This is a genomic window from Humibacter sp. RRB41, assembly GCF_022761015.1.
Lineage (GTDB): Bacteria > Actinomycetota > Actinomycetes > Actinomycetales > Microbacteriaceae > Humibacter.
Genome location: NZ_JAKWJQ010000001.1, coordinates 855432 through 911397, shown reverse-complemented (window position 1 = coordinate 911397; position 55966 = coordinate 855432). Strand labels below are relative to the sequence as shown.

At 64.4% G+C, this 55966-nt stretch carries 62 protein-coding genes (2 of these 62 only partly in view); 20 read left to right on the top strand and 42 right to left on the bottom strand.

What is annotated here, in order from left to right; translation table 11 throughout:
* Positions 1-636: the 3' portion of an N-acetylneuraminate synthase family protein gene (locus MJ603_RS04410; RefSeq protein WP_243062434.1), read on the top strand. 237 nt of this gene lie to the left of the window's left edge; 636 of the gene's 873 nt are visible here — the last part of the coding sequence; its start codon lies beyond the left edge, outside the window; the stop codon is at positions 634-636.
* Between the two features lie 4 nt (positions 637-640).
* The gene (locus tag MJ603_RS04405; protein WP_243062433.1) at positions 641-1984 is read left to right on the top strand and encodes a DUF6716 putative glycosyltransferase; all 1344 of its coding nucleotides are present in this window, start codon (positions 641-643) and stop codon (positions 1982-1984) included.
* A gap of 26 nt (positions 1985-2010) precedes the next feature.
* Here MJ603_RS04405 and truA read toward each other — a convergent pair whose 3' ends face one another.
* From truA to rpsJ, 31 genes are all read right to left on the bottom strand, one after another.
* On the bottom strand, positions 2011-2907 hold the full coding sequence (gene truA, locus MJ603_RS04400; RefSeq protein ID WP_374230818.1) for a tRNA pseudouridine(38-40) synthase TruA: 897 nt from the start codon (positions 2905-2907) through the stop codon (positions 2011-2013).
* 141 nt (positions 2908-3048) lie between these two features.
* Positions 3049-3693, bottom strand: a complete 645-nt coding sequence (gene rplQ, locus MJ603_RS04395) for a 50S ribosomal protein L17 (protein ID WP_243062431.1) — start codon at positions 3691-3693, stop codon at positions 3049-3051.
* Between the two features lie 66 nt (positions 3694-3759).
* Positions 3760-4749, bottom strand: coding sequence for a DNA-directed RNA polymerase subunit alpha (locus MJ603_RS04390; protein ID WP_243062430.1), 990 nt, complete (start codon positions 4747-4749; stop codon positions 3760-3762).
* Positions 4750-4922: 173 nt separating this feature from the next.
* Positions 4923-5321: a 30S ribosomal protein S11 gene (gene rpsK / locus MJ603_RS04385; protein ID WP_243062429.1), complete on the bottom strand. Its 399-nt coding sequence runs from the start codon at positions 5319-5321 to the stop codon at positions 4923-4925.
* 37 nt (positions 5322-5358) lie between these two features.
* Positions 5359-5733, bottom strand: coding sequence for a 30S ribosomal protein S13 (rpsM, locus tag MJ603_RS04380; protein WP_243062428.1), 375 nt, complete (start codon positions 5731-5733; stop codon positions 5359-5361).
* A 157-nt stretch (positions 5734-5890) separates the two neighbouring features.
* Positions 5891-6007, bottom strand: a complete 117-nt coding sequence (gene rpmJ, locus MJ603_RS04375; protein WP_243062427.1) for a 50S ribosomal protein L36 — start codon at positions 6005-6007, stop codon at positions 5891-5893.
* Positions 6008-6097: 90 nt separating this feature from the next.
* Entirely contained in the window at positions 6098-6319 is a 222-nt protein-coding gene (gene infA / locus MJ603_RS04370; protein WP_021759551.1) for a translation initiation factor IF-1, read from the bottom strand.
* Positions 6320-6562: 243 nt separating this feature from the next.
* Positions 6563-7423, bottom strand: coding sequence for an aminodeoxychorismate lyase (locus tag MJ603_RS04365; RefSeq protein WP_279238817.1), 861 nt, complete (start codon positions 7421-7423; stop codon positions 6563-6565).
* A 59-nt stretch (positions 7424-7482) separates the two neighbouring features.
* Positions 7483-8307: a type I methionyl aminopeptidase gene (gene map / locus MJ603_RS04360; RefSeq protein WP_374230840.1), complete on the bottom strand. Its 825-nt coding sequence runs from the start codon at positions 8305-8307 to the stop codon at positions 7483-7485.
* 21 nt (positions 8308-8328) lie between these two features.
* Positions 8329-8964, bottom strand: a complete 636-nt coding sequence (locus MJ603_RS04355) for an adenylate kinase (protein WP_243062424.1) — start codon at positions 8962-8964, stop codon at positions 8329-8331.
* On the bottom strand, positions 8961-10283 hold the full coding sequence (gene secY, locus MJ603_RS04350; protein ID WP_243062423.1) for a preprotein translocase subunit SecY: 1323 nt from the start codon (positions 10281-10283) through the stop codon (positions 8961-8963). Before secY ends, MJ603_RS04355 begins: the two co-directional genes overlap by 4 nt.
* 110 nt (positions 10284-10393) lie before the next feature.
* Entirely contained in the window at positions 10394-11140 is a 747-nt protein-coding gene (gene rplO / locus MJ603_RS04345; protein ID WP_243062422.1) for a 50S ribosomal protein L15, read from the bottom strand.
* On the bottom strand, positions 11140-11322 hold the full coding sequence (gene rpmD, locus MJ603_RS04340; protein WP_210416002.1) for a 50S ribosomal protein L30: 183 nt from the start codon (positions 11320-11322) through the stop codon (positions 11140-11142). The genes rplO and rpmD overlap by 1 nt, the downstream gene beginning before the upstream one ends.
* On the bottom strand, positions 11322-12008 hold the full coding sequence (rpsE, locus tag MJ603_RS04335; RefSeq protein ID WP_243062727.1) for a 30S ribosomal protein S5: 687 nt from the start codon (positions 12006-12008) through the stop codon (positions 11322-11324). Before rpsE ends, rpmD begins: the two co-directional genes overlap by 1 nt.
* Positions 12009-12061: 53 nt before the next feature.
* Positions 12062-12421 carry a 50S ribosomal protein L18 gene (rplR, locus tag MJ603_RS04330; RefSeq protein WP_243062421.1) on the bottom strand — a complete coding sequence of 120 codons (360 nt, stop codon included), beginning with the start codon at positions 12419-12421 and terminating at the stop codon, positions 12062-12064.
* Positions 12422-12423: 2 nt separating this feature from the next.
* Complete coding sequence (gene rplF, locus MJ603_RS04325) at positions 12424-12960, bottom strand: 50S ribosomal protein L6 (RefSeq protein WP_243062420.1); 537 nt, start codon at positions 12958-12960, stop codon at positions 12424-12426.
* Positions 12961-12964: 4 nt separating this feature from the next.
* Positions 12965-13363 carry a 30S ribosomal protein S8 gene (rpsH, locus tag MJ603_RS04320; RefSeq protein ID WP_243062419.1) on the bottom strand — a complete coding sequence of 133 codons (399 nt, stop codon included), beginning with the start codon at positions 13361-13363 and terminating at the stop codon, positions 12965-12967.
* A 131-nt stretch (positions 13364-13494) separates the two neighbouring features.
* Positions 13495-14079, bottom strand: coding sequence for a 50S ribosomal protein L5 (gene rplE / locus MJ603_RS04315; protein ID WP_243062418.1), 585 nt, complete (start codon positions 14077-14079; stop codon positions 13495-13497).
* Positions 14079-14438, bottom strand: coding sequence for a 50S ribosomal protein L24 (gene rplX, locus MJ603_RS04310; RefSeq protein ID WP_243062417.1), 360 nt, complete (start codon positions 14436-14438; stop codon positions 14079-14081). Before rplX ends, rplE begins: the two co-directional genes overlap by 1 nt.
* A gap of 2 nt (positions 14439-14440) precedes the next feature.
* A complete protein-coding gene (gene rplN, locus MJ603_RS04305; protein ID WP_243062416.1) occupies positions 14441-14809 on the bottom strand; it encodes a 50S ribosomal protein L14 in 369 nt (122 codons plus the stop codon).
* A gap of 35 nt (positions 14810-14844) precedes the next feature.
* The gene (rpsQ, locus tag MJ603_RS04300) at positions 14845-15213 is read right to left on the bottom strand and encodes a 30S ribosomal protein S17 (RefSeq protein ID WP_243062415.1); all 369 of its coding nucleotides are present in this window, start codon (positions 15211-15213) and stop codon (positions 14845-14847) included.
* Positions 15213-15548, bottom strand: coding sequence for a 50S ribosomal protein L29 (rpmC, locus tag MJ603_RS04295; RefSeq protein ID WP_243062414.1), 336 nt, complete (start codon positions 15546-15548; stop codon positions 15213-15215). Before rpmC ends, rpsQ begins: the two co-directional genes overlap by 1 nt.
* Positions 15548-15967, bottom strand: coding sequence for a 50S ribosomal protein L16 (gene rplP / locus MJ603_RS04290; protein WP_243062413.1), 420 nt, complete (start codon positions 15965-15967; stop codon positions 15548-15550). Before rplP ends, rpmC begins: the two co-directional genes overlap by 1 nt.
* Before the next feature lie 2 nt (positions 15968-15969).
* Positions 15970-16725 (bottom strand): 30S ribosomal protein S3, encoded by a 756-nt coding sequence (gene rpsC, locus MJ603_RS04285; RefSeq protein WP_243062412.1) that lies wholly within the window; start codon positions 16723-16725, stop codon positions 15970-15972.
* On the bottom strand, positions 16725-17090 hold the full coding sequence (rplV, locus tag MJ603_RS04280) for a 50S ribosomal protein L22 (RefSeq protein ID WP_243062411.1): 366 nt from the start codon (positions 17088-17090) through the stop codon (positions 16725-16727). Before rplV ends, rpsC begins: the two co-directional genes overlap by 1 nt.
* A 25-nt stretch (positions 17091-17115) precedes the next feature.
* A complete protein-coding gene (rpsS, locus tag MJ603_RS04275) occupies positions 17116-17397 on the bottom strand; it encodes a 30S ribosomal protein S19 (protein ID WP_243062410.1) in 282 nt (93 codons plus the stop codon).
* Positions 17398-17410: 13 nt separating this feature from the next.
* Entirely contained in the window at positions 17411-18250 is an 840-nt protein-coding gene (gene rplB / locus MJ603_RS04270) for a 50S ribosomal protein L2 (RefSeq protein ID WP_243062409.1), read from the bottom strand.
* 17 nt (positions 18251-18267) lie between these two features.
* Positions 18268-18567 (bottom strand): 50S ribosomal protein L23, encoded by a 300-nt coding sequence (gene rplW, locus MJ603_RS04265; RefSeq protein WP_243062408.1) that lies wholly within the window; start codon positions 18565-18567, stop codon positions 18268-18270.
* Positions 18567-19217 carry a 50S ribosomal protein L4 gene (rplD, locus tag MJ603_RS04260; protein ID WP_243062407.1) on the bottom strand — a complete coding sequence of 217 codons (651 nt, stop codon included), beginning with the start codon at positions 19215-19217 and terminating at the stop codon, positions 18567-18569. Before rplD ends, rplW begins: the two co-directional genes overlap by 1 nt.
* A gap of 4 nt (positions 19218-19221) precedes the next feature.
* Entirely contained in the window at positions 19222-19881 is a 660-nt protein-coding gene (gene rplC, locus MJ603_RS04255; RefSeq protein WP_243062406.1) for a 50S ribosomal protein L3, read from the bottom strand.
* An 11-nt stretch (positions 19882-19892) separates the two neighbouring features.
* Complete coding sequence (rpsJ, locus tag MJ603_RS04250) at positions 19893-20201, bottom strand: 30S ribosomal protein S10 (protein WP_005050520.1); 309 nt, start codon at positions 20199-20201, stop codon at positions 19893-19895.
* A 666-nt stretch (positions 20202-20867) separates the two neighbouring features.
* On the opposite strand from rpsJ, the gene MJ603_RS04245 reads away from it, so the two are divergent.
* Together MJ603_RS04245 and MJ603_RS04240 are read left to right on the top strand one after the other, a co-directional pair.
* Positions 20868-22667: a CpsD/CapB family tyrosine-protein kinase gene (locus tag MJ603_RS04245; protein WP_243062405.1), complete on the top strand. Its 1800-nt coding sequence runs from the start codon at positions 20868-20870 to the stop codon at positions 22665-22667.
* A 2-nt stretch (positions 22668-22669) separates the two neighbouring features.
* Positions 22670-23302, top strand: a complete 633-nt coding sequence (locus MJ603_RS04240) for a hypothetical protein (RefSeq protein WP_243062404.1) — start codon at positions 22670-22672, stop codon at positions 23300-23302.
* Positions 23303-23460: 158 nt separating this feature from the next.
* On the opposite strand, the gene MJ603_RS04235 is transcribed toward MJ603_RS04240, so the two are convergent.
* From MJ603_RS04235 to MJ603_RS18720, 3 genes are all read right to left on the bottom strand, one after another.
* On the bottom strand, positions 23461-24579 hold the full coding sequence (locus tag MJ603_RS04235) for a glycosyltransferase (protein WP_243062403.1): 1119 nt from the start codon (positions 24577-24579) through the stop codon (positions 23461-23463).
* Positions 24580-24717: 138 nt separating this feature from the next.
* Positions 24718-27726, bottom strand: coding sequence for a glycosyltransferase (locus MJ603_RS04230; protein WP_243062402.1), 3009 nt, complete (start codon positions 27724-27726; stop codon positions 24718-24720).
* A gap of 40 nt (positions 27727-27766) precedes the next feature.
* Positions 27767-29170: an O-antigen ligase gene (locus tag MJ603_RS18720; RefSeq protein ID WP_243062401.1), complete on the bottom strand. Its 1404-nt coding sequence runs from the start codon at positions 29168-29170 to the stop codon at positions 27767-27769.
* A gap of 105 nt (positions 29171-29275) precedes the next feature.
* Between MJ603_RS18720 and MJ603_RS04220 the strand changes: the two genes are divergently transcribed.
* The gene (locus tag MJ603_RS04220) at positions 29276-30481 is read left to right on the top strand and encodes a glycosyltransferase (protein ID WP_243062400.1); all 1206 of its coding nucleotides are present in this window, start codon (positions 29276-29278) and stop codon (positions 30479-30481) included.
* Positions 30482-30547: 66 nt separating this feature from the next.
* Here the strand turns inward: MJ603_RS04220 and MJ603_RS04215 are convergent, their stop codons facing one another.
* Together MJ603_RS04215 and MJ603_RS04210 are read right to left on the bottom strand one after the other, a co-directional pair.
* Entirely contained in the window at positions 30548-31366 is an 819-nt protein-coding gene (locus MJ603_RS04215) for a polysaccharide deacetylase family protein (protein ID WP_243062399.1), read from the bottom strand.
* Between the two features lie 49 nt (positions 31367-31415).
* Complete coding sequence (locus MJ603_RS04210; RefSeq protein ID WP_243062398.1) at positions 31416-32021, bottom strand: N-acetyltransferase; 606 nt, start codon at positions 32019-32021, stop codon at positions 31416-31418.
* A 181-nt stretch (positions 32022-32202) separates the two neighbouring features.
* Here MJ603_RS04210 and MJ603_RS04205 point away from each other — a divergent pair, with 181 nt between their 5' ends.
* The 8 genes from MJ603_RS04205 to MJ603_RS04170 all read left to right on the top strand — a co-directional run bounded on the left by MJ603_RS04205 (position 32203) and on the right by MJ603_RS04170 (position 41026).
* The gene (locus tag MJ603_RS04205) at positions 32203-33000 is read left to right on the top strand and encodes a GT-D fold domain-containing glycosyltransferase (RefSeq protein WP_243062726.1); all 798 of its coding nucleotides are present in this window, start codon (positions 32203-32205) and stop codon (positions 32998-33000) included.
* 131 nt (positions 33001-33131) lie between these two features.
* Positions 33132-34157, top strand: a complete 1026-nt coding sequence (locus MJ603_RS04200) for a GT-D fold domain-containing glycosyltransferase (protein ID WP_243062397.1) — start codon at positions 33132-33134, stop codon at positions 34155-34157.
* A gap of 470 nt (positions 34158-34627) precedes the next feature.
* Positions 34628-35539, top strand: a complete 912-nt coding sequence (locus MJ603_RS04195; RefSeq protein WP_243062396.1) for a GT-D fold domain-containing glycosyltransferase — start codon at positions 34628-34630, stop codon at positions 35537-35539.
* Between the two features lie 78 nt (positions 35540-35617).
* Positions 35618-36673, top strand: coding sequence for a Gfo/Idh/MocA family protein (locus MJ603_RS04190; RefSeq protein ID WP_243062395.1), 1056 nt, complete (start codon positions 35618-35620; stop codon positions 36671-36673).
* Entirely contained in the window at positions 36670-37671 is a 1002-nt protein-coding gene (locus tag MJ603_RS04185; RefSeq protein WP_243062394.1) for an SDR family NAD(P)-dependent oxidoreductase, read from the top strand. The genes MJ603_RS04190 and MJ603_RS04185 overlap by 4 nt, the downstream gene beginning before the upstream one ends.
* Positions 37672-37685: 14 nt before the next feature.
* On the top strand, positions 37686-38810 hold the full coding sequence (locus MJ603_RS04180) for a DegT/DnrJ/EryC1/StrS aminotransferase family protein (protein ID WP_243062725.1): 1125 nt from the start codon (positions 37686-37688) through the stop codon (positions 38808-38810).
* The gene (locus MJ603_RS04175) at positions 38792-39877 is read left to right on the top strand and encodes a glycosyltransferase (protein ID WP_243062393.1); all 1086 of its coding nucleotides are present in this window, start codon (positions 38792-38794) and stop codon (positions 39875-39877) included. The genes MJ603_RS04180 and MJ603_RS04175 overlap by 19 nt, the downstream gene beginning before the upstream one ends.
* 42 nt (positions 39878-39919) lie before the next feature.
* Positions 39920-41026, top strand: coding sequence for a DegT/DnrJ/EryC1/StrS aminotransferase family protein (locus tag MJ603_RS04170; RefSeq protein ID WP_243062392.1), 1107 nt, complete (start codon positions 39920-39922; stop codon positions 41024-41026).
* Positions 41027-41041: 15 nt separating this feature from the next.
* Here the strand turns inward: MJ603_RS04170 and MJ603_RS04165 are convergent, their stop codons facing one another.
* The 3 genes from MJ603_RS04165 to MJ603_RS04155 all read right to left on the bottom strand — a co-directional run bounded on the left by MJ603_RS04165 (position 41042) and on the right by MJ603_RS04155 (position 44023).
* Positions 41042-41956, bottom strand: a complete 915-nt coding sequence (locus MJ603_RS04165; RefSeq protein ID WP_243062391.1) for a GT-D fold domain-containing glycosyltransferase — start codon at positions 41954-41956, stop codon at positions 41042-41044.
* 205 nt (positions 41957-42161) lie between these two features.
* A complete protein-coding gene (locus MJ603_RS04160; RefSeq protein WP_243062390.1) occupies positions 42162-42872 on the bottom strand; it encodes a GNAT family N-acetyltransferase in 711 nt (236 codons plus the stop codon).
* Between the two features lie 104 nt (positions 42873-42976).
* On the bottom strand, positions 42977-44023 hold the full coding sequence (locus MJ603_RS04155) for a GNAT family N-acetyltransferase (RefSeq protein WP_243062389.1): 1047 nt from the start codon (positions 44021-44023) through the stop codon (positions 42977-42979).
* A 361-nt stretch (positions 44024-44384) separates the two neighbouring features.
* Between MJ603_RS04155 and MJ603_RS04150 the strand changes: the two genes are divergently transcribed.
* The 6 genes from MJ603_RS04150 (at position 44385) to MJ603_RS04125 (ending at position 50480) form a co-directional block, all read left to right on the top strand.
* On the top strand, positions 44385-45290 hold the full coding sequence (locus tag MJ603_RS04150) for a glycosyltransferase (RefSeq protein ID WP_308220563.1): 906 nt from the start codon (positions 44385-44387) through the stop codon (positions 45288-45290).
* A gap of 203 nt (positions 45291-45493) precedes the next feature.
* Complete coding sequence (locus MJ603_RS04145) at positions 45494-46450, top strand: glycosyltransferase family 4 protein (protein ID WP_308220562.1); 957 nt, start codon at positions 45494-45496, stop codon at positions 46448-46450.
* Positions 46447-47406 carry a glycosyltransferase family A protein gene (locus tag MJ603_RS04140; protein WP_243062387.1) on the top strand — a complete coding sequence of 320 codons (960 nt, stop codon included), beginning with the start codon at positions 46447-46449 and terminating at the stop codon, positions 47404-47406. The genes MJ603_RS04145 and MJ603_RS04140 overlap by 4 nt, the downstream gene beginning before the upstream one ends.
* Positions 47407-47414: 8 nt before the next feature.
* On the top strand, positions 47415-48527 hold the full coding sequence (locus MJ603_RS04135; protein ID WP_243062386.1) for a glycosyltransferase family 2 protein: 1113 nt from the start codon (positions 47415-47417) through the stop codon (positions 48525-48527).
* A gap of 82 nt (positions 48528-48609) precedes the next feature.
* Positions 48610-49665, top strand: coding sequence for an ABC transporter ATP-binding protein (locus tag MJ603_RS04130; RefSeq protein ID WP_243062385.1), 1056 nt, complete (start codon positions 48610-48612; stop codon positions 49663-49665).
* A complete protein-coding gene (locus MJ603_RS04125) occupies positions 49662-50480 on the top strand; it encodes an ABC transporter permease (RefSeq protein ID WP_243062384.1) in 819 nt (272 codons plus the stop codon). The genes MJ603_RS04130 and MJ603_RS04125 overlap by 4 nt, the downstream gene beginning before the upstream one ends.
* 26 nt (positions 50481-50506) lie before the next feature.
* Here MJ603_RS04125 and MJ603_RS04120 read toward each other — a convergent pair whose 3' ends face one another.
* A complete protein-coding gene (locus MJ603_RS04120) occupies positions 50507-51295 on the bottom strand; it encodes a glycosyltransferase family 1 protein (protein ID WP_243062383.1) in 789 nt (262 codons plus the stop codon).
* 433 nt (positions 51296-51728) lie between these two features.
* Here MJ603_RS04120 and MJ603_RS04115 point away from each other — a divergent pair, with 433 nt between their 5' ends.
* Entirely contained in the window at positions 51729-52832 is a 1104-nt protein-coding gene (locus MJ603_RS04115) for a polysaccharide pyruvyl transferase family protein (protein ID WP_243062382.1), read from the top strand.
* 111 nt (positions 52833-52943) lie between these two features.
* Here the strand turns inward: MJ603_RS04115 and MJ603_RS04110 are convergent, their stop codons facing one another.
* Together MJ603_RS04110 and MJ603_RS04105 are read right to left on the bottom strand one after the other, a co-directional pair.
* Positions 52944-54032, bottom strand: coding sequence for a glycosyltransferase family 4 protein (locus MJ603_RS04110; RefSeq protein ID WP_243062381.1), 1089 nt, complete (start codon positions 54030-54032; stop codon positions 52944-52946).
* 151 nt (positions 54033-54183) lie between these two features.
* Positions 54184-55966, bottom strand: partial view of a hypothetical protein gene (locus MJ603_RS04105; protein ID WP_243062380.1) — the 3' portion only. It continues 437 nt past the right edge of the window; the window shows 1783 of its 2220 coding nt (coding positions 438-2220); its start codon lies beyond the right edge, outside the window — the gene reads right to left on this strand; its stop codon occupies positions 54184-54186.

Sequence of the window (55966 nt, the reverse complement as noted above, 5' to 3'; positions counted from 1 at the left end):
TACCGCTACCGGGTCGAGTTCGACCACGACCAGTACGTGCAGCTCGGCGACCACGCCACGATGCGCGGGCTGGACTGGTTCGCCTCCCCGTGGGACGTGCCGTCCGTGGAGTTCCTCGAAGACCTGAACGTGTGCGCGTACAAGGTGGCCTCGGCGTCGGTGACCGACCTGGAGCTTCTGGAGGCGATGCGCGCGACCGGCAAGCCGGTCATCCTCTCCACCGGTATGTCGACGCTGGACCAGATCGACCGGGCCGTCGCGGCCTTCGACGGCTCACCGCTCGTCGTTCTGCATGCCACGTCGACCTATCCCCTGCCGGCCGAAGAGGCGAACCTGCGCATGATCACCACGCTCGGCGACCGCTTCGCCGGCGTTCCGATCGGCTACTCGGGACACGAGCCGGGACTGCAGATCTCGCTGGCCGCCGTCGCACTCGGCGCCGTTGCAGTCGAGCGGCACATCACGCTGGACCGCACCATGTGGGGCAGCGACCACGCCGCGTCTCTGGAGCCGCAGGGCCTGCAGCACCTGGTGCGCGACATCCGCGTCATCGAGCAGGCAATGGGCGACGGCGTGAAGCGCGTCTTCCCCGGCGAAATCGCCCCGCTCGCCAAGCTTCGCCGCGTGGAGGCGTGAGCCGATGCCGCGCAGGATCATCGGAATCGTCGACTCGGACTCGTTCGTCAAGTGGGGTGCGAGCCTTCTCGCGACGCTTCCCGACGGCTGGGAGACCTCGTTGGTCGCCGTGAACACGGCGGCCACGGCCAGCGACACGCAACTGGTCAACGCGGTCGGACCGAACGGTGCGACGATCGAGAGACTGCAGAGGTCTGACATCGTCGAGCGCGTGCGCGTAGAGCGGCCGGATGCCGTGCTGGTCGCCACCAGAGGCCCGATCGCCGAGGTGCTGATCGGGGAGCTCATCCGGCGTGTTCCGCGCAGGCCGGTCATCGTGACGGGGCTCCCCGGCATCTCGACGCCCGCCAAATGGAAGGGTCTCTTCCTGCGAGCCCAGGCCGACCTCTTCGTGCTGCACAGCCACCGGGAGATCCGCGAGTACCGAGCCCTGGCGGCCGAGCACGACACGACTCACCGGTTCGGCCTCTCGACACTGCCATTCCTGCATTCCGCTTCGGGCATACGTTCCGCGCCGAAGCGCGACAGCATCGTGTTCGCCGCCCAAGCAGCGGTTCCCGCTGGTCTCGAGGCGCGACGGATGCTGATGGGCTGGCTCGCCGACGCGGCGCGCGCCAACCCCGACCTCCGCGTGGTCGTCAAGATCCGGGCCGTCGGCGGCGAGGGGCAGACGCACAAGGAGCGGCATCCGCTCCCCGATCTGATGCCGGAGGATCCGCCGCCGAACCTGGTCGTCGAGACCGGTGCGATGGGAGACCACCTCGCCAGAGCCGTCGGCTTCGTCACGGTGAGCTCGACGGCGACGCTGGAGGCGATCGCGCACGACGTGCCGTCGCTCGTTCTGGCCGACTTCGGCGTCACCGGCAAGCTCATCAACGAGGTGTTCATGGGCAGCGGGCTGCTGGGCACGTCACGCGATCTGATCTCCGCACGGTTCAAGCGCGTGATCGACGGCTGGCGCGAAGACAACTACTTCCACCCCGAGGCCGACGATGACTGGGCTGACCAGTTGGACATGCTCGTCGCGTTGCGCGAGGCATCCCGCCTGCCCGTACGGTCGGCGTTGCGAGTCAGCCGGGGCGGACCATTGCGGCGGGCATGGGAACGCAAGCGCGCGTTCGGGCGACACGACCACAGCGCCATCGGCTACATGGCGCTCGCTGTCGGCACGCCACTGCGACTGGCCCGCAACGCCGCCTATGCCGCGATGCCGAGTGGTGCGCCCACCGAACCGGTCGACACGCTCGTCGAGCGCGCCTCCGAGTCCGAGGTGCTCGACGCGGACGGCACTCCCGCACCTGGAGAGCACGCTCACGCGGATCGCCCATCCCTGGTCGCCCAACCCTGATCGCCCAGCACCTGCGGGCGCCGCACTCACAGCTCGCGCCTGGCGCGAGTCAGCTCAGCCCTGGCCGCGAGCTCCGCGCCATGCGGATAGCCGACCTCCATCAGCGTCAGACCCTTCGCCGGCATCACCTTGAACGCGCCCGAGCGTGCGCCGACGTCGCGCAGCAGTGCCAGATCACCGAACGCGAGCTTGCCCTCCCCCACCGCGACGCAGGCGCCGACCAGCGCGCGCACCATGCTTCGGCAGAAGGCATCCGCCCGCAGATCGGCGACGAGCACGCCGCCGGCGTCGCGCCGCCATGCGAAGTGCTGCAGCGTGCGAATGGTGGTGGCCCCCTCGCGGGGTTTGCAGAACGCCGCGAAGTCGTGCAGTCCGAGCAACGTCCCTGCTGCGTCATCCATCGCCTCGAGGTCGAGCACCGACGGATACTGCAACGTGGTAGTGCGAGTAAGCGGATTCCTGACCGCCGAGGCATCCGCCACCCGGTACTCGTAGCGCCGCCACAGAGCGGAGAAGCGGGCGTCGAACCCCGGCTCGGCCAGCGATGCCCCCACGACCGCAACGTCGGAGTCGGCGGCGCCCAGGATGCCCGTGAGTCGCCTGCCCAGCGCGACTGCGGCATTCGCGTCGTCGGCGGCGTTGCGCGCCTTCAGTTGCCGAATCAGCGCGTCGACCTGTTCCGCGGTGAGGTCCAGGTGCGCAACTTGGCCGATGGCGTGCACGCCGGCATCCGTTCGGCCGGCGACCGTCAGCGTCGGCACGGCCCCGTGCTTGCGGAACAGGGTGTGCAGCGCGCGTTCGAGCACGCCCTGCACTGTGCGCTGGTGCGGCTGCCTGCTCCAGCCGTTGAAGTTCGTGCCGTCGTAGGCGATATCGAGGCGGATGCGCGTGCGCGCGGTCGGCTCGCTCGTAGCGTCGATCACACCCTCCATCCTATGAAGAGCGCGGCGTGCACTCTGCACGGCGCAGGGCCGAAAAACGAACGATGCGCCGTACGGAGAGCGTGTCTCCGTACGGCGCATCGTTCGATGTGCGGCCGAGCGTTCGCTGCCCGGCGCAGGGTATTACTTGGCGTCGTCCTCGCCGGCGTCGATGCTCTCGTCGTCGGTGTCGGTGGCCTCGACGGCCTCCGCTGCCTCTTCGGTCGCCTCGGCCTCGACGGCCTCGCTCTCCGCAGGCTCGCTCTCCGCCGCCTCGCTCTGAGGAGCGTCGTTCGACTCCGCCTCGACAGCGGTCTCGTCGGCGGTGGTCTGCTCGACGGCCTCTGCCTCGGCTGCCGCCTTGGCGGCCTTCTCGGCTTCCTTGGCCGCCGGCGACTTCGTCGCGGCAGGCGCCTTGCGCTTCGGCGTCACGGGCTCGAGCACGAGCTCGATCACGGCCATGGGGGCGTTGTCGCCCTTGCGGTTGCCGATCTTGGTGATGCGGGTGTAGCCGCCCTGACGGTCGGCCACCTGGGGCGCGATCACGTCGAACAGCTCGTAGACCACACCCTTGTCGCTGATGACACCGAGCACCCGGCGACGGGCGTGCAGGTCACCACGCTTGGCGAACGTGATCAGACGCTCGGCGAGCGGACGCATGCGCTTGGCCTTCGTCTCGGTCGTCGTGATGCGCTTGTGCGTGAAAAGGGCGGCAGCCAGGTTCGCGAGCATCAGACGCTCGTGTGCGGGTCCGCCTCCGAGACGGGGGCCCTTGGTCGGCTTAGGCATTGTCGTTTCTCCGTTTGTGTGGCCGGATCGGCCGTTGTCAGATCAGGTGGTGTGGCCCGCGACGAATCAGCGGTACTCGTCGTCGTTGGCGCTGTAGAAGTGGGTGCCGTCGAACCCGGGAACCGAGTCCTTGAGCGACAGGCCCATCTCCGTCAGCTTGTCCTTGACCTCATCCACCGACTTCTGACCGAAGTTGCGGATGTTCATGAGCTGCGTCTCGGAGAGCGAGACCAGTTCGCTGACGTTGTTGATTCCCTCGCGCTTGAGGCAGTTGTACGACCGCACGGAGAGCTCGAGGTCCTCGATCGGCATCGACAGCTCGGAGCTGAGCACAGCGTCGACCGGCGCGGGGCCGATCTCGATGCCCTCGGCCTGCGAGTTGAGCTCGCGGGCGAGACCGAACAGCTCGGTGAGGGTGCGGCCTGCGGAGGCGATGGCATCCCGCGGGCTGATCGCCGGCTTGGACTCCACATCGACGACGAGACGGTCGAAGTCGGTGCGCTCACCGGCACGCGTGGCCTCCACGCGGTAGGTGACCTTGAGAACGGGCGAGTAGATCGAGTCGATCGGAATCTGACCGGCCTCGCTGTACTCGTTGCGGTTCTGCTGCGCCGAGACGTAGCCGCGACCGCGCTCGATGGTCAGCTCGACCTCGAAGCGTGCGTTCTCGTTCAGCGTCGCGATGACGAGCTCGGGGTTGTGGATCTCCACACCCGCCGGAGCCGAGATGTCGGCGGCCGTGACCTCACCAGAGCCCTGCTTGCGCAGGTAGGCGGTGATCGGCTCGTCGTGCTCGCTGGAGACGACGAGTCCCTTGATGTTCAGGATGATCTCGGTGACGTCCTCTTTCACGCCCGGGATGGTCGTGAACTCGTGCAGCACTCCGTCGATACGGATGCTCGTGACCGCCGCGCCCGGAATGGACGACAGCAGCGTGCGACGGAGGGAGTTTCCGAGGGTGTACCCGAAGCCCGGCTCGAGCGGTTCGATGACGAACCGCGAGCGGAATTCCGAGATGTTCTCTTCGGTGAGCGTTGGGCGCTGTGCGATGAGCACTATTGATTCCTTTCGGCTAAGCGTCCGCTATATGACGCTTGCTCTATTGAGGTATTGAGTTATGAAGAACCGTTGATCGAGCAGCGAGCGAGGAACGAGCACGCGTATCGAGATCACTTGACCCGGTCTCGATACGCGTCCGCTTCGCGGTCGCTACTCGACCAGCGACGAACTCAGACGCGCCTGCGCTTCGGCGGGCGGCAACCGTTGTGCGCCTGCGGCGTCACGTCGTTGATCGAGCCCACCTCGAGGCCGGCGGCCTGCAGCGAGCGGATGGCTGTCTCGCGACCCGAACCCGGGCCCTTGACGTAGACATCCACCTTCTTCATGCCGTGCTCCTGCGCCTGGCGGGCGGCCGACTCTGCCGCGAGCTGCGCCGCGAACGGCGTGGACTTGCGGGAGCCCTTGAAGCCGACGCCGCCGGAGGACGCCCAGCTGATCACGGCACCGTTGGTGTCGGTGATCGAAACGATCGTGTTGTTGAACGTCGACTTGATGTGGGCCTGGCCCACGGCGATGTTCTTCTTTTCCTTTTTGCGCGGCTTGCGTACGGCCGACTTAGGTGCTGCCATCTTCTACTCCTGAGATCTCGAGGCGCTAGCCGGAGGCCTAGCGGGCCTTCTTCTTGCCGGCGACGGTGCGCTTCGGTCCCTTGCGGGTGCGCGCATTGGTCTTGGTGCGCTGTCCGCGCACGGGCAGGCCGCGGCGGTGACGCAGGCCCTGGTACGAACCGATCTCGACCTTGCGGCGGATGTCGGCGGCGACCTCGCGGCGCAGGTCACCCTCCACCTTGTAGGTGCCCTCGATGTGATCGCGGAGCGCGACGAGGTCGTCGTCGCTGAGGTCCTTGACCCGGACGTCTCCCGAGACCCCGGTGGCCTTCAGCGTCTCGAGCGCACGAGTGCGGCCGATGCCGTAGATGTAAGTGAGGGCGACTTCCAGGCGCTTCTCGCGCGGGATGTCAACGCCTGCTAGACGTGCCATTCTGGCTTCTCCTGTGAGTGAGTGGAGGTGTGGGCCAGCATCGGTGCCCGGGCCTCCAACCCGAGGTGTCCACGGCTCTCGCCGCTTGTTGATGCTGACGTTCTCGCTATTCAGTTATGCGTCTTGGTGCTCCCCTGCCGCGCCGAAGCGCGCAGGACTAACCCTGCCTCTGCTTGTGACGCGGGTTGGCGGAGCAGATGACCATCACGCGACCATTGCGGCGAATGACGCGGCAGTGCTCGCACATGGGCTTGACGGAGGGCTTGACCTTCATGGTGATGTTCCTTATCGCTGTCGTCGTGCACCAGGACAGGCGGATGCTGATGCTTCCGTTGTCATGGGCCGTTACTTTCCGTGCGACTGATTACTTGTAGCGGTAGACGATGCGGCCACGGGTGAGGTCGTAGGGGCTCAGCTCGACGATCACGCGGTCCTCAGGGAGGATGCGGATGTAGTGCTGACGCATCTTGCCCGAAATGTGGGCCAGAACCTTGTGACCGTTGGTGAGCTCAACACGGAACATCGCGTTGGGCAGCGCCTCGACCACGGATCCCTCGATCTCGATTACGCCGTCTTTTTTGGCCATAGCCTCTCTATCGCTTCAGGCACTCCAGTGCCGGTCGTGCGGTGGATGGGTGATGCCGGATGCGCCCGAAGGCACGCACCGCAAAACGGGTGCAAGACACCAAAGATCAATCCTAGGTGATTCCGGCCGTGATTGCCACTTGGGTTCAGCGTGGCTCTTGCTTCAACGCGGCACACGATCGTAGAATTCCGCGCTTCACCCCCGCACGAACCGTGCCCTGCGCGGGTCGCGCGAGCCCCGTGTTCAGTTCTGCCTGGCCAGCAGCGCAGCGTTCATCGCTCGCGTCAGTTCGGCGTCGACGGGCACTTCGACGCCGTCGACGCTGGTGATCGGGGCAGCCAGACGCACGCTCGACACGAGCCATGCGGCATCCGCCGCCGTCAATTCGGATGCCATCAGGAGCGCCGCTTCGGTGCGCAGTCCTCGGGAGTGCGCGAACTCGAACACGCTCAGCTGGCTCGTGCCCGGCAGAATGCCGATGTCGGTCCGTGGCGTGACGATGCGGTCGCCGAACAGCAGGATCACGGTCGACGTCGGCGCCTCCATGACGTACCCATCCGAGCTGACGAAGATCACGTCGTCGGCACCACGGCGGCGCGCCTCTCTGATCGCCGCCATGTTCACGGCGTACGACAGCGTCTTGGCTCCTGCCAGGAGCCAGGGCGCGCGCTCGGCGACGTCGCTCGTGTAACCGCGATCGAGGGTCACGACTCGAATGCCGGTCTCCCGCTCGGCGAAGTCTCCCTCGGCGGGCGTCGCCACGATCCACCCGGTCGGCACGCCACCGTCGACACCTCGCGTGATGACCACCTTCAGGCCGCCCTGGCGGTCAGCGGGGAGCGACACCGCCGCGATGCTGATCGCGTGCCGCCACTGCGCCGCGTTCGGCGCAGGCAGGTCGAGCAGCGCGGCGGAGCTCGCCAGCCTGCTCAGATGGGCATCCAGGGCCTGGGGGTATCCGCCGACGACGCCGATCGTTTCGAAGACACCGTCTCCGCGCGCGGCACCGAGGTCCCGCACATCGAGCGTGGGCACCCCCTCGTCGAAGCGACGTATGGTCGATGCTGGATCGGCTGCGGCATCCGCCGGCAGCACGTCGATCATGAAGACAGGCACGGATCGAGCCTACGACCGACGCGGCGAGTGGCGACGCGACAGCAGGACTAGGCGGGCCGTACGGGGGTGATGCCGAACTGCTTCAGGCCGGCGGCGCCGCCGTCGTGGGCGGTCAGCACCCAGATGCCGTCCTTGTGCACGGCGACGGAGTGCTCCCAGTGCGCGGCGGCCGAGCCGTCCTCGGTGGCCACGGTCCATCCGTCGTCGCGCACGTAGGTGTCGGCTGAGCCGGCCACGACCATCGGTTCGATCGCGACGACGAGACCGGGCCGCACCTCCGGCCCCTTCTGCCGCACGCTGTAGTTGAACACCGGAGGCGCTTCGTGCATGCGCCGGCCGATGCCGTGCCCGATGTAGTCGGTGAGGATTCCGTAGTCGCCCCGCGACAGGATGTACGCCTCGATGGCGTCACCCACCTCGTTCAGATGGGATGCCCGCGACAGCGCCGCGATCCCCTGCCAGAGCGACTCCTCCGTCACGTCGCTGAGCGCCCGCCGTTCGGCGACCAGATCGGGCCGCTCCCCATCGTCCAAAACCATGGTGAGGGCAGCGTCGCCGTTCCAGCCGTCGAGGATCGCCCCCGAGTCGATCGACAGGATGTCCCCTGGGCGCAGCACGCGCTCCCCCGGGATCCCGTGCACGATCTCATCGTTCACCGATGCGCAGATCGTGTGTCGGTAGCCCGGCTCCAGCTTGAAGTTCGATGCCCCGCCCCGTGCCTGGATCGCACGCTCGGCGAGCGTGTCGAGCTCGAGAGTCGTGATGCCGGCCTTCGCCGCACGCCTCACTGCATCGAGGCTGTCGGCCGTCGCGAGACCGGGCTCGAGCATGAGCCTCAGTTGGGCTGGCGACTTGTAAATCGATCGCCGGATGCCTGGCACGAGGTCGTCGCCTCAGGCCGCTGCCGTGTCGCCGGCCTCGCCGATCCCACGGGCGGCCAACGCCTCGCGGATGCGCGCCGCCACCTCGTCCACCGAGCCGATGCCGTCGACCTCGGCGACGAGCCCGCGCTCGCGATACACCTCGATGATCGGCGCCGTCTGCGCGTTGTAGACATCCTGGCGGTGACGGATCGCCTCTTCGGTATCGTCGGCGCGACCCTGCTCGTGGGCCCTGTGAGTCAGGCGTTTCACGAGTTCGTCCTTGTCGGCGGTGAGACGGATGACCGCCTCCAGCTTGCCGTCTGAAGCGAGCAGCTCGTCGAGGAAGTCCACCTGGTCGAGCGTTCGGGGGTACCCGTCGAGCAGGAAACCGTTCGCAGCATCGGGCTCGGACAGCCGCGCCGCGATGAGCTGGTTCGTCAAGTCGTCGGGAACGTAGTCGCCGGCATCCACGATCGCCTTCACCTTGATGCCGAGCTCGGTCTGGTGGGTGATGTGGTGACGGAAGATGTCGCCCGTCGAGATGGCCGGAATGCCGTACGCATCGGCGACGAACGTCGCCTGTGTTCCTTTGCCCGAGCCAGGAGGACCGACGATCAGAAGGCGCGCGCCGCGCTCTCGATTCCGCTCTTCGTGCGCTTCGGTCAACGGAGCAGCCCTTCGTAGTGGCGTTGCTGCAGCTGCGAGTCGATCTGCTTGACCGTCTCCAGGCCGACACCGACGATGATCAGAATCGACGTTCCTCCGAACATGAAGTTCTGGCTGGTGCCCAGCAACGAGAAGGCGACCAGCGGGATGAGGGCGACCACGGCGAGGTAGAGCGATCCAGGAAGCGTGATGCGCGTCAACACGTAGTCGAGGTACTCGGCGGTCGGACGCCCCGCGCGAATGCCGGGGATGAACCCGCCGTACTTCTTCATGTTGTCGGCGACCTCTTCAGGGTTGAAGGTGATCGCGACATAGAAGTACGTGAAGCCGACGATGAGCAGCGCGTAGATCAGCATGTAGAGCGGGTGATCGCCCTGCGTCAGGTAGTTCGTGATCCAGGTCACCCACGGCGCCGGCTCCTTGCCGGGAGCCGGCTGGTTGAACTGCGCGATCAGGGCTGGCAGGTACAAGAGGCTCGAGGCGAAGATCACCGGGATGACACCGGCCATGTTCACCTTGATCGGGATGTACGTGTTGTTGCCGCCGTAGGTGCGCCGCCCGACCATGCGTTTCGCATATTGCACAGGGATGCGCCGTTGCGATTGTTCGACGAACACCACCGCCGCGACGATGAACAGGCCGATCACGATCACGACCAGGAAGATCTCGAAGCCGGAGGTCTGCTCGACCGCCCAGAGCGACGTGGGGAACTGCGCGGCGATCGACGTGAAGATCAACAGCGACATGCCGTTGCCGATGCCCTTCTCGGTCACCAGCTCGCCCATCCACATGATGAGGCCGGTGCCGGCGGTCATCGTGACGACCATCAGGAGCACGGCGTACCACGAGTCATCCGTGATCAGCTGCGAGCACTGCGACGTGCTGTTCGAGCCGAACAGGGCGCCGCTGCGGGCGACCGTGATGAGGGTGGTGGACTGCAGCACACCGAGTGCGATCGTGAGATAGCGCGTGTACTGGGTCAGCTTCGACTGACCTGCCTGACCCTCTTTGTAGAGGGCCTCGAAGTGAGGGATGACCACGCGCAGCAGCTGCACGATTATCGATGCCGTGATGTACGGCATGATGCCCAGCGCGAAGATGGACAGCTTCAGCAGCGCACCGCCGCTGAAGAGGTTGACCAGCTCGTAGAGACCGGTCGTGCCCTGGTTGGCCGACAGACACGCCTGAACGTTGCTGAAGTCCACGAACGGGGCCGGAATGAACGATCCCAGACGGAACAGCGCGATGATCGCGAGCGTGAAGCCGATCTTCTTACGAAGATCCGGGGTGCGGAAGATCCGCACGACGGCGTTGAACAAGTGACGTCCTGCTTTCCGGTAAGGAGTCAGTCGGGTGGCCGTGGTGGCCACCCGACTGCACTACTTTACGGTGTGAATCCGGATGCCTGGAATCCGGCGGCGGTGGGAGCCTACTTGACCGAGCCCCCGGCCGCGACGATCTTCTCTTCGGCAGAACCGGAGACCTTGTCGACCACGACGTTCAGCTTGACGGCGATCTCGCCGTTGCCCAGGACCTTGACCTTCTCGTTCTTGCGAACAGCACCCTTGGCGACGAGGTCGCTCACGGTCACGTCGCCACCGGCCGGGTAGAGCTCGGCCAGCTTGCCGAGGTTCACGACCTGGTACTCGATGCGGAACGGGTTCTTGAACCCGCGCAGCTTCGGCGAACGCATGTGGAACGGCAGCTGGCCACCCGCGAAGCCCGGGCGCACCTGGTAGCGCGCCTTGGTTCCCTTGGTACCGCGACCGGCCGTCTTACCCTTCGAGCCCTCACCGCGTCCGACGCGGGTGCGGTCCTTCTTCGCTCCTGGAGCAGGGCGAAGGTGGTGCACCTTCAGAACCTGCGGGCGCGACGGAGTGTCAGCCGTGCTCTTCTTCTTCGCGGCAGCTGCCTTGGGGGCCGCTGCGCTCGACGCGTCAGCCGTACCGGCCTCAGCCTTCTTCGCGGTCGCCTTGGCTGGTGCCTTGGCGTCGGACGACTTCTTGTCGTCCTTCGCCGCAGTCGCCTTGGCGGCAGGCGCCTTCTTCTCGGCGGATGCCTTCGCGGCCGGCTTGGCAGCGGCATCCGACTTCGGGGCGGTCGCCTTCTTCGCGGGCGCCTTCTTGGCGGGAGCGGTCTCGGCCGCCACGGCCTCGACCTTCTTCTCGTCAGCCATTAGTCAATCTCCTCGACCTTCACCAGGTGAGCTACCGTCTTGACGTAGCCACGGTTCTGAGGAGTGTCCTCACGAACGACGACGTCACCGATGCGCTTCAGACCCAGGCTGCGAAGCGTGTCGCGCTGGTTCTGCTTCTCACTTACTTTGGACTTGATCTGGGTCACCTTGAGCTGTGCCATCACGCACCAGCCTTCGCGGTCCGGGCGGCCTCTGCCGCCTGTGCCTCTGCACGGATCAACCGCGCGGGAGCGACCTCGTCGAAGTCGAGCCCGCGTCGGGCGGCAACGGCACGAGGTTCCTCGAGCTGCTGCAGCGCGGCAACTGTCGCGTGCACGATGTTGATGGTGTTCGACGAACCGAGGGACTTGCTCAGCACGTCGTGGATGCCTGCGCACTCGAGTACGGCACGCACCGGGCCACCGGCGATGACACCGGTACCGGGGCCGGCCGGACGGAGGAGCACGACACCGGCCGCGGCTTCGCCCTGCACAGGGTGCGGGATGGTGTTGGCGACGCGAGGAACGCGGAAGAAGTTCTTCTTCGCCTCTTCGACGCCCTTCGAGATCGCCAGCGGCACCTCGCGGGCCTTGCCGTAGCCGACACCCACCAGGCCGTTGCCGTCTCCGACGACGACCAGTGCGGTGAAGCTGAAGCGACGACCACCCTTGACCACCTTCGAGACGCGGTTGATGGTGACAACGCGCTCGAGGAACTGGCTCTTGTCGGTGTCGCGGCCGCTGCGGTCACGACCGCCCTGGTTGCGGTCGCGTCCGCCACGACGTGAATCGCGGGCGTCACGGCTCGTGGTGTCCGTGCCTGCCGCAGTCTCGACGGGCTTGTCGGCAGTCGTCTGCTCGGCGGCCACGTCCTGCTCCTTCTTGTCCGTCTTGTCGGTCTTGTTCTCGTTCTGAACGTCACTCACAGGTTCAGCCCACCTTCCCGGGCACCGTCGGCGATCGCCGCGACCCGACCTGCGTACTTGTTGCCGCCTCGGTCGAAGACGACCTCGTCGACGCCGGCCTTCTTGGCGCGCTCGGCGACGAGCTCGCCGACCTTACGGGCCTTGGCGGTCTTGTCACCGTCGAAGGCCCTCAGGTCTGCTTCGAGGGTCGACGCGGAGGCCAGCGTGTGGCCCTTGGCGTCGTCGACGACCTGCACGAACACGTGACGCGCGGAGCGCGTGACGACCAGACGCGGCCGACCAGCCGTGCCCACGACCTTCTTGCGAAGGCGCGCGTGCCGGCGGTCGCGTGCCGCTGACTTGCTCTTGACGCTCATGCTTACTTACCAGCCTTTCCGGCCTTACGACGGACGACCTCGCCTGCGTAGCGAATGCCCTTGCCCTTGTACGGTTCCGGCTTCTTGATCTTGCGGATGTTCGCGGCGGCCTCGCCGACTGCTTGCTTGTCGATGCCGGTGACCGTGACCTTGTTGTTGCCCTCGACCGTGAGGCTGATGCCCGAAGGCGGCTCGACGGTGACGGGGTGCGAGAACCCGAGGGCGAACTCGATGGACGAGCCCTTCTGCGCGACGCGGTAACCCGTGCCGACGATCTCGAGAGCCTTGGTGTAACCCTGCGTGACGCCGATGATCTGGTTGTTGATCAGCGTGCGGGTGAGGCCGTGGAGTGAACGCGACGTGCGCTCGTCATCCGGGCGGGTGACGAGAACCTGCTTCTCCTCGAGCCGCACCTGGATGGGCTGGGCCACAGTGAGCGACAGCTCGCCCTTCGGGCCCTTGACGGTCACATCCTGGCCTTCGACCTTGACGTCGACGCCGGCAGGAATGTCGATGGGGAGTCTTCCGATTCGGGACATCGTGCTACCACACGTAAGCGAGGACTTCCCCGCCTACGCCCTTCTTCTCGGCCTCGCGGTCCGTGAGCAGACCCGAGGAGGTGGACAGGATGGCGACGCCGAGGCCGCCGAGCACACGAGGCAACTCGGTCGACTTCGCGTAGACGCGCAGTCCCGGCTTGGAGACGCGCTTGATGCCCGCGATGGAACGCTCGCGGTTCGGTCCGAACTTGAGGTTCAGCGTGAGGGTTTGGCCGACTCGAGCGTCGCTGATGGCCCACTCGGAGATGTAGCCCTCGTGCTTGAGGATCTCGGCAATATGAGACTTCAGCTTCGAGTTGGGCATCGACACGGTGTCGTGGAACGCCGAATTGGCGTTGCGCAGTCTGGTCAGCATGTCTGCGACCGGATCTGTCATGGTCATGGGGTTTTTCCTTTGTTCACCAGGTTTCGGGGCCCTTTACAAGGGAACCGACCTGCGGTGGTGGGAGCCGACGGCTGTCGGCTCCCGGTGGTCGGGTAGCGCGCTCGCGAAACGGGCACGCATATCGAGACCTAGTCGTTCGACTTGAACGGGAAACCGAGCGCCTTCAGCAGCGCGCGACCCTCGTCATCCGTCTTCGCAGTGGTGACGACTGTGATGTCGAAACCGCGAACGCGGTCGATCTTGTCCTGATCGATCTCGTGGAAGATCGACTGCTCCTGAACACCGAACGTGTAGTTGCCGTGGCCGTCGAACTGGCGATCCGAAAGACCGCGGAAGTCGCGGATGCGCGGAAGCGCGAGCGACAGCAGACGGTCGAGGAACTCCCACGCCCGGTCGCCGCGCAGCGTGACGTGCGCGCCGATCGGCTGACCCTCGCGCAGCTTGAACTGCGCGATGGACTGACGGGCCTTCGTGACCTGCGGCTTCTGACCGGTGATCTTGGTGAGGTCTGCGACCGCACCGTCGATGATCTTGCCGTCGCGGGCCGCCTCGCCGACGCCAGAGTTCACGACGATCTTCACGAGACCGGGAACCTGGTTGACGTTGGCGTAGCCGAACTGCTCGGTGAGCTGGGCTGCGATCTCGTTCTTGTACTTCTGCTTGAGGCGCGGCTGGATCTTGCCAGCCGGCGCGGCAGTTGCAGTGTCGCTCATTACAGGTCCTTACCTGACTTCTTGGCGTAACGGACGCGTACGGTCTTGGTCACGCCGTCCTTCGTCACCTTCTCCTCGCGGAAACCCACGCGGGTCGGTGTCTTCGTCTCGGGATCGACGATCGCGACGTTCGACACGTGGATCGGTGCCTCGTGCGTCTCGATGCCACCGGTCTTCGAGCCGCGCTGGGTCTGACCGACCTTGACGTGCTTCGTGACGTAGTTCACGCCCTCGACGACGACGCGATTCTGCTCGACGAGCACCTCGATGACCCGTCCCTGCTTGCCGCGGTCCCCGCCGCGTGCCTGGCTCGCGCCGGTGATGACCTGAACCAGGTCACCCTTCTTGATGTTCGCCATGACTAGATGACCTCCGGTGCCAGCGAGATGATCTTCATGAACCTCTTGTCGCGCAGCTCGCGGCCGACCGGTCCGAAGATTCGGGTTCCGCGGGGCTCGCCGTTCGGGTTCAAGATCACTGCGGCGTTCTCGTCGAACTTGATGTACGACCCGTCTGAACGACGGGTGTTCTTCTTGGTGCGGACGATGACGGCCTTGACCACATCGCCCTTCTTCACGTTTCCGCCGGGGATGGCATCCTTCACCGTCGCGACGATCGTGTCGCCGAGGCCGGCGTAACGACGCTTCGAGCCACCGAGAACGCGGATTGTGAGCAGCTCCTTGGCGCCGGTGTTGTCGGCGACCTTAACGCGTGATTCCTGCTGAAGCACTTCTCTAACTCCTTGTCACAAGTAAGCCAGGAGGCCTACTTGGCCTTCTCGAGGATCTCGACCAGGCGCCAGCGCTTGGTGGCGCTGGTCGGACGGGTCTCGTTGATGACGACGAGGTCGCCCACGCCCGCCGTGTTCAGGTCGTCGTGCGCCTTCACCTTGGTGGTGCGACGGATGACCTTGCCGTACAGCGGGTGCTTAACGCGGTCCTCGACCTCGACGACGATGGTCTTGTCCATCTTGTCGCTGACGACGTAACCACGGCGCGTCTTGCGGTAACCGCGAGCGTTTGCATCCTTGATGTCGTGCGCCGCGTGCTCGTGACCGGCGGCAGCGGTCTCGGTCTTCGAGGCCTGGGCCTTGTCGGACTGAGCTTCGGCGGTCTTGGCCTTGGTGGCAGCCATTACTCCGCCTCCTCTTTCGTCTCGGCCGGAGCCTGAGCAGCATCAGCTGCGGCATCCGCCTTCTTGGTGGACTTCTTCTTCTCGGCCTTGGCGGGAACCTCGACCGGTGCCGGCGTCGCACGGATGCCGAGCTCGCGCTCGCGAATCACCGTGTAGATGCGGGCGATGTCGCGCTTGACAGCGCGCAGACGGCCGTGGCTCTCGAGCTGGCCGGTCGCCGACTGGAAGCGCAGGTTGAACAGCTCTTCCTTGGACTTCTTCAATTCATCGACGAGCTTCTCGTCGTCGAAGGTGTCGAGCTCTGAGGAGACAAGCTCCTTGGATCCGATCGCCATTACGCGTCACCCTCCTCGCGCTTGATGATGCGTGCCTTGAGGGGCAGCTTGTGAATGGCACGGGTGAGTGCCTCGCGGGCCAGCGTCTCATCGACGCCGGCGACCTCGAAGAGCACTCGGCCCGGCTTGACGTTCGCGACCCACCACTCGGGGGAACCCTTACCGGAACCCATGCGGGTTTCGGCCGGCTTCTTCGTGAGCGGACGGTCGGGGTAGATGTTGATCCACACCTTTCCACCACGCTTGATGTGACGGGTCATGGCGATACGAGCGGACTCGATCTGCCTGTTGGTCACGTATGCGGGCGTCAGGGCCTGGATGCCGTACTCACCGAAAGTCACCGTCGTGCCACCGGTCGCCTGGCCGGTACGGCCGGGGTGGTGCTGCTTGCGGTGCTTGACTCTGCGTGGAATCAACATGGTTATGCACTGGCTCCTTCTTGCGCGGCCTCGGCCTGGGCGCGGGGCGCACGGCGCGGGCGGTCGCTGCGCTCAGGGCGGCCGGACTTGGCGGCAGCCTGCTCGCGTGCGAGTTCCTTGTTGGTGATGTCGCCCTTGTAGATCCAGACCTTCACACCGATGCGACCGAAGGTGGTCTTGGCCTCGTAGAAGCCGTAGTCGATGTTCGCGCGAAGCGTGTGCAGCGGCACACGACCCTCGCGGTAGAACTCCGAACGGCTCATCTCAGCGCCACCGAGGCGGCCGGACACCTGGATGCGAACACCCTTGGCGCCTGCACGCTGTGCGCCCTGCAGACCCTTGCGCATCGCGCGGCGGAATGCCACGCGGGCGGAGAGCTGCTCGGCGATGCCCTGGGCGACGAGCTGGGCATCCGCTTCGGGGTTCTTCACCTCGAGGATGTTCAGCTGAATCTGCTTGCCGGTGAGCTTCTCGAGGTCGGAGCGGATGCGCTCGGCCTCTGCGCCTCGGCGACCGATGACGATGCCGGGGCGCGCGGTGTGGATGTCCACACGCACGCGGTCACGGGTGCGCTCGATCTCGATGCGCGAAACGCCGGCACGGTCGAGCTGCGTCGCCAGCAGGCGACGGATCTTGACGTCCTCGGCGACATAGTCGGAGTAACGCTGTCCGGGCTTCGTCGAGTCCGAGAACCAGCGCGACACGTGGTCCGTAGTGATTCCCAGACGGAAGCCGTAGGGGTTGACTTTCTGACCCATTACTTCGTCCCCTCGTCAGGTGTGGCCAGCACAACAGTGATGTGGCTGGTGCGCTTGTTGATACGGAACGCGCGTCCCTGTGCACGGGGCTGGAAACGCTTGAGCGTCGTACCCTCGTCGACGAAGGCGCGGCTCACGTAGAGGTCACGCTCGTCCAGGTACTGGTTCGACGCGTCGGCCTTCACACGGGCATTCGCCATTGCGGATGCCACGAGCTTGTAGACCGGCTCGCTCGCGCCCTGGGGCGCGAACTTCAGGATGGCCAAGGCCTCCTCAGCCTGCTTGCCGCGGATCAGATCGACGACACGACGAGCCTTCTGAGGCGTAACGCGGATGTGTCGCACTCGGGCGATCGACTCCACCATTTCTCTCTCCTCCTCTTGTCACCGACTAGCGGCGACGACCCTTCTTGTCGTCCTTCACGTGTCCCCTGAAGGTGCGGGTCGGGGCGAACTCCCCGAGCTTGTGGCCGACCATCGTCTCAGTGACGAAGACCGGGATGTGCTTGCGGCCGTCGTGCACCGCGATCGTGTGGCCGAGCATGGCCGGCACGATCATGGAGCGACGGGACCACGTCTTGATGACGTTCTTGCTGTTGGACTCGTTCGCCCGAACCACCTTGGTAAGCAGGTGCTCGTCGACGAAGGGGCCCTTCTTGAGACTGCGAGGCATCTTCTACTTACTCCTACTTGCGCTTCTTGCCGGCGTTACGGCGGCGGACGATCAGCTTGTCGCTTTCCTTGTTGGGATGGCGCGTGCGGCCTTCCTTCTGGCCCCACGGGCTGACCGGGTGGCGACCACCGGAGGTCTTGCCCTCACCACCACCGTGCGGGTGGTCGACCGGGTTCATCGCGACACCACGCACGGTCGGGCGGACGCCCTTCCAGCGCAGGCGGCCCGCCTTGCCCCAGTTGATGTTCGACTGCTCGGCGTTGCCGACCTCGCCGATCGTGGCGCGGCAGCGGACATCCACGTTGCGGATCTCGCCGGACGGCATACGCAGCTGGGCGTAGGGGCCGTCCTTCGCAACGAGGCGAACCGATGCACCGGCCGAGCGCGCGATCTTCGCGCCTCCACCCGGCTTGAGCTCGATCGCGTGGATGACCGTACCTGTCGGGATGTTGCGCAGCGGCAGGTTGTTACCCGGCTTGATGTCGGCGCCGGCGCCCGACTCCACGATGTCGCCCTGCTTGAGCTTGTCGGGAGCGATGATGTAGCGCTTGGTGCCGTCCACGAAGTGCAGCAGCGCGATGCGCGCCGTGCGGTTCGGGTCGTACTCGATGTGCGCGACCTTGGCGTTCACGCCGTCTTTGTCATTGCGACGGAAGTCGATGACGCGGTACTGGCGCTTGTGGCCACCGCCGATGTGGCGGGTGGTGATGCGGCCCTGGTTGTTGCGGCCACCGGTCTTCGACAGCGGGCGCAGCAGCGACTTCTCCGGCGTCGACCGAGTGATCTCGGCGAAATCGGCCACGGAGGAGCCACGGCGACCCGGGGTCGTCGGCTTGTACTTGCGAATAGCCATAGTTGTTCCCTTGCTCCCTAGCCGACAGCCGTGAAGATGTCGATGGAACCGGACTTGAGGGTGACGATGGCGCGCTTGGTGTCCTTGCGCTTGCCGGTGCCGAACTTGGTGCGGCGCGTCTTGCCCTGGCGGTTCAGAGTGTTGACGGATGCGACCTCGACCTTGAAGATCTTCTCGATCGCGAGCTTGATCTCGGTCTTGTTCGAGCGGGGGTCGACGACGAACGTGTACTTGCCCTCGTCAATGAGCGAGTAGCTCTTCTCGGACACGACCGGAGCGATGATGACGTCGCGCGGGTCCTTGTTGATGGCGGCCATTACGCGTTCACCTCTTCCTTCTTCGTCTTGGATGCGACGAACGAGTCGAATGCAGCCTTGGTGAAGACGATGTCGTCGGAGACGAGCACGTCGTAGGCGTTCAGCTGGTCGAAGACCAGCGTGTGCACCGTCGGGATGTTGCGCAGGCTCTTCACCGTGACCGCGTCGCCGCGCTCGATGACGACCAGCACGTGCTTCGACGTTGCAACGCCCTCGAGCAGTGAGACGGCGGCCTTCGTCGACGGGGTCTCGCCGGTTGTGACGGACTCCACGACGTGGATGCGCTCACCGCGAGCGCGGTCGCTGAGCGAGCTCAGCAGCGCGGCGGCGATCATCTTCTTGGGGGTGCGCTGCGCGTAGCTGCGCGGCGTCGGGCCGTGAACGATTCCACCGCCGGTCATCTGAGGGGCGCGGATCGAACCCTGACGGGCACGGCCGGTTCCCTTCTGCTTGAACGGCTTGCGGCCGGCTCCGGAGACCTCACCGCGGTTCTTGGTCTTGTGGGTTCCCTGACGGGCGGCAGCGAGCTGCGCCACGACGACCTGGTGGATCAGCGGGACATTGACCTGAACGTCGAAGATCTCCGCCGGAAGGTCGACAGAGCCGGTCTTCTTACCGGCGGCGTCGAAAACGTCGATCGAGGTAGCCATCTGACTACGCTCCCTTCACTGCGTTACGGACGAAGACGATGCGACCACGAGCACCGGGAACCGCGCCCTTGACGAGCAGCAGGCCCTTGCCGGCGTCGACCGAGTGCACCGTGAGGTTCAACACGGTCACGCGCTCGGCGCCCATACGGCCTGCCATGCGCATGCCCTTGAAGACACGGCTCGGCGTCGAGGACGCACCGATCGAACCGGGCTTGCGGTGGTTGCGGTGCGAACCGTGCGAAGCGGAAACGCCCTTGAAGTTGTGGCGCTTCATGACACCGGCGGTGCCCTTGCCCTTCGAGGTTCCGACGACGTCGACCTTCTGGCCGGCCTCGAACGTCGCCTCGACGGTCAGCTCCTGGCCGGCCGTGTACTCGGAAGCGTCGGCGGTGCGAACCTCGGCGATGTGACGGCGCGGCGTGACGCCCGCCTTCTCGAAGTGGCCGGAAGCCGGCTTGTTCACCTTGCGCGGGTCGATCGAGCCGTACGCGATCTGCACGGCGTTGTATCCGTCGACCTCGGGCGTACGCACCTGGGTCACGACGTTCGGCGTGATCTCGACGACGGTCACCGGGATGAGCTTGTTGTTCTCGTCCCACACCTGGGTCATGCCGAGCTTCTTGCCGAGCAGACCCTTGACGGTCTTGGTCTCAGTAGTAGACATGGATGTAACCCCTACAGCTTGATCTCGATGTTGACGTCGGCCGGCAGGTCGAGTCGCATGAGCGAGTCCACGGCCTTCGGCGTCGGGTCGATGATGTCGATCAGCCGCTTGTGCGTGCGCATCTCGAAGTGCTCGCGGCTGTCCTTGTACTTGTGGGGCGAACGGATGACGCACACCACGTTCTTCTCGGTGGGGAGCGGCACCGGCCCGACGACGGTCGCGCCGGCACGGGTCACCGTGTCGACGATCTTGCGCGCCGAGGTGTCGATGACCTCGTGGTCATACGACTTAAGCCGAATGCGGATCTTCTGTCCCGCCATATCTGACTCTCTCTCTACTGTTCAGGCGTCATACGGCAGTCAGAGCCGCATTGGACGCAGTCGCGTTCTCACGCTTGCCGGCACCACGTGTGTCGCACCGCTGTTCTTCTGTCAAAGCGACGGATGCCGTGGCTCGCGCCGAAACATCCTTCGCTCTTCAACCGGCCCCCGCACTCGGGCGTGTCGCCGTCGTGGGCACATGGATAACCCATGGGCTTCCGGGAGTCGATTAAGCTTTGTCCTTCTACCCGCGGCCTAACCTGCACTCAGAAGCCGACTTGATCGGCCCGTCAAAAGCGGTTATGCACTGCCTGGCAGTGATTCGGAGCACGGCGCGCAGGGCGCGCGGCACCGAAATGTTGAACCAGAAAAGTATGCCGGAAATACGGGGGTTCTGCAACTCGGGCGTGTCGCACTCCCGGTCCGCCGGACGGAGCACTCGGACGGGGGCCCTCCAAGCGCGCGGCGGCGGCCTGTGATCGATTACGCTACAGCGGCAGGGAGGGCTTTCGTCCTGGTGCGAATCGAGGGGATTCCGCCGTTCGGTTCGAGCGCAGTCTGAGTGTGCAGCGGCATTCGCGCTCAGGGAATCCATGCCTCATCCAGAATGTCTATATCGTCGCCCGGTATTCTGGTGGGGCGGTCGAGACGCCAGCGGGAGACAGAGTGACATTTCGCCAAGCTTTGAGCGCCATCTGGCAGCGACGTCTGGTGATCATCGCCGTGGTCGTGCTTGCGATGGCTGTCGCGGCGATCTTTCTCGTGCGCCAGACGCCGGTCTATACGTCGACGACGACTGTGCGGATGAGCCCATTGGCCACCAGTGCGTCATCGAGCGGGCAGATCGGAACGGCATCCGTTGACTTCGATCCGGGGAGTATCACGTCTCCCTCGGTTCTCGACCCTGCAGCCAAGAAGGTCGGAGAATCGTCGGCCGACATCGGGTCATGGGATGTCTCGTACTCGGTAGCAGACTCATCGTCGCAGAACGCTCCGATCGTGATCACCGTCACCGCGAACGGGAGCAGCTCAACTCAAGCACAGGAGCACGCGGCGGCGGTCGCGAAGTCCTACAACACGTACCTCACGGGCCAGACGGCGAAGGCGAAGACCGTGGCTGGGGCCCAGGCCGCGAAGTGGAACGCATCGGCCGTAGCCTTCCAGAAGCAGGTCAACGCCGACCCAGCAAATTCGATTGCACAGTCAAACCTGGCGAGCGCGATCAGCTCACTGGCAAACGCGAACACCACTATCGACACGATCAACAACGCCGGGCCCCCGCTGACAGTCACACAGATCGCCACTCCCGGTGAGTTCCAGGGCACGACTCCTCTCATTGCCCTCGCGGTCGCCCTAGCGGCCGGTCTCGTCGCCGGCATAGGCATCGCCCTCATCTGGGACGTGTTTGACGACCGACTGCGGGGGGAGGACGAGTTCGAGCCGCTCACCGGTATTCCATCGCTCGGTGAGCTCGCGCTCGACAAACGGATGCTACGCCGCGGGGACTGGCTCCCGGCTGCCAGTCGCAAACGCACGTCGTTGAACGAAGGCCTGCGCGCCCTGCGCACGACGCTCCAGGTGCTCCTCCCGCAAGGTCACGACGTCGTCGTGCTGACGAGCGTGGAGCCTGGCGACGGCAAGACGTTCGTTTCCTCGAACCTCGCTTTGGCCTGGGCGCGCACCGGCAAGCGCGTGATCCTCGTCGGTGGGGATCTCCGAAGGCCGGCGCTCGAAGAGTACTTCGGCGACGTCGCGACAGGGCCCGGTCTGACGGAACTGTTGCAGGGAGCTGCCGTACGCGGCAAGGCACCGAGCACGAGGGAAGTAGCCGCCAACGTCAACGCGACGAAGTATCGTGGGCTTGCCATCCTGCCCGCCGGGTCCGAGCCGTGGGACCCCGCCGACCTCCTCGCCGTCGATAGACTCGGCGATATTGTCAAGTCGCTCCGTTCGATGTGCGACATCGTGGTCATCGATTCGCCACCTGCGCTCGCTCTGGTCGACGCCAGCCTGCTCGCGGTGCACGCGGATGGGGCGGTGCTGGTGGCCTCCGTCCGGCGTACGCGGCGCAAGCTCATGGTCGAGACGGTGCGCGCCATGGCGAGCAACGGCATCACGGTGCTCGGCATCGTGGCCAACCGCTCGAGAAGGCGCATCCCGAAGTCGTACTCCGCGTACTACGGCGGTTCGGGCTCTTCGGTTCGCCGGCGGCCCGGCGGAGCACCGAACGCAGAAATACAACAGCAGCAGCCGGCAGACGAAGTGCTTCCCGACTACGACGAAGGCTTCATCGAGGCCGGCGACGAGCTCGGCGATGTCGGGACGAGTGCCCGGAACGACCGTGCGCAGGCCGCGTCGGAACGCGAGCCGGTGCAAGCTCCCGCCAAGGACGACGGCACGCACAACGACAGCACGCACAACGACAGCGCCGACCGCAAGGACTCCGCCGAGGATGAGAAGGTCTGATCGTGTGGGGCTCGCCGTACGCCGATGAGGTGCGCGGCCCGGGCGTCGGACGCGACGTGACGAGCATCCTGTTCGTCTGCACTGCCAACATGTGCCGCTCCGTGCTGGCCGAGGCGATCGCACGACGACGCTTCGCAGGGCTTCCGTTCGCGTTCGCGTCGGCTGGCCTGATCGAGGGCGGCCGACCGATGCCGCCCAACGGCGTGCTGGTCTCGCAGGAGTGGGGCTTCGACATGTCCCGTCACGTCAGCAGGCGTGCAGACGTCCGCAATCTGCGCGACTGGGATGTCATCGTCACCATGAGCAGGAAGCACGTGCGCGAGCTGGTCGCCTCGGACAGCGAGCTCTGGCCCCGAGTGTTCACACTCCCCCAGTTCGCGCGGTGGCTCGACGAGCATCCGCCTCGAAGACACGTGCTGTTGCGCGAGTGGATCGAGCAGGAAGGCTCGGAACGACCCCGTTCCGACATGATCGGAGCCAGTCCTGAGGATGACATCGCCGACCCCGTCAATGACCCGCCCGAGGCATGGCGGGAACTGGTTGCGGGGTTGACGCACGACATCGACCGCATCGCAGGCCATCTGATACCCGGAGTACGAGGCTCATCGCGTCTCGGCCGGATAGCGTCACGCTAGGCCCATCTCCCTGTGGATGGCCGACGCTGGGCCGGCTCGGCGGACCGGAAGAGCCATCTCATCACCCCCGCCTGCGATGGCGTGGCCGTTCCTCCGATCGCGCGATCGAGCCGTTTCGCGCTGATCGATCTCGAGCCACTCGTGCGCGATCAGCGCGCTCAGGCGTCACCCTCAAGTTCGGAAAGCACAGTACGAAACGCGTCTACCCGTTCGCTCCAGTCCGCGATCGCGCCGCGGTCGACGGTGGGCGCCCACTCCGCGAGTGCGTTTGCGACGGATTCCGGAAAGTGCTCGCGATCGGGAGCGACGACGACCGGTTCATCGCGGAACCCCGCGACGCGCGTGCTCACGACGGGTCTGCCTACTGCAAGGTACTCGTAGAGCTTGATCGGGTCGAGACTTTCGGTGAAGTCATTCACGACGTGAGGCACGATGAGCACGTGAACGTGCTGCAGGTAGCCGGGAACGGCATCCCTCACGCGCAAGCCGAGAATGTCGACAGCGGCGTGGGCCGACAGGCGGGCGTCGTTCTCTGCCGTGAGCAGGTCGGGGCCGACGAGTACGACGACGCCTCCCGCCTCGGCGACGCGGTCCGCAGTTGCCAGCACGAGGTCGACGTCGAGACGATCCTCGTGCAGCGTTCCCACGTAGAGCGCGACGGGACGGTCGGGGAGATCCGCCGGCCGATCCTGCGGTGTGCGATATCGACGCACCTCGACGGCGTTAGGGATGAGGCGCACCGGCCGTACCGAGCCTTTGGTGTTCTGCAGGCCCGTCGAACAGACGATGACCTCGTCGCTTCGCCGCAGAAGCTCCGCATCTCCCGCAGCGATCCTGTCGTGGTCGCGGCTTCCGCGGTCGGCTGCGACCCAGTCATCCGTCATGTCGTAAAGGCACGGCCAGCCGAGCGCATCGATCACGGCGGCGCTGCCGGGGTCGTTCACCCACAGCACGCCGTTCGTCCATCCGAGCCGATTCACGACGCGACGGATGTCGTGGGCAAGGCGGCCATCCACCCACGTTCCAGCGCGCCGAGGGAACACCTTCGTCGACTGGTAGAGCCGCAGCCGGCCGTCGTAGTCGTCAACCGTGCGCAGGCCGGCGCCGCGGCGGGCGATCTCCCCCGATCGCATGGCGTACAGCGGATCGGTGGGCGGTTCGACGAACAGCACCTCGAGCGAAGGATCGGACCTCAGGAGCCCGTCGACGAGGTATTGATTGCGTCGCCACATATCGTCCCACGCCTCGAGTGAGACGACGACGAGTCTGAGCGTCATCTCGCCTCCGCTTGTCGTGCGTGTTCCGTTGGTCTTCGAGCGGCCGAGTAAGACGCCGCGCACTAGCTTCCAGAATTGCTAATGGCCGCATGGTGCGAAAGTCCCCGTCCCGGGGCCAGTTGCGCGAACCGTGAGCTGCTATGCACGCTGGACTGTGACCGAGGCAAGCGCAAGCCGAGTCGCGACGGTCTGTTGGGTGACTCCGAACGCCTCGCGCTGCGTCCCACGCAAAGCCTTGCCGTATTCGTGTCGACGTATCGGATCTGACATCAGAGCGGACAACAGGTCGCCCGCCTTCTGCGAGTCACCCACCGGGAAGAGCTCGGCGCCCTCGACCGATCCCACGGTCTCCAGGTGCCCACCTCCCGCAGCGGCGACGACGGGCAAGCCGTAGGACATCGCCTCGAGCACGGCCAGTCCAAGGCCTTCCCTGTCGGTCGGCGCTATCAACACGGATGCCCGCCGCAGCCAGTCGCCGACGTCGCTCTGGAAGCCGACGAAGTCGATCGAATCGCTTACGCCGAGCTCCTCAGCGAGGCGCACCAGCGCCGCCTTCTCGGCGCCGTCTCCCGCGACGACCATGCGCCATCCGCTGGGGTGGGTCGTCGATGCCCAGGCGTGGATCGCGATGTCGGTGCGCTTCTCGGATTCCAGCCGCTGCAGAACGAGCACAAACGGCTCGCGGATGCCTTCATCGATATCAGGGACGTCGGCGACTCCCGTGTGAACCACGGTGCTCTCGCCCTCGATATTGTCGGCGACAAACTGCGAGATCGCGATCTGACTCGTGATCCGCTTGCCTGCCACGCCCGCCAGCGCCCGGTTGAACGGATTGCCACCGCGGGGTGCAGCGAAATGACGCGTACTCACGATCGGGACACGCTTGGTTCCCGCGAACGCGGCACCGGCGAGATCGGCCGCAGTCATGTGCGTGATGATGACGTCGGCATCCGGGATTCGACGCAGAGCCCGATACGCCTCGCGAACCGTGGTGCCCGGATGCCACCCGATGCCTGCGCTCGCAAGCGGGGCGCCCATGGTGTCTCGGCCGCCTCCCACGACGCTGACGCAGCACCCCGCATCGTGAAGGGCAAGCGCGGACTGCAGCACGTACCGCTCGACGCCGGCGAAGGCATCCGAGCAAACCACGTGCACAACGTGCAGATCGCCGGTGCGACGGGTTGAAGGGTGACGAGGACTGACAGCCCGGGTCTCGATGGCGACGGGCCCGATCCGGAACATCGCCGCACGCCGCCTGGCCGCGGCTCCGCGCTCCCCCGGAAGCACCGCGCCACGGGCGGCCGCGCCGAGGAACGTTCCTGCACGGTAGATCTGCCATCCGGCCGAGCCGTAGTGCTTGCGAAGATAGCGCTCGGCGCTGCCGTAGAAGTGCCGCTCCCGTACGCGAGGGTCACCGCCGGTGCCGGCACCTTCGTGGGTCGCCTCCACCTCCGCGACGGCGATGTCCCAGCCACGGGAGCGTGCCCTGCGCTGCCAGTCCGTCTCCTCTGCGTAGAGGAAGAAGCGTTTGTCGAGCCGGCCGACGTCGTCGAGCGCTGCGCGACGCAGAAGGAGCGCCGAGCCGATCGCGAAGTCGTGACGACGGCGCAACCCGCCCAGGCCGATGGCCTCGACCCAGGCTCCGGCCGGCGTCGGGAACGGCCACCAGACGCGCACCGGTGCGCCGCTGGCCGGCTCCGTCTGGGTCGCGCCTACGGCGGCAAGACGACGCTGGGAATGCAGAACCTGCTGCATGCGCACGGCGTCGGCCGTGCTCAGCCGAGCATCGGGGTTGAGGAGCAGCACGTCCCGATCCCCGTGGCCGGTCTGCTCGATGTCGTCCAGACCGAGATTCACGCCGCCGGCGAAGCCGCGGTTGCGCCCGGAGTCGATGTACCGCGCATGGTGACGCTCTGCAACCTCACGGGTCTGCGGCAGCGACGAGTTGTCGACGACCGTGACCGGCAGGCTGTCTCCCAGCACGTCGAGGCATCCGTCCAGCGTGTCGGGCGAGCCGTACGCCACGATCAGCACGTGCGGTTCTTCGGCTGCGGGCTTCGGAGCGGCCAGGATCGACTCGTACATGAAGCGCTGCAGCGCGGCCACGTTCTGCCAGGTGAAGCGCTGCGAGCGCTCAAGACCCCTGGTGCGCAGTTCAGCCCAACGGTTCAGCTCCAAGGCGTCACCGATCGCGTGCTCGAGCTCGCCCGGTTCGCCGGGAGGTACCAGCAGGCCTGCATCTCCGACGACGTCGGGGATCGCACCCGATGCACTGGCGACGACGGGTACACCGGATGCCATGGCCTCCACTGCCACTCGGCAGAACTGCTCGAGCCAATTCGATCTGGGCAACGAGGGGACGGCCAACACGTCCAACTCGCGGTAGCGGTCTGCGAGCTCGGTTCCTCGTGCGAAGCCGAGGAATTCGACCCTGTCCGAAATGCCCAGGCTCCGCGCTAGTTGCTCCAGATGATCTCGTTGTGGTCCGTCCCCCGTCAGGTGAAGTCTCCATTCGGGGTGGGCGACGATCGCGCGGAGCAGCACGTCGATGCCCTTGTGCTCCTCGAAGCGCCCGACGTAACCGATCACCTTGACGTCACCGGGGGCTTCCCGATCTGCCGGCGCGAACATCCCGACGTCCACTCCCAACGGGATGTCGATCGCGCCACCCGCGAGACCCTTCGCGTTGAGAATCTGCCCGGCCTCGACGTTGCAGATGTAGGCCGCCGCAGCGGAGCGCAACGACATCCGCTCGATCCACCTGAATGGGATCGGATAGCGCTTCTCGATGTTCTGCGCCGAGTAGAGAACGTACGGAGCACGGATGCCCCGCAGCCGACGCAGCAGCAGAACCTCGGCGGTCACGAGGGCGTTCGGCTCCTCGTGCAGATCGATCAGATCGGGCTGCTTGCCGAGGGCCCGCCAGATCGGGCGAGGATCCATGACGAATACGCTCGGATGCGTTCCAATGGTTCGCGCACCGACGACGAACCCGTCGTCCTCCGTGTCGAGATGGACATCTCTGCCACCTTCGTTCCAGACCTTCGCAGAGATGAGGGAGACGTCGACGCCCTGCGCGCGAAGCTCGCGCTCACGCTGCCGCCACTCCGACACGACGGCGTGATGCGCAACGCGGAGGACGTGCATCGCGGCTCACTCTCGTGGATGGGAGACGGTTCGTTTCACCTTATCCGCGGGGTGGTGGCGTCGATGAGCCCCCGAACGGGACGGGGTGCACGACCGCTCTCGGCCGAGTGGCGGTCCTTTGGATCGCCACGACGCGTAGCGAATGACGCTCGTGATTTCGGAACGGCTGCTGCCAGGACAGCGGCAGGCCACGGGCGCGGCGATCATCGTCGAGCGCCTGCACGCCGTAACAGATGCCCGCCACGATCCACAGCAGGGATGCCTGCCCCGCGACCCAGTACAGATCGAATTGCGCCTGTGTGAAGCGCATCGCCACGACGGCGAACCCCACTGTTCCGTAGACGGGGTCCATCCTCCACAAGTACCAGCCGGCCACGGCGAAGAGCGTGAGGAACCCGATCAGCCCGAAAATGCCGACCGTGGTCAGCACCTCCATCTCCGCATTCGGCGGCTGGAACGACTGGAACTGTCCGGCGAAGCGATCCGTGTACCACCAGCGCATGCCGACGCCGAAGAGCGGCGACTTCTCCCAGATCTGGAAGGCTTGCGAGTACCAGTCGACGCGCTGATGCGCGGAGTTGAACTGGTTGGATGACTCCAACTGGGCAGTGAGCTCGCTGACCACCCAAGCGACGCCAGGAATGGCAGCCAGCCACACGATCCGAACTCGCCTTCCGGTTTGCGGCCTGGCACGAATGCTGACGATCAGAATGCCGACGATCTCTCCCACCAGCCCCTGTCGCGACTGAGCTGCAACAACGCCGAGCGAACAGACGATGACGGCCAGCCAGGACCAGCCACGCGACCAGCGCAACCAAATGGGGCGGGCGAACGCGATCACGGCGGCCGCGCCGAGCATCCCGCCGATCGTGTTCTTGTTGAGGTCGGTCAGATAGACGGGCTGGAATTCCCTTGTGTGTAGAAACGTCGTGAGCGACACGTAGATTGCCACGACGCCGATGCCGATGCACCCGAGCACGTAGAGGGTCAGCGCGACGCGGGCCCTATCGGCTCGCCCAATCACGAAGCCGACGACGAGGCTCCCGAGGACGAGGACGACCTCGTGCATCCATTCGATGCCGTTCGCCGAGTATGGATTGAGGATCTGTGTCGGGATCGCCGTCGCCAGGTAGAACACGCCCGCCCAGATCAGTGGGCGCAGAATAGATGCGCCGCGACCACGGAGCGCCAGCAACGACACCACTGAGGCCAGTGCGAGAACCACGTCCGAGACGCTGAACGCGCCGCCCACGCGAGTGAGAACGAGGGTGGCCGGAACGGCGAGCACGGGGATGATCGTATAATCGCGCGCGGCGACTCCCGCCAACAGCACCACGACTCCGACCACGAGCGCCAAGAGGCTGCTGCTCACGCTGAGCACACCGAGGCCGACTCCGACGACGACTGCGAACGTGATGACTGCGACGAGAGAGGGGGCGCTCACGCCAATCCTCAGCTTCGCGCGATCCATGCTCCACATGCTAGATGAGCCAGTCCGCAAGGCGGATTCACTCATCTAATGTGGAATCGTCACGAGCGAAGGGGACCCATGCGGCTGGAGCGGGTGCTCTTGCTCGACCACACGGCCCAGGAGGGTGGCGCCGAGCAGGCTCTGCTGCGCGTTGCCGAGGTGCTGCAAGAGAGCGGTGCCGTACAGCTTCGAGCTTTGTTGTTCGCAGACGGCCCGCTGAGACATCGGCTCTCTTCGGCGGGAATTCCAACGGTCGTGCTTCACCTCGATAAGGCCGTCGCGAATATCTCGCGAGATAAAGTGGTCTCCCGTGCAGCGCGGTTCACTGTAACAGCGGCACGCTTCGTGCCCCGGCTGGCCCGCGCCATCCGTGGATCAAGGGCCGATCTCGTCGTCGCCAATTCACTCAAGTCCGCGGCCTTTGCTTTCGTAGCCGCGCCGCTAGCAGGACGTCACTGGGCGTGGCATCTGCACGATCGTCTGGCTGTTGACTACTTACCGGCGCCGCTCGTCATGGCCATGCGGCTAATCGCATTGATCGGGCCGCGGGCTATCGTCGCCAACTCGCGCGCAACGTTCGAGACGCTCCCTGCACGAGCCCGTCGAAAGGCGATCGTCGCGTATCCCGGTCTTCCACCCGAAGCGTTCGCAGTGTCGGCGGCGACGTCTCCCGACCACTCCGTGGTTGGAATCGTGGGTCGCATCAGCCCGACGAAGGGACAGCGTGAATTCCTCGAAGCAGCCGCCATCGTGGCGCTTCGCAGACCCGAAGTGCGATTCGCTGTCATCGGAGGTGCGCTCTTCGGCGAAGACCTCTATCAGGCGGAGCTACGCGAGCTCGCCGACCGGCTTCACATCGTCGATCGGGTCGAGTTCACCGGATGGGTCTCGAACGTCCCTGACCGGCTGCGGGGGCTTACGCTCCTTGTCCACGCGTCACCCGTTCCGGAGCCCTTCGGCCAGGTGATCGTCGAGGCGATGGCCGCTGGCATTCCCGTGATTGCTACGGCGGCGGGCGGCGTACCCGAGATCCTTGACCCCGATGGAGTCCCCGTTCCGATCATCGGCTGGCGGCCAACTCAGGGCGGCGTACTCGTCGAGCCCGGAAGCCCTGACGCACTCGCCGACGCCATCGAGGCGGTCCTCGACGACGCCGATGGTCGAGGTCGCAGAGCCACCACAGCTCGTGCCGACGCCGGACGTCGCTTCACCATCGGACGCACCGCGGACACCACCTTGTGTGCGTGGCGGGGCGGCATCGGCGCCCGAATGCGATGCAACTGATGCCTTCACAACATGAACGAGCTCGCGAACCGCAGGTCGGGGGTACCTGGACCTAGCCGCTGGTTCTCATTGCGCTGCAGGCGACCAGATCCACTCCTCCCACCGGTCGTACCGGCCATCGAGAAGCGCCTTGAAGACTCGGGGGGAGTCGTACTTGGTCACGAACGATCTGGCAATGGTGCCGGGCGGACGAGTCTCTTCCGCCTGAGCGTAGAGAACGCTGTAGCCGAGCTCGCGCGCTGCCTCATCCGCCTGAGGAGGCCAATTGCCTGATTGACCCCAGGGGATGGCGAAGGCCGACGTGCGGATCCCCGTCCGCCTCTCGATGAGTTCTCCTGCACCCCCGATCTCTTCGAATGCTTTCTCCTTGCTGAGGCGAGAGAAGTCCGGGTGCGTGGACGAGTGGTTGCCGATCTCGGCGCCCAAGTCGGCCACGCGGCTGACCTCGTCCCAACTCAGTGCGTTCCCCCCGAGCCCGCTCTCGGACCACCCAGAAACGACGAATAAAGAGAACGGAATGCCGTAGGACGCGAGGATCGGAGCAGCAACCGTGAGCACACTGCGCGGGCCGTCATCGAACGAGATGCTGAGCTCTCCAGGCAGCCCACCTGTCCGGGCGATCTCCGACGCCGGAACGAATCGGTGGCCAGCCTCGAGTGCCAACTCGATCTGTCGCCGGAATCGTGCCGGAGCGACGTCGTTGACACCCCACATGGACTGGCCGAGCGAGTGGTAGCAGAGAATTCGTCCACCCTGGCGCGGCGAATCCCTGCCCGCAGTCGCCAGCGCGTGACGGTCGACGAGGAGGCGTGCAGCTCCAATGCGGTCGCGGATGCGCGCCGGCGACAGCCGCTCTCGAATCCCAAGGCCGAGTCGGATCTGCATCAGGTGAGTCCTCCACACGCGCTCACGGATGCTTCGATTCTCCGCTGCATCAATCAACCAACAGATACAGCCGTTCGCCTGACTCGCGATAACGCTCGCCATTGCGAGGGCAGACCCAACACTCCCCATCAAGTTCAAGGGGGACACCCGCGGTGCCGACCCAGCCGATTCGCCGAGCAGGAACACCAACCATGAGAGCGTGATCGGGGACATCCTTCGTGACGACCGCTCCAGCAGCGATCAGCGCCCACCGGCCGATCGTGACGGGCGCGACGACGACGGATCGAGCGCCGAGCGACGCGCCTTTCCGGATCGTGACACCGACGGCATGCCAGTCAGAGGCATCCTTCAGGGTTCCATCCGAATTGACCGCACGCGGATAGAAGTCGTTCGTCAAGACCGCTGCAGGGCCGACGAAGACCCCGTCTTCGAGCACGGCAGGCTCGTAGAGCAGGGCATAGTTCTGCACCTTGCACCGGTTCCCGAGTCTGGTACCTGGGCCGACGTAGGCTCCCCGACCGATGACGCACTCCTCACCGACGATCGCATCCTCGCGAATCTGCGCGAGATGCCAGATCAGCGTGCCTGCACCGATGCGGGCATCCTCATTGACGTCAGCAGTGGCCGCGATTCGCGGTTCTGGCAGTGCGGACACTTCGCCTCCGGGACGACAACCGGGGAAGAAAACTCTGACGTTCTGCTGGCACACTACCGGAGAAGGAGAGGAGCCTTTGGTGGTCTACTACATTCTCCGTTTGCTGGCGAAGCTGATTCCCGGTGAGGCACGCCGTCAGCGGTTCATCCGATGGGCACGTTCCCGATTCAGCGTGCAAGCGATGATCGACACTTCACTCTCGGAACGCCTGGCACCCGTAGAGAGGGCGATCTACCGTACCCAGCTCTGCGAATCCCCCACCATCATGGCCGTCGACCAGACGCTCGATGCGCTCATTGAGGGCAAGTCAATCGCACGCTTCGGCGACGGCGAGCTCATGACGATGGACGGCAGGTTCGACGCCTTCCAGACGCCGGGCCCAGAATTGAGTCGACGTCTGAGCGAGGTGCTCTCCTCCGACGAACCCGGGCTGCTCGTCGGCATTCCGTTCTTCACCTACGATCTGAGCCCGGATCTCAGCAATGCCATGAAGGGCTACTACATAGACGAGGCACCGTGGATACGGGCCGCCCTGAGCCGATATCAGCGAGCCGGCATGATGTACGGTGCGTCCGAGGTCACACAGGCGCATAACATGTATCGCCCGAGCTTCGACCGCGATGCCTATTTCCGACGGTTCCGTCGCATCTGGGAGGGCGCAAACGTGGTCCTCATTCACGGTGATGGCATCTTCAACGGCTTCACCCACGACATCTTCGACAACGCGGCCTCCGTTCACCACATCCTCGCCCCCAAACAAGACGCCTTCGACCACTACGACGACATCCTCAACCAAGCACTGCAAGCACCAAAAGACAGCATCATGATCGCCATCCTCGGACCCACCGCCACCGTCCTCGCCTACGACCTCCACCGAGCCGGCTACCAAGCCCTCGACCTCGGCCACATCGCCAAATCCTACGAATGGTGGCACAACGGCAGAACCGGTGACGAAGCCGAGTTCTTCCACGCGGACTAGCTGAAGCGCTCGGGCGTCGGTCGCAGCGCACGGACGCGTCCATTTCGTGCGCACGTTCAGCGACCGCTTGTGCCGTCGCCTCACCGATCGAGGTGCGAACGACGCATACCTCCCCGTATGCTCAGCATTCGGTGCCTTTGAAGTCTCGAGCCGATCCGGACGATGTGGAGAAGAACGCTCGTCTCTGCTGGCCCGCTGCATCCGCCCCGCACCTCAACAGCCCGACAGTCGCTCTGCATCTCCGTGAGGTACTGGTGATCTACTACGTCTTTCGCATACTGGCGAGGGTGATTCCCGGCGCTGCTCGTCGCCAGCGGTTCATCGGCTGGGCACGTGCCCGATTCAGCGTGCAAGCGATGATCGACACGGCAGTCGCCGAGAATCTGGCGGCCGTGGAGAGCGCGATCTATTACGAGATGCACCTGTTCGAGTACCCGACCTTCATGACCATGGACGAGGCCATGGATGCGCTGATCGGCGGCGCGTCGATCGTTCGCTTCGGCGACGGTGAGCTCATGACGATGGACGGCAGGTTCGACGTCTTCCAGACGCCGGGCGCGGAACTGAGTCGACGTCTGAGCGAGGTGCTCTCCTCCGACGAACCCGGGCTGCTCGTCGGAGTCTCCTTCATCGCTTACGATTCTCGAGGAGACTTCACCGATGCCCAGAAGGACTTCTACGCCCGCGAGGCGCCGTGGATGCGTTCGATCCTGAGCCGGTATCTACGCGTAGGCAAGGTATACGCACCCGCTGAGGTGACATTGGCACACACGATGTTTCGCCCGAGCTTCGACCGCGATGCCTATTTCCGACGGTTCCGTCGCATCTGGGAGGGCGCAAACGTGGTCCTCATTCACGGTGATGGCATCTTCAACGGCTTCACCCACGACATCTTCGACAACGCGGCCTCCGTTCACCACATCCTCGCCCCCAAACAAGACGCCTTCGACCACTACGACGACATCCTCAACCAAGCACTGCAAGCACCAAAAGACAGCATCATGATCGCCATCCTCGGACCCACCGCCACCGTCCTCGCCTACGACCTCCACCGAGCCGGCTACCAAGCCCTCGACCTCGGCCACATCGCCAAATCCTACGAATGGTGGCACAACGGCAGAACCGGTGACGAAGCCGAGTTCTTCCACGCGGACTAGCTGTACAACGAGTCATTGGCCGAATCGCGGATGCTCAGGACGACGGAGCAAGCGCATCGGCGTGGCGGCCTTCGATCGGGGACGAAGCGATTGACGAGTCGGTGAAGGATCTTCCCGACCACCACGAAAACAACGTTGCCAAGGCATAACGCTTTTGGAGCGTATGCGATGCAACTGCATCGACCGGATCGTCTTCACATCGTCGGCTTCGATCCACGAGGCCAGCGACGACTTCAAGCGATGCTGACGACGTCCGGACCTTGACCCTTCGGTACTTCAATTCAATCGAGGCTGACCCGAGCGTCGAGCGGGCCATTAGGGACGCGATCGCCTGGGCCGATCGGTTCCATCCTTGTTCGAACGATCCGAAGCGAGACCGGTAATTCCCGGTAGAGTTCGAGCGCACGGGCACCGCCCTCGCTCGAGAAGCGGCTCGCACCCCCTCCACGATCTCGGCGGAAGTTCATTCGGTGGTCTATTACATTCTCGCATCCTTCGCGAAGCTGATTCCCGGCGCTGCTCGTCGGCGGCGGTTCATCGGCTGGGCACGTTCCCGATTCAGCGTGCAAGCGATGATCGACACGGCGCTCGCGGATAATCTGGCGAAAGTAGACCAGCTAGTCTACTATCACGCGCGCCTGTTCGAGTCCCCCACCGTCATGACGGTCGACGAGACGCTAGATGCGCTGATCGACGGTACGTCGATCGCTCGCTTCGGCGACGGCGAGCTCCTCTCCATCGATCAGAAGCACAACGCCTTCCAAAGACCCGATGTCGTGCTGGCCCGACGGCTGGCGGAGGTGCTTTCATCCGACGAGCCCGGACTACTCATCGGCGTCTTTTACCACAACTATCGACTGAGCAATGATCTCAACGAGTATGAGCGATCCTTTTACATCCGTGATGCGGTCCGGATGCACGCCGTAGAGAGTCGATACCTGCGTTCGAACAAGACTTATGCGGCGACCGAAGTATCACTGGCAAACCAGATCTACGAGAGCTTCGACCGCGATGCCTATTTCCGACGGTTCCGTCGCATCTGGGAGGGCGCAAACGTGGTCCTCATTCACGGTGATGGCATCTTCAACGGCTTCACCCACGACATCTTCGACAACGCGGCCTCCGTTCACCACATCCTCGCCCCCAAACAAGACGCCTTCGACCACTACGACGACATCCTCAACCAAGCACTGCAAGCACCAAAAGACAGCATCATGATCGCCATCCTCGGACCCACCGCCACCGTCCTCGCCTACGACCTCCACCGAGCCGGCTACCAAGCCCTCGACCTCGGCCACATCGCCAAATCCTACGAATGGTGGCACAACGGCAAGACGACCCACGAGCAGGAGACCAACGACGACTTTTTCACCCCCGACTGAGGCCGAGCGGTCCCGCACAGCGGTCCCCTACGATGGAGCCATCCGGCAAGGTCGAATGGATCAGGTTGGGAGGCCTCCATGCGTGACAACCGTCTCAGCGTTGTTGTCGTGGGCGCAGGGTATTGGGGTCCGAACCTCGTTCGCAACTTCAACCTGAGCGCGGACTGGCATGTCGCGGCAGTGTGCGACCTCGACCTAGATCGAGCCGAGCGACTCGCCTTGACGACACGCACGGCCGTGGCGGTCACATCCATCGAGGATGCGCTCGCAATAAGCGGCGTCGACGCCGTGGCCATCGCGACGCCAGCGCGGACTCACGAGAAGATCGCCCTGGCCGCCATCGCGGCCGGCAAGCACGTTCTAACGGAGAAACCTCTCGCCCACAGTGTCGAGAGCGGACAGCACATGGTCACCGCCGCGGCCGAGGCAGACGTCATCCTGATGGCCGACCACACCTTCTGCTACACACCCGCCGTCCTCAAGATCGCCGAGCTCGTCGAGGCCGGAGAACTCGGCGACATCACTTTCATCGACTCCGTGCGCATCAACCACGGACTCGTGCAGCCGGATGTCGACGTGTTCTGGGACTTGGCCCCACACGATCTCTCCATCTTGGACTTCATCCTTCCGGGGGGCCTGCGCCCAGAGGGCGCATCTGCGCACGGCGGCGACCCGCTCCATCTCGGCAAGGCTTGCGTGGGATATCTGGTCATGCCGCTTGCGAAGGGTGCGATCGCGCACGTCCACGTCAACTGGCTGAGCCCGACGAAGATCCGCCAGCTCGTCGTCGGCGGCTCACGTCGCACACTCGTCTGGGATGACCTCAACCCCACGCAGCGGGTAAGCGTCTACGACCGCGGGATCGACTTCGTCACTGTCACCGGAGACGCCGAGCGCGCTGCAGCGCAGGTGTCGTATCGATACGGTGACACCTGGGTGCCCGCGTTGCCAGAGAAGGAGGCACTGTCCCTGATGGTGGCCGAGTTTGCGTCAGCAATCCGCGAGCACCGTCCGGCACGCACAGACGGCTTGGCTGCCCTCCGCGTGCTCAATGTGCTCGACGCGACTTCGAGAAGCCTCCAGGCTGGCAGTGCTCTGGTGACAGTCGACAACGATCAGAAGGAGACCGCATGACGGAGTTAGAGGGCGCGACCGTCCTCGTCACGGGCGGAGCCGGCACGATCGGGTCGACGCTCGTCGATCAGTTGCTGGATGCCGGCGCCGCGCACATCGACGTTCTCGATAACCTCGTGCGTGGTCGGAAGGCGAACCTCGACCGGGCCTTCGCCTCGGGCAGGGTCACCCTGGTCGAGGGCGACATCCGTGACCGCGACACGGTGCACGACACGGTGAAGGGCAAGGATGTCGTCTTCCACCAAGCCGCGATTCGCATCACGCAGTGCGCAGAGGAGCCTCGTCTCGCGCTGGAGACCATGGTGGACGCGACCTTCAACGTGCTCGAGGCATCTGCCGAGCACAGGGTCGCCAAGCTCGTGGCTGCTTCCTCGGCATCGGTCTATGGAATGGCCGAGTCCTTCCCTACGAACGAACGCCATCACCCCTACAACAACGACACCTTCTACGGCGCCGCCAAGACCTTCAACGAAGGCATGACGAAGAGCTTCCGTGCGATGTACGGCCTGAACTACGTGCTCCTGCGGTACTTCAACGTCTACGGACCACGGATGGACGTCCACGGGTTCTACACCGAGGTTCTTGTGCGTTGGATGGAGCGCATCGCAGATGGGCTCCCGCCGATCATCTTCGGGGACGGCAGCCAGACGATGGATTTCGTGTACAGCGTTGACATCGCACGCGCGAACATCCTCGCGGTCCTCAGCGACGTCGACGAAGGCGTGTACAACGTGGCCAGCGGCACAGAGACCAGCCTGCTCGAACTCGCCGAACTGCTCCTCAAGGTGATGGACTCCGACCTCTCTGTCGAGTTCGGACCGGCACGCGGCGTGAACGACGTCGTACGCCGCCTGGCGGACACCACAGCCGCGCAACGCGATCTGGGGTTCACCGCGAGGATCGGATTGGAGCAGGGCCTGCAGGAGCTCGTCGACTGGTGGCGTCCCCTCCGCGAAGAGGTCGCCGCCGGGCGCTCCCCCCAGGGGAATCACTCGTGACACGGATCAACGTCATGCGTCCCTGGCTGGGCGCGGAGGAGATAGCGGCGGTGACCGAGGTCATCGAATCCGGCTGGGTCGCTCAGGGGCCGAAGGTGGCCGCGTTCGAAGCGGACTTCGCCGCGCATCAACAGACGGATTACGCCGTGGCGGTCTCGAGTTGCACAACCGCCCTGCACCTGGCACTCAAGGTCTCAGGGGTGGTCGCCGGCGACGACGTAGTGGTGCCATCCTTCTCGTTCATCGCCACGGCGAATGCGCCAACGTACGTCGGAGCGAACCCGGTCTTCGCCGATGTCGACCCCCTCACGGGCAACCTCACTGCTGCGACCGTCGAGGCCGCTTTGACGCCCGGAACGCGAGCCATCATAGCCGTCGATCAGGGCGGTGTCCCGGTCGACCTCGACGCGATCCGCGAGGTATGCGACCCTCGAGGGATCGTCGTCATCGAGGACGCCGCCTGCGCGGCGGGGTCGACATACAAGGGTCGACCGGTCGGGGCGGGCGCCGAGATCGCCGCCTGGTCGTTCCACCCGCGCAAGATCCTGACGACCGGCGAGGGCGGGATGCTCACCACCTCGCATGCTGACTGGGCGGAGCGCGCGCGGCGGCTGCGCGAACACGCGATGAGCGTGTCGGCAACGGCCAGGCATGCCAGTGTCGTGTCCCCAAAGGAGGAGTACACCGAGGTCGGATTCAACTACCGGATGACCGACCTACAGGCCGCCATCGGCCTCGTACAACTCGCCCGGCTTGACGAGGTCGTACAGCGACGCCGCACGATCGCGGCCGCGTATACGCGGGCGATCGCCGACGTCGCTGGTCTCCGTGCGGTTTCGGATCCGCGATATGGCACCTGCAACTTTCAGTCGTTCTGGGTCGAGGTCGGTCCTGAGTATCCGCTCGACCGTGAGAAACTGCTGCTCGCGTTGGGTGAAGCCGACATCTCGGCTCGCCGAGGCATCATGGCGGTCCACCGCGAACCTGCCTATTCTCATGTCCACGCTGACGTGCCAGTCACGGAGCACCTCACCGACAACACCCTGATCCTGCCGGTGTTCCACCAGATGACTCCCGAAGAGCAGGATCGCGTCGTCGCAGTGCTCCGCGAGGGCGCAACATGCCGGTCAGACCGGTAGAGCCCGTTGCGCTGACGACGACGCCGACCGTCAGCGTGGTCGTCCCGTGCTACAACTACGGGCACTATCTGCCGTTTGCCGTCGAGAGCATCGCCGGTCAAGTCGGAGTCGATGTCGACGTTCTGATCGTCGACGATTGCTCGACCGATGACAGCCTCGAAGTCGCCGAGGGGCTCGCATCGAGGTTGCCCAACGTTCGGGTAATACGCAATGAGAAGAACTCGCGGCTCATTGCGACGGCGAACCGCGGGCTTGCCACCGTGACCGGCAAATATGCCCTGCTGATCTCCGCGGACGACGTGCTCGCACCAGGTGCCCTGGCACGAGCGACGGCGCTCATGGAAGCCAACCCCGATGTGGGGCTCGTATATGGCCCGGTGACCTACTTCACGACCGTCGAAACGCCGGAAGGAACCCCCGGCCCTGGTAGCCATTGGGTGATCCGGGACGGCGCTGAGTGGGCCAGTCACGTCTACAGGAGCGCCCGAGGCCCGATCGCCTCGCCGGAAGCGATCGTGCGGACGAGCACAATGCGTGAGGTCGGCGACTACGACCCCGCGCTTCCGCACACCAGTGACCTTCAGATGTGGCTGAGGTTCGCAGCACGAGCCGGCGTCGGCTTCATCGCCGGCACGATCCAGGCCTATTACCGCATGCACGGAGCCAACATGTCGTTCACCCAGTACGGCCTCGATGGCGACCGCCGACCTTTGCTGGACCTGCGCTACCGGATGGACGCGTTCGAGTCGTCGTCCGGGGGTTTCCCCGATGGTGCGCGATTCCTCAAGGTCGCTCGCCACCGCGTCGCCGACGAAGCGCTCGACCTCGCCCGGCGTGCACTCGGCTCCGGGCCGGATCGTCGGGCGTACGTCGACGAGCTCGTGGACTTCGCGCGGGCGATGAACCCGAGGTACCGGCTCAGCAGAGGATGGGCCGCCTTCCGAGCCCGCAAACTGACGGACCCGGTATTCACCCGCGCAGGAGCGGAACCCTTGCTGCAGTGGGCAAAGGCTCACGACGACTATCTCTGTTACCTTCGCGAGCTGAAGACCGGCGTCCGGCGGTAGTGTCTTCGATCACCCGACCCCTGAATTGAATGGAGCTGCTGAATGGCGCAACAGCGTACCGTGCCCTTCGTCGACCTGAGTTGGCAGACTGTGCGCATTCGCGATGAGACGGATGCCGCCATCGGCCGTATCATCGATACCTCGAGCTTCATCCTCGGCGACGCTGCAGAAGCGTTCGAACACGAATTCGCACGGTATTGCGGCACTGAGCATTGCGTTGGCGTCGGGAACGGCACCGATGCGCTGGAGCTGGCCATCCAGTCGACCGGGATCGGCGCAGGCGATGAGGTGATCCTTCCGGCGAATACGTTCGCCGCCACAGCTGAAGCCGTGGTTCGAGCCGGTGCGGTGCCGGTGCTGGTCGACTGCACCGACGACTACTTGATCTCGGTAGAGGCCGTCGCCGACGCGCTGACGAAGCGCACCCGGATGATTGCCGCTGTGCATCTCTACGGACAAACTGCGCCAGTCGAGGACCTACGCTCCATCGCTGGTGACGACATCGTCATCCTCGAGGACGCGGCGCAGTCGCAGGGCGCTCGTCGACACGGAAAGATGGCCGGCGCTCTGGGCGACGTCGCGGCGACCAGCTTCTATCCGGGCAAGAATCTCGGCGCGTTCGGCGACGCCGGCGCCGTGATCACCAACGACTGCGACGTCGCGGATAAGGTCCGGCGGTTACGCAATCACGGCGGCATTGCGAAGTACGAGCACAGCCTTCTGGGTCGCAACTCTCGCCTCGACGGCATCCAGGGCGCCGTTCTCTCGTCCAAGCTCGGCCATCTCGACGAGTGGAATCAGCTTCGGCGTGACGCCGCCGCGATCTATGGCGAAATTCTCAGCGGTAACGAGAAAGTTCAGCTCCCGGTGGTAGCCAACGGCAATGAGCACGTCTTCCATCTCTATGTGGTTCGAGTACCCGATCGCGACCGCGTGCTTGGCCACCTCGCCGAGGCGGGGATCGGAGTCGGAGTCCACTACCCGAACCCTGTGCACCTCCTGCCGGCCTTTGGATTCCTCGGGCAGGGTGCAGGCAGCTTCCCGCGTGCCGAGATGTTCTCGGACGAGATCCTGAGCATGCCGATGTACCCCGGCATCACCCCCGACGACCAGCAGTACGTCGCGGAGACTCTGCTCGCACATCTGTAGATCGCGTGGTGCTGCTCAGTCGGCACCGAAAAAGTCGTCGCTGGCGCCTTGCTCGACGATCGTCTTGCCGTTCCGCCACCATTCGTAAGACTTGGCGATGTGACCGAGGTCGAGAACTCGATAGCCAGTGCGGTAGAGGTCATACGCAAGTACCGTCGCCGTTGGCCCGAGAACAAGGACGATCAAACTGTCTTTGGGCGTTTGCAGCGCCCGGGCGAGAATATCGTCGTATTCGTCGAAGGCATCTTGTTTCGGTGCGAGGACGTGATCCACCGCTATCGCATTGTCGAAGATGTCATGACGAAACCCGTCGAAGATCCCATCGCCGTGGATGAGCGTGACGCGCGCGCCCTCCCAGATGCGGCGAAATCTTTCGAAATAACTCTGGCGGTCATAACTTGGGTGGAATGCGGTATGTGCTAGCGACACCTCTGTGGCGGCATACGTCTTTGTCAGCGTCAGATAACTACCGAGGACTGGCCGAATGAATGGCGCTATCCGCATGAGGTAGTCCCGCATGCCCTCCGAGAGCTCCGTCGTGCCAAGGTCGTAAGTGAATGCCGGAATCCCCACCAGTAATCCCGGTTCATCGGATGTGAGTACTTCCCGGAGGCGTCGGCTCAGTTCGGCGCTCGGTGTCTGGAATACATCGAACTTCCCTTCCATGGTCCCCAGGTCGCCCGCACCGAAACGTGCGATCGACATACCCTCGACAAGCGCGTCCAGAGTTTGGTCGACCGTCATGATTATCGGCGTCTGGGACATTTGCGCACGATAGATCGCATTTTCTAGAGTCACGCGCTGCTCCGTGAGGGCCGCATCGACGATGGCTCGCAGGCTGAATCGGGCACGTGCTGAAGCGATGAATCGCTGCCTACGCCCTCCCTCGGGGATCAGATTGGCAATCGCCAAAAGGATGTAATAGATCACGCGCTACTCCCATGAATATCCGTCATCTTGCAGCCGGCCCGTCCGGATGACGAGGACAGCCCCAACGAGATCGACGCGTCTGGACTATGAAACGGTGCCCGGTCGGATCGAACAGAGTCGCCGCTCGCCCTAACGGCAGCGCAAATCAAGGATGGGCCAACGAGATTCTCGCGTCACTTCGCCCGCTTTGACGCCGAGCCATCGGTCATGAAAGATACGCCAGCTTCCACTCGCGCTCAAGGATGGCGTAGCATCCTGTGTCGATCCACCTGCCCCTAATCCATCTGTGCTCGACGAACTGCGCTTCGCGACGCATGCCGAGATGTTCACAGATGCGTCTGGAGGCGACATTACGCATGTCGAGTTCGGCATAAACGCGATGCAAGTGAAACTTCGCGAATGCGATGTCAAGCAGTAGCTGCCCCGCTTCAAAAGGGTACCCCTGGCCCTGCGCTGCGCGCGTGAGCGTTATTCCGACCTCGGCGCTGCGGTCCGCCGCCGCTCCCTGCAACTTCAGATAGATCATGCCTAGGAAGTTGCCACTCGAGTCGCGAATGACAGGATTGACGAAGTCACCGGGCTTCTCAAACCGTGTGGCGGCCATACTCTGCTTCAGCCTTTCCGCGGCAACCTCTCTTGAGATGGGCTCTTCGAGCTCATACCGGAAAAGACGAGGGTCGGACTCCATCGCGTAGAAGGCTTCGAAATCGCTCGGCACCGGCAAGTCGAGGGTGAGCCGCTCGCCTGAGATGGTGGGAAACTCCCATGGCGTCGATACGGCACCCGCAAGGGGGTGGCTCCGACCGCGAAAACGCCGCCATACGAAGACCGCAGATCCGGCTGCCAGGATAAAGGCCAGTAGGAGCAACACCGACACCATGACGAAGAGGATCGTCAAGAGAACGTCGGTCGTCACAGGGCCTCCAGCAGGTGTCAGCGACACGCCTATGGCGATGCTAGCACCAGGATGTACTGCCCCTCCTTGATGGCATCACCATGACTTGCCCGGTCGCCGTTGCGTCAGCGACCGTCCGGGCCGCCGAAGTGTCGTCGCAGTACGGCAGGATCCAGACCGATCGCCCGCATGGCGCCGCCAAGCTTCCGCCTGGACCAGTCCCGGGACAGTACCTTCGACCGCGGGGTGTACTGGACAGTCCAACGTTCTCCCACCGCAGGAAGGAACCGGCGCTTGTACTGGTCGAAATATCCTCCGAGGTCGAAAAAAGTATGTCCCTCCCGCTTCGAGCTACTGATGTTCTCTATGAGAACCCGAGTTCCGAGTGAAACCCCGTGCACCCCGAGGTCTCGCGCGGTAATCGCCGCGGTGACGAAACCGTCATCCACATTGCTCACCTGACCCGCGATCGGTTCACCGTCTGAATCGACGAGGGCTGTAACGATAATTCGTCCTCGCGCGAGGAGTTCCGGCCAAATGACTAGCAGGTCATCAGTTACGCCTGTCTCGTCCGCCTCATGACTCGCCCACCGAGATCGCCACTGCGCCACGGTCCACTCGAGAGAAGTCAAGTCACCGTTTTGCACCCCCAGTTCGGGGCGGCGTTTGATCGTTTGCCGAAGTTCCTTGAGCACCCCACTGGAACGCCAATGCCGCTCGAAGTCGAAGTCTTGTAGGTCGGCTCCATACCACTGATGGGCCGACACCTGCGCGCTCGGAAAGGCTGCGGGCACGATCTCAGTCTCTGAGATCACAATGCTTAGCCTCGTCGCAGCGAGCGCGGCGTCGAGGTGCCCGAGTCGGTGCGGTGGCTCCAGACGGGCAGCGCAGTTGGTGGTGGCGATCTCGAATCCGCCTGCGCGGGCTCGAAACGTAGCGGCAAGGACCGGAGTGCCACCGCGCAGCACGAGAACGTTGCGCTTTGCGACCGAAGTGGGCTCGGCGAGCAGGCGATATACCAACCGGTCCGTCTCATCGTGGCCGGATGTCAACTCGTCGAGCCCGTCGCGAAAGGCCGCGAACGGACGATCTTCGACGACAGTACGATATCCGCCACGCGCGGAGACATGATCTCCGCGACGCGTGGAGCCGTTCACCAGGAGATCCGCCATCCAATACTGTTACCGGCCACGTCGTCGCGACGGCAAAGCGAGTCGCGAGAGTCCATTGCGCCGTCAAAGGTCATGACAAAGCTGCGCTCCATGCTGCCGTCCAATTGGTCTTGGGCTCCGAGCATAGACCACTCGTCGACGCTCAAGGCGTGCCATGGATGCCCGCGCTACCGGCGCCAATTCCCGGCTTCCCGTGCACGGCAACCCCAGAGGCTCGCGTTCAGTGGCGCCCGCCCGAACGGGCCCGATCAATGGTTGCGTTGCATAGAGCGACAGGCAGGCGTGCGCACCGCACTTTATATCACTGCATACCGTGTGCGAATATCAAGCTGGGAGTTCATGACGCAGAGAGTAGGACCGAGTGACTAATGATTCGACAACCGTTTCAGTCGTAGTCCCCGCCCGAAACGCGGCCATGACCCTGAACGCGCAACTCGAGGCACTCGCCCAGCAGAAGGTTTCCTGTGCCTGGGAAGTGCTCATCAGCGACAACGGCTCGACCGACGCCACGCGCGACGTCGCTGAACGTTGGGCGGGCCGGATTCCGCTACTGCGCGTGATCGACGCGAGTGCCCGCCGCGGTGCCTCGGCAGCCCGCAACCTTGGGGCAGCGGCCGCGAGTGGGGAGCTGCTACTGTTCTGCGACGCCGACGACGTGATCGCGCCCGGCTGGGTGAACCAAATGGCTAAAGCGCTGGATGTTTATGCCCTCGTCGGAGGCGTGCTGGAGAATCACTCGCTGCGCCGTTCTCACGGCGTCAGTGTGTCATGGAATGCGAGCGCCGAGATCCGCCTGCGCTACTGGACGCGCTACGAAGCGACACCGGGATCGAACCTCGGCATCCGCCGCACGATCTTCGACGAGCTGGGGGGCTTCGACGAGTACCTCGTCACCGGCGAGGACGTCGATCTCTGCTGGCGGGCACAACTTGCCGGGCACACGTTCGGCCGGGTCCGTGACGCGGTAGTGCTCGCACGACCAAGGATCGGCGCGCGGGCGATTTACCGCCAGGCGTACAGCTATGGTGAAGGTCACCGACAGTTGCGGCACAAGTACGCGGCGTTCATCGCCGCCGACGCCGACTACGAGGCACCTTCGTCGACGGCCCCTGCCGTCGAGCGCCGTTCAGCGTCTCGAAGACTACGCCGCCTTTTCACGGCGTCCGGCTTCGCCGACGTGACATGGCGCGTGGGCCAGACTCTTGGCGAACTCCTCAGCCGAGCCGACCGGCGTGTCACGCCCCTGACCCGCGACGTGACGATCTGATGCGCGACGTCGTACACGCCATAACCCCTGGTGACCATTTCTCTCCACGTACAGGTTCAGCGGTTCCCACAGTTGTGCACGGCCTGGCGGGTGCGGCCGCCCTGGATGTCACGAGTGCGGTACGGCAGAAGGTGCTGCTCGATCAGAGCACGTGGCATCCCCGCTACTCGACCGCCGAAGCGATCGAGTACGTCGGGGCGCCTATGCCCACCAAAATTGAGAGAGGGATGGATGCCGGACTCGCCCGCATCGGGCTGCCCCGCCGCGGAGCGGTCCGCGCGTGGCGCCCACTGGCCGAGGCCATGCGCGATCGGGAACCTGCGTTCGTACTCGCGCACAACGGGCCCACGCTCCCGCGACTTCTACGCGACCAGCCGCACACGACGGTGTTGTACGCGCACAACGACCTCCTCCGAACAGTCGGCACTGCCGAGGCGAGGCGTGGACTCGGCGCGGTCGGAGCTATCGTCTGCGTGAGCGCAGATCTCGCCGAGGTCATGGCGTCTCGGTTGCCGGCGGAGTTCATCGACCGCATCCATGTCGTGCCCAACGGTGTCGACACCAAGCAGTTCTCACCTGCCTCGCGGGTGCGCACGAACGAGCGCCTGAGAGTGATGTTCGTCGGGCGTACCCTGCCTGAAAAGGGGCCTCACGTGCTGCTGGAAGCTGCTCGACGCCTCCAACGCGACGATCTCGAAGTGCTCATCGTTGGAAGCGGCGGCTTTGCTCGTGAAGCGCCGCTCACGCCGTACGAGCGGTCGCTCCGGAGACTTGCCGCCGATATTCCCCACGCAAGATTCGAGCCATTCGTCGACCGCGAGCGCCTCCCGGGGCTCCTGAGGGAAGCCGACATCTTCGTAGCGCCGTCGCGGTGGCGGGAACCGAGTGGCCTGACAGTCGGAGAAGCACTTGCCACGGGGTTGCCCGTCATCGCTAGCCGTGTGGGCGGTATCGCCGAAGTGACCGGCGACGCAGCTGTGCTCGTCGATCCCGACAACCCCCAAGCGTTAGCGGACGCTCTCGAACATTTTGCCGACGACCCCGCGGCACGGGACCGGCACGCACGTGCGGCGCGAGAGCATGCGCTTGCGCACTCCTGGCGCGAGTCATGGGCTGCCTTGCGCGAAACGCTCGAATCGCTCGAAGATGGCGCACCATGAGCCCAGCGGTACGCACAGACGCGAGTGCGGATGCCATGCCGCTCGTGAGCGTCGTCGTCGCGACGAATCGCGTGAGTCCCTTCTTCGCCGATGCCCTCGGCTCCTTGGCAGCGCAGACGTATCCGCGGGTCGAGATCATCGTCGTCGACGATGGGTCCCCGGACCCCTCCGCGGTGGAGGCAATTGTCACCACGACCACGCCGCTCGGCCGCCTGCTTCACCGCGCGCACACCGGCGTGTCAGCGGCACGCAACGCAGGCGCCGCGGAGTCGAGTGGGGAGTTGCTCGTCTTCTTCGACGACGACGATGTGTGCCATCCCGAGCGGCTCGCCAGGCAGGCCGCCCACCTGATGTCCGAGCCCAACGCTGTGGCCTGCTATTGCGGCATGCGCACCATCGATGCCGCTGGACGGGTGCTCGTAGAGGCCGACCTGACGGCAGTGCGCGATCGACTCGACATCGCACGACGGCGGACGGGCATCCTCCCGTGCAACCTCATGATGCGTCGCACTGCCTTCGACGCGGTAGGCGGGTTCGATCCCACGCTTCGGCTTGCCGAGGATCTCGATCTCGTCTTGAACCTCTCCGAGCGCGGCGACTTCGTGTTCGTACCCGATGTGCTTTCGGACTATCGCCTGCACGACGCGAACACCACATCTCGTCATCGAGAGCTGACTCTGTCCATAGATCGCATCGTTCGCGCCCATCTCGCTCGCGCGAGGGATGCCGGCGACACGCCGCTCGTCGCCGCGCACCGCGGAAGCCTCCGCGCCAACGGTCGCTATGCCTGGTGGGGTGCCATGCGACACGCGCGGGCCGAAGCTCAAGCGAGACGCTTCGCGTCCGCGGCGTCCGACATGCTGTGGGCGCTGCGATTCGCACCCCTCGCACCGATCGACGCGATCGTCAGGCGGCTCCGTGAAACCAGAACGACACCGTCGACGGCAATGCCATGAATGTGCACGTGAAACGGGACCGCTCCGTGACCGTGCGCGTCAGTGTGGTCATCCCCACCTATAACGCGGCCGCTTCGCTTCCCGTCCAGCTCGAGGCTCTCACGCATCAGACCACGACAGAGCCCTTCGAGGTGCTCGTCTCCGACAACGGTTCGACCGATGGCCTTGCCGCGGTCATCGACGAGTGGCAGCAACGCGCGCCGTACCCGATGCGCCGCGTCGACGCCTCGGGACGCAAAGGGGTGAGCCACGCACGGAACGTCGGAGTGGCGGCATCCGAGGCGGAATTCGTGCTCGTCTGCGATGCGGACGACGCCGTGCACCCGAGCTGGATCGATGGTCACCTGAAGTCTCTCGCAAAGGCCGATGTGACCGGAGGACCGACCGAGGTCGAGACCCTGAATCCCGGACCGGAACGGTTCTGGCGTGACTTTCCGCCGATCGACGACGACTGGCAGCTGCCCAAAGAGAAGGGTTTCTTGTCCTGGGTCACCGGCGCGAACTTCGGCGCGCGCCGCTCCGTCATCGAGGCGATCGGGGGCTGGGACGAGAACCTCGACGGCCTCGGGGGCGACGATCTTGACTTCAGTTGGCGCGCCCAATTGCTGGGTTTCACAGTTGCTCCCGCGCCGTCCGCCGTCGTCAGCTATCGTCTGCGACGCGGTCTCCGGGCCACGGCGCTACAGATGTACTTGTACACAGCCTGTTTCTCCGCGCTCTGGCAGCGTTTTTCCGTAGACGGCTTGACGCCGCCCACCTTCAGGAATGCCGTAGGCGGATTTGCCTACATGGTGTGGCACTTCCCGAGGTTGCTGCGCGGTGAGGTCGCCCGCGGACGGTGGATCGTCCACGCGGCGCTTTCATACGGCGTCGTGATCGCGTTGGTCCGCTATCGCATGCAGGAACGACGGCGTGGCCTCGATCGTCGGCACCCCCTCGATGCGGGGGGCACCCAGGCTGGGAACGCGACGGACCGCTTGGTAGCATCGAACACGGTCGTGTCGGAGCCCCCACACAGCCAGACAGTACAGCGGGAGCGAAGCGACCATGCCCGACACCGCAATCTCGGTAGAGCACCTGACGAAGACTTATCGGATCGTCGACGGCGCGGCGCGGAATAATCGGATCACCGATGCCGCGATCGAACGGCTCCGGCATCCGTTGCAGCGGGCCAAGTACACGAGCTTCTCCGCCGTCGACGACGTGTCATTCGACATCCCGTGGGGAGAGGCCGTCGGCATCGTCGGGCGAAACGGAGCTGGCAAGAGCACGCTGCTCAAGCTGCTTACACGCGTTGCCGCGCCCACTCGCGGTGTGATCGATCTCGGCGGACGGGTCGGCAGCTTGCTGGAGGTCGGCACGGGATTCCATCCGGAACTCACTGGCCGCGAGAACATCTACCTGAACGGATCGCTTCTCGGTATGGGCCGCAAGGAGATCAAGCGCCGATTCGACGACATCGTGCAGTTCTCTGGCGTGGAGAGATTCCTCGACACCCAGGTGAAGCGATACTCCTCCGGCATGTATGTGCGTCTCGCCTTCTCAGTCGCGGCTCACCTCGAAACTGAGATCCTTGCCATCGATGAGGTGCTGGCCGTCGGCGACGCAGAGTTTCAAGCGAAGTCGCTGGCGATGATGCGCGACGTAGCGCGGAGCGGTCGCACCGTTCTCTATGTGAGCCACCAAGCTCAGACCGTCACCACACTCTGTACCTCGGCGATGTTCCTCGAACGTGGCCAACTCTCCTACTACGGCAGTGTCGACGGCGCGCTCGAACGCTACAGGAGCACGTTCGAGAAATTCCAGACCGAACAGCGCGATGCGGCCAATCGCCCAGGCACAGGTGCCCTGCGGTTGTCACGCGCAGCTGTCGTCGACCAGTCACAGGATCCGGCCGACGACACAGTGATCGAATTCGACGTAGAGGCGAATCCCGAGCTGATCGGCAAGTACTTCGTGTCGTGCCACGTCAACGATGTCAACGGGAATGTCGTTGTTCAGTGTGACTCCCGACTGACCGGAACGTGGTTCGACCCGAGTGAGCCGCAGCGTGGCTCCCTCCGCATTCGCTCGCTATGGTTCAGGCCGGGCCGTTATACGGTCGACCTCTTCGTATGTCAAGCCGGGATATTGGATTCATGGGAGGCGGCTGACGCATTCGACGTGCTCCCTGCATCTCCCTATCCGGAGTTCACTTCCGATGAGGCAATGCAACACGGCGTTGTGCTCGCTGACTTCGATTATGAGGTGAACGGATGACCCGCACGATCATCAGGCCGCCCGGTCGCCTTGACATGCCGCGGTGGCGGGAGCTCTGGGAAGCGAGGGAGGTTCTGTACCGATTCGGCCTCCGCGACATCGTGCTTCGCTACAGGCAGACCGCGATCGGTGTCGCCTGGGTCATACTGCAACCGCTTGCTTCGGCCGGTGTCTTCTCCGTGGTCTTTGGCCAGGTGGCCAAACTCCCTTCTGGGGGCGTTCCCTACTTCCTGTTCAGCTTCTCGGGGATGCTTGCCTGGAACGCGTTCAACAACGTGATCGGCCGTTCGTCAGGGTCTCTGGTCTCGAATCAGGCACTGGTCTCGAAAGTCTTCTTCCCTCGACTTCTGGTTCCTCTGTCCGGAGTGATTTCGGTGCTGATCGACTTCGCTGTGGCCTTTGTCATGCTGGTGGTTCTGCTATTCCTTTACGGAGTCAATCCGGGATGGCCGATTCTCATGACCCCCGTTTGGCTGCTGATCACGATCATGCTGGCATTGGGAATCGGTATCGCCGCGTCGGCCATCACCGTGAAGTACCGCGACGTCGCCTATTTCTTGCCGTGGATTCTGCAGATCCTGCTGTACGCGACACCGATCGCCTATTCACTGTCGGCGGTGCCAGGAAACCTGCGATGGCTGTTCCAGATCAACCCGCTGACGTGGTTGATGGAGATGGTTCGCTGGTCCACGGTAGGGCAGCCGCTTCCGGCGGCGTGGGAGTTTATCGCCCTCCCACTCAGCGCCATCATCGTCTTCTTCGCCGGCATCCTCGTCTTCCAGCGATATGAGCGAGGGTTCGCCGACGTCATCTAATCGGGTCTGGAGTCGGCCTAGCTAGGCTAGGCGCCGAGACTGGACCACAATTGCGCGTGGCTCAGCGCCGCTCGATCCCAGGAGTACTCGGCTGCGCGCTCGCGACCACGTCGAGCCATCGCTACCACATCAGGGTTGCCACTCAGCGCGAACTCGATTCCTTCGGAAAGCCCACTTGGCGAAGGGTCAACCAGGATCCCACAATCGCCTACGACCTCTGGCAGGGACGTAGTGTTCGACGCGACCACGGGGATGCCTGCCGCCATTCCCTCGAGTGCCGGAATGCCGAACCCTTCATAGAGCGAAGGCACCACGACCGCGGACGCACTCGCAAATACTCCAGGAAGAACATCATCCGCGACCCGTCCCAAAAAGACCACACGCGGCAGGTCAGCGAACAACTCGGTGCGTCGAGGATGCTCCGGGCCGGCCAATGCCAAAAAGGTGTCAGGGTACTGCGATTCGATTCGGCACCATGCCGCTGCCAGGCCCTCGAGGTTCTTCCGAGCGGATGCCCCTCCCGCGGTCAAAACATAAGGGCTGGCCAGGCCAAGTGTCGTGCGGAGGCCCTGCGGAAGAGGCGATGCTCCGAACATCCGCTCGTCTATGCCGTTGGGAATGACATGAGCAGTGATACCAAACCGCTGCTCGATCTCCGAGGCGCTGAACTCAGAGACCGTGACCACTGCATCGGCCCGCCGGACCTCCTCCGCCGCAGCTCTCGGCGCCGCTGTCTCATCAGGATGCGTCCACGGCGTTATGTCATGAAGTGTCAGGATGTCTCCGTAAGGCGAAGGAGGCAAACGGACCGTCATGCGATGAGTGAGCGCCCCACGAGGATAGATCAGTCGACCAACCCCGCGACGCGTGGACGCGGATGCCGAAGACACCCATCCGATCGGCAGTCTCCGATTGCCTCTCAAGGCAGAACGCGTCGACCGCACAATCGTCCGCTTCACCTCCCAGCCCGAGCTGACCTCGCTAAGAGCGCCACTGGCCCGTCGCGAAATAGCCTCCTCATATACCTGAGCACCCATGACAGTCACCGAGGCGAATGTTGCAATGTTCAGTGTGGGCATTACGGAGAATCTCCTTGGATATCCAATGCGGATGGCGCAATTCACAGCTGTACCGCATTGCGGATTCGGCGCAGCGTCTTTTCGAAGTCCCCGGGAATGAATCAAGACTTTCACCGTGGATCAGACGACGACCGCGATCCCCTAGGATAGCATCAAGAACGGAGTCGCAGTGGATCGAGTAGGCATCATCACTATTGTCGACGAGCAAAATTATGGCAATAGGTTGCAGAATTACGCACTACAGAGCGCGCTTGAAACATTGGGGATCATGCGAGTGGAAACCATCAGGAACTCTCCGCACCCGGAAAGCCCGTTTCTGCTGGCCAAACGCGGAGTCATGGCCATGGGAAAGGCGCCTCTGAGCACCGTTTCACGCAACCTGCTCCGACGGAGAGAGCGCCGCAACGCGGCCGCTACATCCATTGAGAGAGCCCCATTCTGCGGCGAATTCACTAATAGCCATATTCGCGAGTTTCCAACTCGCTACGACGAGATCGCCGACAAGCGCGAATTCGCCTCCACCTTCGATGCCTTTGTAGTCGGATCCGATCAAGTTTGGAATCCAGGATTCCGCAACGTAAATGGAATCGATTTCCTGACATTCGCAAAACCGCTCCAACGTATTGCTTACTCGGCCAGTTTTGGGGTCACGACAGTTCCGGGATATCTCCGCAGTGTCTATCGACGACGACTCCGGGCCATTCCATCGATCTCAGTCAGGGAGTCGTCGGGTGCCTCCATCATCGCCGAACTGGTCGGGCGATCGATCCCGGTCGTTCTCGACCCGACCCTTCTGGTGACGCCCGAGCTCTGGACTTCTCTCGCTGCGGTGCCGGCAGAACTTCACGGTCGCGACTTCGCCTTGAGCTTCTTCCTTGGAGGCTTCAGAGACGGGGAGCGGGAGCGGCTCGAACAGGACTATCGAAGCGCCGGACTGGAACTGGTCGACTATCACTCGACAGCTTCGTTGGCCGCCGCGTCACCGGAATTCTTCTTAGGGGCAATTCGTGCCGCGAAAGCAGTCGTGACCGACTCGTTCCATGCGGCAGCCCTCTCGTTGGCCTTGCGGACGCCTTTCAGGGTGAGGTTCCGGAACCCCGGTGATACGCGCATGGACACACTGTTCTCGCTTCTCGGCGTGCGGACTGATGGCGAGCAGCGATCGACGATCCCGGCGCCGACGTGGGACGACGTGCAGGAGCGCACCGAGCGCGAGCGCCTACGCAGCATCGATTGGCTCCGTCGGGCCCTTGAGAGGGTTTCTTCGCCGTGACCGACATAGTCCCGGACAGGTCCCGGTGTGCGTCATGCTCTGGGCATCACTGAAAGCGATCAATGCCACCTGCAACCGTGCCGGTATGAGCACTCGAGTGTCAGACCGTGGTTAGCGCACGGCATCCGGTGTCTGTGCACGAAGCCACCGATCGATCGGTTCCACGGCACGATCCCATGTGAGCTCCCTCAGGGCAAAAACTCTGGCGTCCGCTGGTACGTGCTCTTCCGTTCTTAGCTTCAACCGTTTTGCGATCCAGATCGCCCACTCCTCAGATCGAGTCGCCACGAATGCCGGGGTGTTTTCGAAGGCGTTCGAGCCGTCGGGAGTTGCGACCACTGAAGCACCGCTGGCCAACGCCTCGGCGAATTTGACAGACGCACCGACACCTTCCAACACGGGAACTGCGACGACGGTTGCCGAAGCGACGAATGCGGCCAGATCACTCACCTTGCCCACGTAGTGGGCCCCTTGCGGCCATTCCTTCACATCTTCGATCCCCGTTCCCGCGATGAAAGCGGAGGCGTCAGGAACTCTGTCTCGCACCCTGGGCCACACTTCGCGTAAGAACCATTTCAGCCCGAGGGCGTTGGGCCGCCACGACCAGGACCCGAAGAGCGCGACGATCGGTAGCGCGCGGTCGAACCCGTTATCGGGCCATTCCGTGGGGTCCACCCCGAGCGGAGCCACAAAGGCCTTATCCACCGTCCGCGGGTGCAGGTCAACGAGTCGACGCAACTCGGTTTCCGAGCATGTCGTCACGGCGCGGGCCGCACCAATCGCATGGGCCTCCTCTTCGAGGGCGGCCCGCGCTTGCACATCGCGCCCTGCGTCCAGATGCCAGTGGCTCATGACGTTGTGGACATCGAGCAGCACGGGCGCAACGATGCGCTCGGGAGGAGGCATCAGCCACCAGGACTCACAGTGGGCCACGACGACTGCATCCCAAGTCGGCTCGGCAATCAGACGCTGCAGACGGGAGTACCAGGGCTGTACAACCCTCCCCCTGACGGTGATGCGAGGCCGCCGCACGCGCGTCAACCGTCTGATCGTATGATCACTTTGAGGGGAATGCGGCACAACCACAGTGATCTGGTGGCCCCGGGCGATGAGCGCGAGGATTTGGTGATATTGCCGGCGTTGCCCTCCTTGCCCGTCGCGGTCAGGCGTCTCCGCGCTGACCCACAAGACCCGTGCCATATAGTCTCCTCGTCTCGGTCCAGGCTACCCGCGGGCCGAGGTATGCATAGCGCGGTGGCAGGACCACAATCGAGACGCCGTCAAGGGGATCCGGGCTCATCCGGTATCACCGGGATACTCGCCGACCGCGGATAGTGGTGGATGTGCCCGGCTACGCGAGTAACTGCCACGCGGCGAGATGGACCGACTGTTCGTCACCCTCTGGATGTTTGCTCCCTGGGGCGGTCGAGCCGAGCTGATCGGGCTGCCCTCCGAAGCTTGCCTTCGTGATGGTCAGCACGACCGTGCCTGCCGGAATGTCAACCTGCTCAAGCCACGCAAACGGCCCCGTCCAATAGGTCGTGTAGAGACACGGGTCTGAGCTGTTGGCCGATGATGGCGAGGGAATCGGCAGCGTTCGCGCTGAGTCGCAGTCGTATGAGTAGACGGTCTTGCCGTCCACCGCGATCTCGAACGCAACGAGCGAGCAGCCGACCGTCTGCCACGCCGGGCCACCCGTGAAGAGGGCGAAGCCCCGAGCTGGCTTCGAGATCTCCACCTCGAACCTCGCAGGCAACGTCGTGGTCGTGTATGGCTGGACCGGCACCGGCACCGTGCCGCCCTGCAGGTTTGCGCCGAACGTTCCGGAGGTCAGCACGCCCACGTGCCCGCCCACCCTATTGGAGTTCGTGACGACCTTCTTTCCCCGCGCCACATCGGTGGCAGAAGACCACCAGGAAGGCGCGACCGTGACGGAGCTATTCGGCGGAAGGAATACGTAGGTGAGCAGATCATCGAGCCGGATGGTGACCTGACCGCTCGCAACCGGAACCGCAGAAGGCACACCCATGCCGTCCCAAACCGTGACGGAGTCCGATGCCGACACCACGAGATCAATGGCGGAGCGCTCCATACCGTTGGTCGCGAGCATGACCACGTCGTGCTCGGCGCCCCGATAGTGCAGCCCGGCAAACAGGCTGTCGCCGACGCCACCCTTTGGACCGAACCGCAGCGCGGCGGGAGGATCCTGCGGAGTGCAAGTTGTGCCGTACAACGCCTCCGACATGACGTGGAGGGCGTATGCGCCCGCACGCAGGTTGCCCGTCGAGTTTCCGAGCTGCCCGTCCACCATGAAGGTGGTGAGCCCTGAGCCATGGGCATCGAAGACCCGGAAATCGTAGGCGTGCTCTTTCGGCCATCCGAACGACTCGAAGACCATTCGAAGCACGGTCCGCTGCCTGGCGTCGCGTCGCGGCTGGAGCACTCCATAGAGACCGCCGTTGATGCCCGTCTCGGTCAGCCACAAATCAAGGTCAGAGTGGCCTGACTTGGTGAACTCAGCTTTCATCGCCTGGAACAACTGCCGCAGGGCAACGATGTTGGAGAGATTCTGGTGTGAATTCTCCAGGTGATCGGTGAAGGCGTCGACTGGGCAGGCCGCCAGGAAGCGCGCCGCATCATTCAGCGACGTCGAAGACATGACGCCCGCAGAGTCGAATCCCATCACGTGCGCACTCGGGTCCGCGGCGCGAATGGATCTCCGACAGTCCTTCCAGTACGAGATCAACTCGGGCGTCGTCCATCCGCCGTTCTCCGGTTCGTTGGTCGGGCACTCGAAGTAGGCGCCCGGGTGCCCGGCGGCCACGAGCGTCACACCAAGGTCCGACCAATCCTGAGCGGTCGGAGATGGATTCGGCGCTTGAGCCTGAGGCGCGGGCGCAAACCACATCGGCCGTGGACGCGCTGCGTCTTGAACGCCTGTGAAGTAGGGGTCGGTTTCCAGCCGCGAGACGACATCAGAGGCGTGCCCTGGCTGAAAAGAATAGAGATCGCGATCGGGGGCCATTGCAAGCCAGGCGCCAAGTTCCGGCGGTCCGTTCGGCACATGAAGCTTCGTCGGCGAACAGATGACGATGTTCCCGGTGACGACCCCTCGAGCCCCATCGTTCGTCACC

Bases quoted from the DNA above. Each gene is read 5' to 3' on its own strand.
- MJ603_RS04405 (WP_243062433.1), top strand. From the start codon at position 641: ATGCCGCGCAGGATCATCGGAATCGTCGACTCGGACTCGTTCGTCAAG.
- rplQ (WP_243062431.1), bottom strand. From the start codon at position 3,693: ATGCCTAAGCCGACCAAGGGCCCCCGTCTCGGAGGCGGACCCGCACAC.
- rpsK (WP_243062429.1), bottom strand. From the start codon at position 5,321: ATGGCAGCACCTAAGTCGGCCGTACGCAAGCCGCGCAAAAAGGAAAAG.
- rpsM (WP_243062428.1), bottom strand. From the start codon at position 5,733: ATGGCACGTCTAGCAGGCGTTGACATCCCGCGCGAGAAGCGCCTGGAA.
- rpmJ (WP_243062427.1), bottom strand. From the start codon at position 6,007: ATGAAGGTCAAGCCCTCCGTCAAGCCCATGTGCGAGCACTGCCGCGTC.
- infA (WP_021759551.1), bottom strand. From the start codon at position 6,319: ATGGCCAAAAAAGACGGCGTAATCGAGATCGAGGGATCCGTGGTCGAG.
- MJ603_RS04365 (WP_279238817.1), bottom strand. From the start codon at position 7,423: ATGATCGACGTGCTGCCGGCGGATGCCGCAGCCGATCCAGCATCGACC.
- rplO (WP_243062422.1), bottom strand. From the start codon at position 11,140: ATGGCTGACGAGAAGAAGGTCGAGGCCGTGGCGGCCGAGACCGCTCCC.
- rpmD (WP_210416002.1), bottom strand. From the start codon at position 11,322: ATGGCACAGCTCAAGGTGACCCAGATCAAGTCCAAAGTAAGTGAGAAG.
- rplR (WP_243062421.1), bottom strand. From the start codon at position 12,421: ATGAGCGTCAAGAGCAAGTCAGCGGCACGCGACCGCCGGCACGCGCGC.
- rplF (WP_243062420.1), bottom strand. From the start codon at position 12,960: ATGTCCCGAATCGGAAGACTCCCCATCGACATTCCTGCCGGCGTCGAC.
- rpsH (WP_243062419.1), bottom strand. From the start codon at position 13,363: ATGACCATGACAGATCCGGTCGCAGACATGCTGACCAGACTGCGCAAC.
- rplE (WP_243062418.1), bottom strand. From the start codon at position 14,079: ATGAGCGACACTGCAACTGCCGCGCCGGCTGGCAAGATCCAGCCGCGC.
- rplX (WP_243062417.1), bottom strand. From the start codon at position 14,438: ATGGCGAACATCAAGAAGGGTGACCTGGTTCAGGTCATCACCGGCGCG.
- rpsQ (WP_243062415.1), bottom strand. From the start codon at position 15,213: ATGGCTGCCACCAAGGCCAAGACCGCCGAAGCTCAGTCCGACAAGGCC.
- rpmC (WP_243062414.1), bottom strand. From the start codon at position 15,548: ATGGCGATCGGATCCAAGGAGCTTGTCTCCTCAGAGCTCGACACCTTC.
- rplP (WP_243062413.1), bottom strand. From the start codon at position 15,967: ATGTTGATTCCACGCAGAGTCAAGCACCGCAAGCAGCACCACCCCGGC.
- rpsC (WP_243062412.1), bottom strand. From the start codon at position 16,725: ATGGGTCAGAAAGTCAACCCCTACGGCTTCCGTCTGGGAATCACTACG.
- rplV (WP_243062411.1), bottom strand. From the start codon at position 17,090: ATGGTGGAGTCGATCGCCCGAGTGCGACACATCCGCGTTACGCCTCAG.
- rpsS (WP_243062410.1), bottom strand. From the start codon at position 17,397: ATGCCTCGCAGTCTCAAGAAGGGCCCCTTCGTCGACGAGCACCTGCTT.
- rplB (WP_243062409.1), bottom strand. From the start codon at position 18,250: ATGGCTATTCGCAAGTACAAGCCGACGACCCCGGGTCGCCGTGGCTCC.
- rplW (WP_243062408.1), bottom strand. From the start codon at position 18,567: ATGGCCGCCATCAACAAGGACCCGCGCGACGTCATCATCGCTCCGGTC.
- rplD (WP_243062407.1), bottom strand. From the start codon at position 19,217: ATGGCTACCTCGATCGACGTTTTCGACGCCGCCGGTAAGAAGACCGGC.
- rplC (WP_243062406.1), bottom strand. From the start codon at position 19,881: ATGTCTACTACTGAGACCAAGACCGTCAAGGGTCTGCTCGGCAAGAAG.
- rpsJ (WP_005050520.1), bottom strand. From the start codon at position 20,201: ATGGCGGGACAGAAGATCCGCATTCGGCTTAAGTCGTATGACCACGAG.
- MJ603_RS04235 (WP_243062403.1), bottom strand. From the start codon at position 24,579: ATGACGCTCAGACTCGTCGTCGTCTCACTCGAGGCGTGGGACGATATG.
- MJ603_RS04230 (WP_243062402.1), bottom strand. From the start codon at position 27,726: ATGCACGTCCTCCGCGTTGCGCATCACGCCGTCGTGTCGGAGTGGCGG.
- MJ603_RS04220 (WP_243062400.1), top strand. From the start codon at position 29,276: ATGCGGCTGGAGCGGGTGCTCTTGCTCGACCACACGGCCCAGGAGGGT.
- MJ603_RS04215 (WP_243062399.1), bottom strand. From the start codon at position 31,366: ATGCAGATCCGACTCGGCCTTGGGATTCGAGAGCGGCTGTCGCCGGCG.
- MJ603_RS04205 (WP_243062726.1), top strand. From the start codon at position 32,203: ATGATCGACACTTCACTCTCGGAACGCCTGGCACCCGTAGAGAGGGCG.
- MJ603_RS04190 (WP_243062395.1), top strand. From the start codon at position 35,618: ATGCGTGACAACCGTCTCAGCGTTGTTGTCGTGGGCGCAGGGTATTGG.
- MJ603_RS04185 (WP_243062394.1), top strand. From the start codon at position 36,670: ATGACGGAGTTAGAGGGCGCGACCGTCCTCGTCACGGGCGGAGCCGGC.
- MJ603_RS04180 (WP_243062725.1), top strand. From the start codon at position 37,686: ATGCGTCCCTGGCTGGGCGCGGAGGAGATAGCGGCGGTGACCGAGGTC.
- MJ603_RS04175 (WP_243062393.1), top strand. From the start codon at position 38,792: ATGCCGGTCAGACCGGTAGAGCCCGTTGCGCTGACGACGACGCCGACC.
- MJ603_RS04170 (WP_243062392.1), top strand. From the start codon at position 39,920: ATGGCGCAACAGCGTACCGTGCCCTTCGTCGACCTGAGTTGGCAGACT.
- MJ603_RS04155 (WP_243062389.1), bottom strand. From the start codon at position 44,023: ATGGCGGATCTCCTGGTGAACGGCTCCACGCGTCGCGGAGATCATGTC.
- MJ603_RS04145 (WP_308220562.1), top strand. From the start codon at position 45,494: ATGCCCACCAAAATTGAGAGAGGGATGGATGCCGGACTCGCCCGCATC.
- MJ603_RS04140 (WP_243062387.1), top strand. From the start codon at position 46,447: ATGAGCCCAGCGGTACGCACAGACGCGAGTGCGGATGCCATGCCGCTC.
- MJ603_RS04125 (WP_243062384.1), top strand. From the start codon at position 49,662: ATGACCCGCACGATCATCAGGCCGCCCGGTCGCCTTGACATGCCGCGG.
- MJ603_RS04120 (WP_243062383.1), bottom strand. From the start codon at position 51,295: ATGACGGTCCGTTTGCCTCCTTCGCCTTACGGAGACATCCTGACACTT.
- MJ603_RS04110 (WP_243062381.1), bottom strand. From the start codon at position 54,032: ATGGCACGGGTCTTGTGGGTCAGCGCGGAGACGCCTGACCGCGACGGG.